This window comes from Allokutzneria multivorans, from assembly GCF_039537405.1.
GTDB classification, from domain to species: Bacteria; Actinomycetota; Actinomycetes; order Mycobacteriales; family Pseudonocardiaceae; genus Allokutzneria; species Allokutzneria multivorans.
The window spans coordinates 225169-279534 of sequence record NZ_BAABAL010000026.1 but is presented as its reverse complement, the minus strand read 5'-3'; the positions used below and the strand labels follow the sequence as shown (position 1 = coordinate 279534).

The window sequence follows — 54366 nt, the reverse complement described above, 5'->3', positions numbered from 1 at the left end:
CTGCCCAGCTACGCCAAGGGCATCGACCAGGTCACCGCGAGCCTGGTGCACCTCGGCGCGTTCCCGACGCGACTGGACGTCGTGCGCATCCAGCGGGTGGCCGACCTGATGGCCGTGCACGACCTGCTGCCGAAGCCGCTCAAGGTCGACACCATGGTGATGGAGAACCTGCCGGACGCCGACTGAGCCGTCCACGGGTATGTTGTCCGGAGGCGGGTTGGGCCGCCTCCGGGTCCGCGGAAAAGGCTGAGCCTGCCCAGCGAGGACCGGTAGTGCCCTGGTCACACCACCTCCTTTCACCCCGTCACGCGGACCACGGGGCCATGGAAGGAGGTCGCGATGCCGACCGTTCCCCTGCCCGAGCGCCCCGATCTCGGCCAGTTGCGCAAGCAGGCCAAGGAGATCCGGAGCGCCTCCGGCAGCACGCTGACCGAAGCGCAACGCGCGCTCGCGCAACGCCACGGCTTCGCGAGCTGGCCGCGACTGGTGCGGCACGTCGAAGCGATCAACGCGCGCTCGTGGATCTACACCGACGCGCCCGCCGACGAAACCCTTGCCGATCGCTTCCTGCGCCTGGCGTGCTTGAACTTCGCCGAGGACGCCCCGGAGCGCCGAGCCGAGGCCGCTCGGTTGCTCGACGAGCACCCCGACCTGTCCGCGCCGAGCATCGGCGTCGCTGCCGCGTGCGCTGATGTTTCCCTTCTGCGCCAACACTTGTCCGCTGGGGTTTCGGCTTCTGAGCCAACTGGGCCGTACGGCTGGCCGCCGCTGATGTACCTCAGCTACGCCCGCCTCGACGTCGGACTCGACGACACGCTCGCCGCCGCGCGGATGTTGCTCGACGCGGGGGCTGATCCCAACGACGGACGGTTCTTCCTAGGGCTGCCAACGCCTTTCACGGTGCTGACCGGCGCGCTCGGTGGGGGAGAAGGCGATCAGCCGCCGCACCCGCACTCCATCGCGCTCGCGCGGGTGCTGCTCGCGGCGGGCGCCGATCCCAACGACGGTCAAACGCTCTACAACCGCATGTTCTCCGAGCGGGAGGACGCCTACGAACTCCTGTTCGCGTTCGGCCTCGGCCGTGGCGACGGCGGTCCGTGGCGGCGGTTGTTACCGGATCTCGTTGACGCGCCTCAGGAATCGCTGCGCAAGCTGCTCGCGTGGGCCGTGCTCCACGACCAGCGGCAGCGGGTGGAGTTGCTGGCCCGCAACGGTGTCGACGTGCTCAGTCCGCTCGGCACGGGAATCACTCCGCTGGAGACCGCGCTGCGCAACGGCCACCGCGAGATGGCGGACCTGCTGCGGCGCTTGGGTGCTGCCGAAACGGAGCTCGATCCGGTGGACGCTTTCATCGCCGCCGCGCTCGCCGGGGACGAAACCGTTGTCCGAGCCGCGCCCGGCCACGTCGTCGAAGCCGCGAGACTAGCCCGCCCGGGACTGCTCGTCTGGGCCGTCGCGCAACGTCGCGCGAACGCGGTGAAACTGTTGCTCAGCAAAGGGTTCGACGTCAACGCCCGCGCGCGGAGCGATCTGCCGATCGAAGAGCCCTGGCAGACCCCGCTGCACGCGGCCGTCGAGGCCGGCGACGTCGAACTGGCCCGGCTCCTGCTGGAGCACGGCGCCGATCCCGGCATCCGTGACCACCGCTTCGACGGTGACGCGAGGAACTGGGCGGAGCACTTCGGGCACACGGACATGATCGCCCTGTTTGGCTGAGGGGAGAACGGGGTCGCCCGCGCGGCGACCCCGTTCGCCGAGCTAGCAGCCGCAGCTGTAGAAGACCACGTCCCAGTGGTTTCCCTCGCGGTAGTAGATGTTGCCCGACGGCGCCTTCCACTTGCTGCCGCCGATGGAGGCGAAGTTCCCCTTCACGTAATTGTCCAGGCAGCTGCTCAGTCCGAAGTCGAGCTTGTAGCCGTTCCAGTGGCTGTAGGTACCCGATGCGTGCCCGGTCTCGGTCCCACCGGTCACGTTGAGCCCGCAGCGCGATGCGTTCTTCAGCGTGATGGCGCCCTGGATGGTGGCCAGGTTGACCTGGGTGAAGGACGTGCAGTTGGGGCGGTTGCGATCGCTGCACCCGCCGCTGGAGGACCACGAGATCCCGGCGGCGCGCAGCCGGTTCGTCGCGTCGGCGTGGGAGATCTTGGTGGCCATCGTGACCGCGTCACCGCTGGCGGGCGCGAGCACCGGGTCCTGACCGGACGGCGTCGCCGCGGCGACACCGGAACCCAGTACCAGTCCGGCGGCCGCGACGAGGGTGGTCAGTCCGAGGGCACGAGTCTTGTTCATGACGGATCCTTCCTGGCACGCGGTGCAGGGGGAACGCGTGCCGGACCCGCGAAGCTAGGTCGCGCCGCCTAAGGAACGGTTAAGCACCGCCGCCCGGAGCAGCCGGGATGGGTAGTTCTGCGCATGCGCACGCATCCGTCCGGCCAGCAAGCTCTCCGCCATGCACGAGATCGCAGTGGTTCTCGCCGGTGCCGCGCTCGCCGCGACCGGGATGTCCTGCACAGCCGTCGCCGCACCCGCGCCGTTCTTCGAGTACGACGCCGCGCCGGGAGCGCACCCCGTGAGCGGCCGTTCGGGCAGCTACGCCCAGGACCGCCTCGCTGACATGTCCGGCAACGCCGGCACCGTCAAGATCTTCACCGATGGCTGGCGCGACGAGTGGACCGTGGTCCTCAAGGCCCCGGCTGGACAGCAGCTGGTACCGGGTACCTATCGGAACGCGAAGCGGTACGAGGAGGGCCACGGACCAACGCCGGGGCTGGAGGTCGTCCACAGCGGCATCGGCTGCGAGGACGTCTTCGGCAGCTTCACCATCGACCGGTACGAGCACGGCGAGGGTGCCGCGGTCACCGCGTTCGACGGCTCGCTCGAACACCGCTGCGGTGCTCCGGACGCCCCTCCGCTGAAGGTCCGGGTGAGCTACCGGGCGCCCACCGGGTGAACACCGGGCCGAGCCGGGTGATCAGCACGGCCAGCCCCAGCCAGCCCGCGCCGACGCCGATCAGGAACCCGGCCTTCCAGCGGCAGGAGCCCGTGCATTTCACTCCATGCCTCGAAGAGACTCCCCGTTTCCGAATCGCGCCGGTTTGCGCCTGCTTGTCGGCACGGTCGGAGACTTTCAGAAGGGGGCAGGTGTTTGGCTCGCGCATCCCAATAAGGTCGGCCAGTCCAGTCTTGCGTTCTGCTTCGCGGGGTCGCTTCGGGAATCCGGGCTCACTTCGTCCGGCGAAGTGAGAACCGAGCAGACGCCGAACGCGTGCGGGTCCCCACCCCCTTCCGAGGAGTCCGGGACGTTCACATGCGGCACCGACGGGTAGCCCTGCGCCATGACGGACAGCTATCGCGACGGCGAGGACATCGACCTGCACGGCTACGCCGCCAGCGCGGCCGTCTTCACGGGGCTGACGGCGGCGGTGGTCCTCGCGGCCCGGCGCGGTGGACGGAGGTTGCCGGAGCGGATCCGCTGGGACGACCTGGCACTGCTCGGGTCGGCGACGCACAAGGCGTCGCGGATGCTCTCCAAGGAGCGGGTGACCAGTTTCCTGCGAGCGCCCTTCACGCGGTACCAAGGTCCGGCAGGGTCGGCGGAGGTGGCAGAGCAGCCGCGCGGCAGGGGTTGGCGCAGGACGGTGGGGGAGCTGCTGACGTGTCCGTTCTGCGTCGGCACGTGGACGGCGGGGGGCTTCGTCGCCGGGCTCGTCCTGGCACCGAGGCCCACGAGGGTCGCGGCGTCGGTTCTGACGGTTCTGACGGTGTCGGACTGGTTGCAGCTGCTGTGGACGATCACCGACGAGAAGGCCCGCGAACAGTAGAACGGGGCCGGTCCGACGTGGACCAGCCCCGGAAGCCGCCGGTGCTCATCCCGCGCCGCGACAACCCGCCTTGACCGCGCCGAGGAACCTGTTCCACGCGGCGGGGCCGAAGGTGAGGGCGGGGCCGTCCGGGTTCTTGGAGTCCCGGATCAGCACCCTGGTGCGCGCGAAGCCGATCTCCACGCACTCGTTGCCGCTGCCGTTGCTACGGCTGCTCTTGCGCCATAACACTCCCGAGGAATCCGGGACGCGCATGTGGGGGCTCCCTCATGAGGATCGAAGTCCGCCCGCGATCTCGGTGATCTTCTGGATCGACCGGTCGGAGTCGAGCGCGGCCTCCTGTAGGCCGGAGAAACTGAGCTTATACCGGTCCACCGAGGCCTGTTCCTCCAGGTAGAAGCCGTAAACCAGGTTCTCGACGTACACCGTGTCCTGGTAGTGGTCCTGGTCGAAGGACAGCACCGTGAACGGCGATCCGATGGCCGGGACGGCGCCCGCCGAGAACGGGAGCACCTGGATCAGCACGGTCTCCAGCTCCGCGAGCTCCAGCAGCCGCTCCAGCTGCCCGAGCATCACCTCGGCGCCACCGACGACCTGGCGCAGCGCCGCCTCGCCGATCACCGCCTCGAAGCGCAGCGGGTTCTCGCCCCGGATGCGGCCCTGCCGCGCGGTGCGGACCTCGGCGCGCCGCTTGGCGACCTCCTCGCTGACCTTCGGCAGATCGGCGAGCGCGAGCGCCTCGGCGTAGCCGTGGGTCTGCAACAGCCCGGGGATCAGGTCCGTCTTGAAGGTCGACAGCCTCGCGGCCTCGGCCTCCTGCTCGACGAAGTCGTAGGCGACCTGCACCAGCGCCTCGGTGCCGTAGTCCTCCCACCACTGCCGCTCCTGCGCGGCCACGGCGTCCTGGAACAGCTGGTCGCGCTCGGGGTCGGAGACGCCGTAGATCAGCGCCAGCGCGATCACGTCGACGGGGGAGATCGGCTGCGCGGCGTTCTCGATCTTGCTGAGCTTCGCGGGCGACCAGCGCAGCTGCGGGGCGATGTCCTGCCCCTTCTTGCCCGCGGCGTCGCGCCACTGCCGCAGCTGGCGGGCCACCCGCCGCAGCCGCACGCTCGCCCGGAAAGCCTCAGCCACGCCCAGCACCCCATCCCCGTGATCGTTCGCGAGCAGCCTACGGGGAAACCGTTGTCCTCTCCGATCACCTGACCAGGCGGGGCGGGGCGTTTCCGATCTGGGGGACGTTATGGTCTGCGCCATGTCCGAGAAGCAGGCCGTGGCGAAGCACAGCGGAGTCGCCGAGATCGACCAGGCCGAGTTCGACGAGGTGGACAGCCCGTTCGACCTCGCCGTGCTGGTGCGCGTGGAACTCACCCACGAGTTCGACGACACCCTCGACGTCGCGGCCGTCGCCGACCACTTCACCGAGCGCGGCTGGGCCGCGGGCCCCGACGAGGTCCGCGCCGCGCTGGCCCGCCTCGCCGACTCCGAGCTGCTGGAGTGGCTGGTCCTGCCCGCCGACCTCTGAGCAGGTCGACCTGCTTGGGTGCTCGACGCTGTGCCACGCCGTTGGCAACATCGTCGGGTGGAGTCGATGACGGGCGACGACCGGACCGTGCCGTTCAGGGCGGCGCTGCACCTGGACGCCTTCGCCTTCGGGGGTGACTACAACCCGGAGCAGTGGCCGGAAGCGGTGTGGGACTCCGACATGGAGCTCATGCGCCGCGCGGGCATCACCCTGGCCACGGTCGGCGTCTTCGGCTGGGCGCAGGTCCAACCCGCTCCGGGGGAGTTCGACTTCGGCTGGTGCGATCGCGCGTTGGACAAGCTCGCCGGCAACGGCGTCGGTGTCTGCCTGGCCACGATGACCGCCTCGCCGCCGCCGTGGCTGGCCCGCCTGCACCCGGAGACGTTGCCCGTCACCGCCGACGGCACCCGGTTGTGGCCGGGAGGACGCCAGCACTACTGCCCGTCCAGCCCGGTCTACCGCGAGCACGCCGTCGCGCTCGTCGAGCGGATCGCCCAGCGCTACGCGGAACACCCGGCGTTGCGTCTCTGGCACATCGGCAACGAGTACGGCTGCCATGTCTCCACCTGCTACTGCGACGTCTCCGCCGAGGCGTTCCGGCAGTGGCTGGCCCGCCGCTACGGCGACATCGGCGGGCTCAACGAGGCGTGGTCGACGGCGTTCTGGTCGCAGCGCTACTCCGGCTTCGACGAGGTCCTGCCGCCGCGCACCGTTCCCGCGATCCCCAATCCCGCGCAGAACCTGGACTTCCAGCGCTTCTCCTCCGACGCGATGCTGGAGTGCTTCCTGCTGGAGAAGGACGTGCTGCGCGCGCACACGCCGAGCGTGCCGGTCACCACGAACCTGCTCGGGCTGGCCAAGTCCGTCGACTTCTTCGAGTGGGCGCGGCACCAGGACGTCATCTCCCACGACTCCTACCCCGACCCGCACCGCGCCGACACCCACGTCGAGGTCGCCTTCAACTACGACCTGATGCGCTCGCTCGGTGATGGCCGTCCGTGGCTGCTGATGGAGCAGGCGCCGAGCGCGGTGAACTGGCGGGATCGCAACGCTCCCAAGGCTCCTGGGCAGATGCGGCTGTGGAGCTACCAGGCGGTGGCTCGTGGTTCGGACGCGGTGCTGTACTTCCAGTTCCGGCAGTCGCGGGGCGGCGCCGAGCGCTTCCACTCCGCCGTCGTGCCGCACGCGGGCCCGGAGACCCGGATCTTCCGCGAGGTCGCCGACCTGGGTGCTGAGCTGGCCGAGCTGCCCGAAGTCCTCGGCTCGCGGGTGGAGGCCGAGGCCGCGCTGCTGATGGACTGGTCCAGCTGGTGGGCGCTGGAGGCCGACTCCCATCCGGCGACCGACCTCAGCCAGGTCGACGCCAACCTCGCGCACTACCGCCCGCTGTGGGAGTCGCGGATCACCACCGACATCGTGCACCCCGCCGCCGACCTCAGCCGCTACCGGCTCGTGGTCGTGCCCAACCTGTACCTGGTCGACGCCGAGGTCGCGGCCAACCTCATCGAGTACGTGCGCGCCGGCGGCCACCTGGTGATGTCGTTCTTCTCCGGCATCGTCGACGGCAACGACCGCGTGCACCTCGGCGGCTACCCGGCGCCGTTCCGCGAGCTGCTCGGCGTGCACGTGGAGGAGTTCTGGCCGCTGCCCCCGCACGGCGCCGTCGGCCTCGCCCTCGCCGACGGCCACCACGGCACCGGAACGCTGTGGTCGGAGTGGATCAACCTGGAGGGTGCTGAGGCCCTTGCCACCTTCGCGGGCGGCGAGCTGTCCGGCCGTCCCGCGATCACCCGCCGCTCCTACGGCGCGGGCGTCGCCTACTACCTCGGCACGAAGCCCGACGCCACCACCATGGGCACCCTGCTCCGCCGAGCCGCCGCGGCCGCGGGTGCCGCCCCCGTCCTGCCAGGCGCTCCCGCCGGCGTCGAGGTCACCGTGCGCAGGACCGAGAACGGCACCCGTTTCCTCTTCCTGCTCAACCACAACGTCTTCGCCGCTCCCGTGCCCCTCCCGCCCGGCGCCACCGACGCGCTCACCGGCCACCATCTCGGCGAGCACGTCACCATCGACCCCCGAGGCGTCCTCATCGCCCGCCTCCCCCACCCGCCCGCTTAACGCATCCACTGCGGACCCTCGTGCAGGCTGAGCGGAGTTCCACCCGCCCACCGCCTCCGCCTGGCATTCCCGCGCCTCCGCCCACGCTCCTTGAAAGCGGGGGATCCTCGGAGCGTACGAAAGCCACCCCCGCCCGCCGAAGTACCTCAATGACTCATTCAGTGCGCTCAAGTAGCTGAATGAGTCATTGAGGGAGTTGAGGTACCTGAATGAGTCATTCAGGGCTTACGGGCGCGGAACTCCTCGGCGGTGATGCCGAAGAGGGCGGCGTCGTGGTGCGTGCCGCCGGCGAACACCTGGCGACGCATCCGCCCTTCCTCGGTGAATCCGAGTTTTCGGTGCAGCGCAAGGGAACCGTCGTTGAACGAGTGCACGCTGACACCGCACTTCTGGTACCTGCGCTCGTCGAACATGTGGCGAAGTCCGCCCAGCCCTGCGGCTCGACGGCGCGCAATCGCACGAGTTCTCCGCGCCACAACGAGGTCATGCCCTGCCGAAGCACGTCAGAACGTCTGTGCGACAACGGTTTTTCGCAACCTCGAGATGATCCACGCCGAGGAGAGCGCGAACACCAGCAGGTACACGTTGCTGGTGACGGCTTCGAGCCACGGCCACGAGCGCAGCGCGAACAGCCCGATCTCCGGCTGGGTCTTCCCGCCGACCGGGGGGAAGCTGACGATCCACGCGAAGGTCACCGCGTAGACGCCGCCGACCACCCACCACCCGGGCCGCCCCGCCGTGCGTGCCACGTGCACCAGGTAGACCAGCAGCGGGACGAACCACACCCAGTGGTGCTCCCAGGAGAACGGCGACACAGCGGTCCCGGTCATGCCGACCACGGTGACCGCGATGAGGTCCTCGCCGCGCCGGTGCGCCCACGCGGCCAGGCCCATTCCCAGCACGCCGACGACGAGCGCGAGCACCAGCCACGTGGTCGAGGTGGCGTTGCCGTCCCCGGTGAGCCGCGCGAGCATGCCGCTGATCGACTGGTTGCTGTACGAAGCGGTGTTGCCGATCCGGTTGGAGGACAAGAAGACCCCACCCCAGTACCGCGCCGAATCGTGCGACAGCACCAGGAATCCGAGCCCGATCGTGCCCGCGAACGTGACCACCGCCGTCGCGGCCGCACGCCATCGCCCGGTGAGCACGAGGTGGCCGACGAAGATCAACGGCGTGAGCTTGATCCCGGCGGCGACACCGATCAGCACGCCCTGCCAGCGCGAGTCGCGCAACCGGCCGAAGTCCAGCAGCACCAGCATCATCAGCACCAGGTTGACCTGGCCGAGCGCCGTGGTCAGCCACACCGGGTCCAGCCACAGCGCCGCCCCGGCCATCAGCACCGAGGTCAGCACGAGCGCGCGGTCCCGCCGGTAGCCCAGCGTCCGCCAGGACAGCATCACGGCGGGGATCACCAGCAGGAAGTGCGCCGGGGTGACCACCGCGGCCAACGGGATGACCGGAACGACGCCGAACGGCACGAACACCAGCGCGGCGAACGGGGTGTAGGTCCACTCCATCTGGAAGGTGATCGGCCCCTCGTACAACGGGCGCCCGGCGAGCACGGTCTCGCCGGCCGCCCGGTACACGTTCAGGTCCACGCCGACCGGGGCGGCCTTGGGCCAGATCAGGAACGTCAGCGCGTGCAGCAGCACCGCCGCCCCGAAAGCGCTCCACGCGATCCGGGGCGTGATCCACGCGCTCAGCGCGCGCTCCTGCTGAAGGCCGGTGCCGGTACTCACCGGCGCAGTATCCCAGCGCCCGCGTTCACCCGGACGGCGGAGGCAGCTCGGCCGTGATCTCCAGCAGCCAGTGCGCGATCTCGGCGGTGTCGTCGAATGTCGTGACGTCCGGCGCGCCCGGGGACCACGAGCCGTCCGCCGCCTGCACAGCGAGCAGGTGTTCCGCGATGTCGGTCGCGAGTTCCACATAGCACCGAGTCCCGGTCGCTCGCGCCAGCAGAGCGGCGCCCCACGCCACCTTGTGGCTGAGCTGGCAGGACCGCAGGTTGTCCCCGCACCGCAGCGCGTAGTCCGCGAAACCTTCCGCCGTGGCGAGGACGTCCGCCGAGCCGGTCGCGTCGTGCAGCTTCGCCAGGAACCCGATCGGATACCCGATCATGAAGTACGGCTGATCCGGCGCTCCGGTACTCAGTACTTCAAGGGGCCCAGTACCGTTCGCGCGCAGCAGGAACTCCCGCCCGCGCTCGGGCCCCGCCGCCAGGAACCGCGACAACCACAGCCCGGCCGCGCGTGCGGTGCCGAGATCGCCGAGCTGGAGCGCGACGAGCCCCAGGTGCGCCGTGCTGAGCACGTCCGGCTCGGTGGCGGCCGAACCGTTCGACCGGAAACCGCCGTCGGGCGCGCGGTAGCCGAGCAGGTGCTCGTAGCTCCCGCGCGCCACCCCGAAGCGCCCGAGCCGCTGCGCCGCGAGGGCGATCCAGCCGTTGGGGTACGACCAGAACTCGTCGAAGATCGCGTTGCGGCTCTTCACGCCCTCCGCCGTGGCGAAGTCACCGTCGGCGGTGCCGAACCGCGCCACGACCTCCTCCAGCGCGGCGCGCGCCTCCCTGGGGTGCCCGGCGAGACCGAGTACCGCGGGGGACTTGTAGTGGCACGCGAGGTCGTCCGGTCGCTGCCGCTCCAGCAACCAGGCGACGGCCCGGTGTGCGGCGTCCTCGTAGCGGCGGGTCATCATGATCGCCATGGTGGACGCTTTCGCAGACCTGTCAACGCCTCTGGTGGCGGACGCGTGCCTTCGGGCAGGTGTCCCGCTGAGGTCCGCCCCTTCGGGCATCCGTGCAGTGGACACCGGGTACCGCTTGGCGGGCCGAGCGCTGCCGGTGCGCCACTACGGCAGCGTCGACGTCTTCCTGGAAGCCTTCGGCTGCGCCGAGCAGGGCGACGTGCTCGTGATCGACAACGGTGGGCGCGAGGACGAGGCGTGCGTCGGCGACCTCGCTGTCCTCGAAGCCGAGGCGGCGGGTGTGTCCGGCCTCGCCGTGTGGGGGCTGCACCGCGACACCCCGGAGCTCGTCGAGATCGGCCTCCCGGTGTTCAGCTACGGCTCCTACCCGCCCGGTCCGGTGCGCCTGGACGAGCAGGAGCCGCACGCGCTGACCACCGCGCGCTTCGGGCCGCACCTGATCTCCAAGGCCGACTACGTCTTCGGCGACGAGGACGGCGTGCTCTTCGTCCCCGCCGAGCGCGTCGACGAGGTCCTCACCGTCGCCGCGCGCATCCGGGCGACCGAACGCGAGCAGGCCGACGGCATCCGCGCGGGCCGGACCCTGCGCCAGCAGACCCGCTTCGAGGACTACCTGGCCCAGCGCGCCCGCGACCCCCACTACACCTTCCGCAAGCACCTCCGCACCGTCGGCGGCGCCATCGAGGAATGACCGCTCAGCCCGACCACTCCTCGGCGAGGGTGAGGAGGAACTCGATGCTCGCCTCCCGGCTCAGCGCCGCGGCCCACAACTGGTCGAAGTCCGCCCTGTTCTCCTTCACGTAGGACTCGGCATCCTCGTAGACGCCGTTGTTGAGCGGTTCCAGGTGGACGTAGTCCCCGACGCCACCGGGAAAGCACACGACGGAATAGCCCAGCGGGAGATCGGCGCGCTCGCGATCCCTGGTGAGGATGCGCACGGTGACGTTCGGGTGGGTCCGCATCCGCGTGAAAATGTGCAGGACCTGCTCGACGGCGATCTCCGCGCCGTAGACCTGGTGCACGCGGCGCAGGGCGTTCTCGTGCAGAACGGCCTCGTACTTCGGCGGGTTCTCCCGGTCGAACAACGACTGCCTACCGAGCCTGGCGGCGGTGAACTCCTCGACATCCTCGGGCTTGTTCTCCTCGGCGAACAGCTCGCGCATGTAGCCCCACGCCTGGAGCAGTCCCGGAATGCTGTTGTCCTGCCACTGGTGGATCGCCTCGGCCCAGATCTCCTGCGAGACGAAGTACTGGAAGTAGGGCGCGACGCCTGCGTGCCCACCCGGCCAGTCGCGCATCGTCGCAGGGGTCTGGCACAGCCGGTCCATCGCCGCCGCCGTTCGGGGATCGACGAGGAAGAACGCCTTGAGGCGCTCGACGTGCTCGGGCAGTTTGTCGTTGTCGACCTCGCCGTTCTCCAGGTCGCTCACGAAGTTCTGGCTCATGTTCTTGGGGAACGCCCTGCGTCCGACGGCCCGCTGGACCAGGTCGCGCTCCTTGCGCAACGCCTTCAGGATCTGGCCGAGCGCGGCGAGGTTCCTCTCGCGCTGAGTAGCTCTGTTCACGTACCTCACGGATCGCTTTCACGGATGGTTCGCCGCCGCCACCCACCCGCGGGGGCCGACGGGTGCTCCGTCGGCCCCCGGTCCTCATCGGGAGAACTCGCCCCTGCCCACGGCGGCGACGAACGCGGTCCACTCGTCGTCGGTGAAGCTCAGGACCGGGCCGTCGGGTCGCTTCGTGTCGCGCACCCCGACCCAGCCCGCGTGTTCCAGGTTCACGGCGACGCAGTCACCGCCCTTGCCGGAGCAGTCGGCGGGAGTTCGCCATCCCGATTCCGGGAAGGCGGCCTCCTCGACTGCGGTTTTTCCGATTGCGTTCATCGCTGGACCCCCGAATCCATCCCTGTGTTCGGATGTCCGCTGTCTGGACACCCGTGTTAATCCTTGGATAGGCTCTTCGAGGGCGCAATGCGCTCGGGGAAGTACTGCGGACAACACGGCGGGTTCTCTAGCGAAATGGCCGGAGTTCGTTCGCCGTGCCGTCACCGGGTCGGGGGATTTCGGGGGAGTCGGAGGTGCTGCGGGTGTGACGGCGGCATGGGTGGAATCTTTTTCTTGTTTTGTTTCTCGCGATAGCTGTTTTTTCGTTCGGTCCTTTCGTCTGCAGGGTGGCAGTGTGGCTCGGGGGCGTCGGGACGGGTCCCATGGCTGAACAGCAGTCCCGGCTTTACGGGCAGCAACGCAGGGAGACGGCCTACGCGCTCGCCGCTCGTTTCCTGAAGAGCCGGAGCCCGATCCAGGAACTGGCCGATGAGGTCAATCGCCGTCCCGCCCAGGTGCGTCAGCTGCTGCTGGAGGCGGGAGTGCGCACGAGTGACGCGACCTGTCTGCGCGAGACGGCGGACGAGACCGCCCACGCCGTGGCGAGCGCGTACGACAGAGGACGGTCCATCCGGGAGCTAGCCCACGAGACCGGCATCGACCGGCGCACGCTGCGGCTGCTGCTGGCCCAGGCGGGGGTGGAGCCGGGTGTCGCCCCCGCCGCCACCTACTCCATCGACGTCGCACCACTGGCAGAGGCCTACCTGGCCGGGGAGACGCTGCGCGCCCTCGCGGCGAGTTCGGGCCTGTCCTACCACGTCATCAGGACCATTCTGCTCGACGCCGGGGTGCCGCTGCGCAAGCGCGGCGGCGCGCAGCGGTGACCGCGTTCCTGGCCAGAGCGAGCGGCCGCGGTGAGAGGTGGGAGTCGCCTGGCAGGGGAAGGTCTCGACGGTCGTGCGGCGGAGCTGCCGCCGACCGTGCGGGTCGAGTTCGACCGTGACCTCGACGAGCACCTGGCTGCCCCGTTGAGGTGACAGCGGCACTCGGATGGGGTGACCTGGTGAAATGTCGCCAGGAGTCTGCGGTACAGTCATGTCGGATTTACGCCTCGATGGTGGTTGGAGCTGCCGGTCGGGGAATGGGCCCCTGTTACAGCAGGGGCCCTCTTTTTTTGTTGCGTCGCTATCGTATTCGTCCGCGACCGTCCAGGCCAACTTCTTGTAGTGGCCGCAAGCGTGAAGTGCCAGGTGATGGATGATGCACCAGGCTCGCTCACTCTCGTAAAACAGCGCCCCAGCTGGTCTTTCGCGTCACCGAAACGGCACTTCATGATCATTTAAACCTGGTGCAGGTTTATTTTCCGTTGCCGGTGCCGCAAAGGGCGCTCGCGTGGGCGATCACTCTGGCGAGTGAAAAGTTACTACCAAGAGTGTCGATGGGAGCGCAAAAGGGCACTATGTCACCTCGTCGGGTGAAAGAGTGTTCTGGTGGGTGGCAAGCTGTCCCGGTCGCAGGGGTGTGGCTAGACCGTCTCGATCATGCCGTCGTAGAAGCCGTCGAGCAGGTCCGCGTAGTGCTGCTCGATCACGCGGCGGCGCATCTTCATGCTCGGCGTCAGCTCACCGCGCTCCACGGTGAAGTCGTCACCGAGGATGGCGAAGGCCTTGATGGTCTCGTGCCTGGCGAGCGTGGCGTTGACGGCGTCGACGCCCTCCTGGACGGCGGCGCGCAGCTCGGGGTTGGGCGTCAGCTCGGCCATGTCGGCGGAGAGCCCGCGCGCGCCCGCCCACTTCGCGACGAGGTCGGGGTCCAGCGTCACCAGTGCCACGCAGAAGTTCCTGCGGTCGCCGTGCACGAGCGCGTTGGCCACGTACGGGCACGCGGTCTTGATCTTGCCCTCGATCGCCTGCGGCGCGACGTACTTGCCGCCGGAGGTCTTGATCAGCTCCTTCTTCCGGTCGGTGATCCGCAGCCGCCCGCGCTCGTCGAACTCGCCGATGTCGCCGGTGCGCAGCCAGCCGTCCTCCAGCGCGGCGGCGGTGGCCTCCGGCAGCCCGCGATAACCGCGCATGACGCCCCTTCCCTTGATCAGCACCTCGCCGTCGTCGGCGATGCGGACCTCGGTGCCGGGCAGCGGCCTGCCGATGACGCCGAAGCGCAGCTCCTCCGGCCGCGCCAGGAACGAGGCGGCGGAGGTCTCGGTGAGGCCGTACCCCTCGCGGATCTGCAGCCCGGCCGCGTCGAAGAACTCGCCGATCTCCGGCGACAGCGGCGCGGAGCCGGAGACGAAGTAGCGCACCCGCCCGCCGAAGCGCGCCCGCAGCTTGGTGAAGACGAGCTTGTCGGCGATCGCGAAGCGCACGCGCAGCCACAGCGGGGAAGACCGGCCCGCGCGGCGGTTGGCGGCGTGGCGCAGGCCGACACCGCGTGCCCAGCGGAACAGCTTGAGCTTCACACCGCCCTCGGCGCGCACGGTGGCCAGGACGGTGTTGTAGATCTTCTCGAAGACGCGCGGGGCGGCACCGAGCACGGTGGGACGCAGTTCCGCCATGTTCGCCGCGATCCGGTCCACGACGCCGTCCACCGCGGTCGGGGTGCCGCCGTTGATCACCGCGATCTCGATGGCCTTGCCGAAGACGTGCGACATGGGCAGCCACAGCAGGTGCAGGTCGTCCGGGCGCATCAGGTCGAGCGGGTCGACGGCCTCGGCGATGTAGAGCCAGTTGTCGTGGGTCAGCTCCACGCCCTTGGGCCTGCCCGTGGTGCCGGAGGTGTAGATCAGCGTCGCCAGCTGGTCGGGGGTGATCGCCGCGACCGCCCGCTCGTAGGCGTCGGGCTCGGACGACCGGCCGAGCGCGATGACGTCGTCGAGGGAGAGGACCCAGTCGTCGTCGGCCGCGACCGCGCCTTCGATGAGGATCACCTTGGCGACACCAGGAACTTGGTCCCGAACGGAACGCAGTTTCGCGACCTGGTCCTGGTCCTCGGCGAAGACCACGGCGCTGCCGGAGTCGGCGAGCACGAACGCGCACTCGTCCGCGGTGTTGGTCGGGTAGATCGTCGTGGTGGCGGCGCCGGTCGCGAGCACGCCGAGGTCGGCGAGCAGCCACTCCACCCTGGTGCCGGACAGGATCGCCGCCGTGCGGCCCGCGCCGACGCCGAGCGCGAGCAGCCCGAGCGCGATCTCGCGCACCTTGGCACCGGTCTCGGCCCACGTCAGCGACTCCCAGCCGGAGCGAGCTCGGTAGCGGAAGGCCTCGGTGTCGGGTGTCCTGGCGATCCTGGCGCGCAGGAGGCCGGGGATCGAGGTGATCCCGGGTTCGCTGATGATCCCCGCCATCGCAACCTCCTCGATCAGGCCCGCACCGGGCTCAGCAAGGACCTAACCCCCCGCGGGCCGCGCAGTCGAGACGTCGACCGGGTGCGAGCTCGTTTCGGACACTGATCGTGGCCGGTCCGTCACCGAGGAGAACCGGGTGCACAAATGTATTGGGGTAATGCCCAGAGGTCGGTACTTCTGTGCACATTGCAGCGCTTTGAGACAGTTAATAACCGGTTGACGGTCGAATGATGGAGTCAGATGCTTTCCTCGGTGGAAGTGAGGTACATCACGTACCTCGCCACATGAGGGGATAGAAGCCATGACGCTCATCTCGGAGCCTCCCGCCTCAGTCCAGCCGCTCGGCCTGACCCTGGGCCCCGCCCCCGGCCCCGCCGAGCTCGTCGTCGGTGACACCGTCGGCGCGATCTCGATGCGCGCCGGGCTCGGCGCCGAGACCAACGCGATGCTCTCCCTCCACCTGCTCACCGGCCCGGTCCTCGGCATCCCCGGACACCCCGAGCGCTGGGTGTTCCTCACCGGCCCGGTCACCCCGGTCCGCGTGGACACGGTGCTGGACCTGGTCCGCATCGACGTCCACCTGCTCGCTCCCGGCACCCGGCTGGCGCTGCCGCCGCTGGCCGCGGGCGAACCGGGCTCGCGCTGGGTGGTCCGCCCGCGCCCCGGCCACGACCTCCCGCCGTGGCAGGCCGTCGTCTCCGCGGCGCGCTCGACGTCCTCGATGTGCCGCAACTGGTCGAATTCCTAAGAAAAGGTCAAACCCTAAGCCGCCCTCAAGCCTGGGCTACGAATTCCGGTACGTGTTTGGGTTCCTCGCGAGTAACGGATTATGTTCCCGCGAACAGCCCGGCCGTGAATCCGACCACGGTGGCTCTCGGTGATCGAAGGGTTTCCCATGGTGCTCGCCGCAACGCCCGCGACCTCCCCGGCCGGGGTCGCCGCGCTGCCCGCCGAGCTGCGCCGGGCCCTGGCGCAGCTGGCCAGGACGCCCAGGCTGCTCGTGGCCTGCGACTACGACGGGACGCTGTCGCCGATCGTCGCCGACCCCGAGCAGGCCCGCCCGCTGCCGGAGTCGGTGAACGCGCTGCGCTCACTGGCCGCGCTGTCCTCGACGACGGTCGCGGTCATTTCCGGCCGTGCGCTGCGAGACCTCGCCACGCTGTCCCGGCTGCCCGCCGAGGTGCACCTGGTCGGCAGCCACGGTTCCGAGTTCGATGTGGGCTTCGTGCACGCGCTCGAAGGCGACACCCGCCAGCTCCTCGCCCGCGTGCGCGCTGAGCTGGAGCAGCTGGCCGCCGGGCTCGAAGGCATCTACCTGGAACACAAGCCCGCAAGCGTCGCGGTGCACGTGCGCCGCGCCGAGCCCGAGGTGGGCGAGCGCCTGCTGGAGGCGGTGCGCGGCGGCCCGTGCACCTGGGACGGCGTGCAGGTGACCGAGGGCAAGGCCGTTGTCGAGCTGGCCGTGGTGCGCACCGACAAGGGCGACGCCCTCAACGTGCTGCGCCGCCAGGTCGGCGCGACCGCCGCGGTCTTCCTCGGCGACGACGTGACCGACGAGAAGGCCTTCGCCACGCTGGCCGGTCCCGACCTGGGCATCAAGGTCGGCGAGGGCGAGACCGTCGCGTCGTTCCGCGTCACCGAGACCGCCGACGTCGCCGCCGTGCTGGCCTTCCTCGTCGAGGTGCGCCGCACGTGGCTGCACGGTGAGCAGGCGGTGCCGATCGAGCGCATCTCCATGCTGGCCAACGAGCGTTCCGTGGCGCTGCTGACGCCGGACGCGAAGCTCACGTGGTTCTGCCACCCGGAGCCGGACTCCGGCGCGGTGTTCGCCGACCTGCTCGGCGGTCCGACGGCGGGTGTTTTCGGCATCAAGCCGGAGCGCAACGGTCTGCCGCTGGGCCAGCGCTACCTGCCGGGCACCATGACGGTGGAGACCCGCTGGTCGAAGCTGCTGGTCACCGACTACCTGGACCACGCGAGCGCGCCGGGCCGCACCGAGCTGGTCCGCGTGATCTCGGGCAACACCCGCGCGGTGATCGACTTCGCGCCGCGCCCGGAGTTCGGCCAGGTCCCCGTGAGCCTGGTAGCCGAGCCCGACGGACTGCGCGTGTCCGGCATGTCCGACCCGATGGTCCTGCGCGCGCCCGGGGTCGAGTGGACGATCACCTCCGACGGCCAGCACGAGTCCGCGCACGCCGTGGTCGAGGTGGCCCCGGACCGGCCGGTCGTGCTCGAACTCCGTTGTGGCAGCGACGATCTCTCCCCAAGTTCGCGGAGCGAGCCTGAGCGCCGCGCCGCCGCCGGGACCTACTGGTCCGACTGGCTGGCGACGCTGCGGCTGCCGGAGGTCCAACGCGACCTCGTGGCTCGCTCCGCCCTTACGTTGAAGGGCCTGCAGCACGACGAGACCGGCGCCTTCCTGGCCGCCGCGACCACGTCACTGCCCGAGGAGATCGGCGGCGTCCGCAACTGGGACTACCGCTACTGCTGGATCCGCGACGCGGCGCTGTCCGCGCAGGCCTTGGTCTCGCTGGGTTCCACGGACGAGGCCGAGAAGTACTTGAAGTGGCTGCACGGCGTGCTCGCCACGCTGCCGGGCCCGGAGCGGCTGCACCCGCTGTACACGCTGCACGGCACGCACCTCGGGCCGGAGGCGGTCATCGACACGCTCCCCGGCTACGCGGGTTCGCGTCCGGTGCGGGTGGGCAACCTGGCCAACCAGCAGGTCCAGCTCGACGTGTTCGGCCCGGTCGTGGACCTCGTGGCACAGCTGGCCGAAGTGCGCGGCGAGCTCACCGATGACGACTGGCGCATGGTCGAGGCGATGGCCGAGGCCGTCACGCGGCGGTGGGACGAGGCCGACCACGGCATCTGGGAGGAGCGGCACGCGCCGCGGCACCGGGTGTACTCGCGCGTCATGGGCTGGGTGACGCTGGACCGCGCGATCAAGCTCGCCGGTACCTACGGCCGCACCGTCGATCCCGGCTTGGCGGTGCTGCGCGACACGATCTCCCAGGACGTGCTGAAGAACGGCTGGAACGTCGAGGCCCAGTCCTTCACCACCGCCTACGACGGCGTCGACCTGGACGCGGCGACCCTCCACATCGGACTCTCCGGCCTGATCGATCCGCAGGACGAGCGCTTCCAAGCCACCGTCACCGCCACCGAAGCCGAACTCCGCTCCGGCGTCACCGTCTACCGCTACCACCGCGACGACGGCCTCCCCGGAACCGAAGGCGGCTGGCACATCTGCGCGGCCTGGATGATCGAGTCCTACCTGCTCACCGGACGCCGCACCGAAGCAGAAGAACTCTTCCAGCAGATGGTCGACTGCGCAGGCCCCACCGGACTCCTGCCCGAGGAGTACGACCCGATCGCCGAACGCTCCCTGGGCAACCACCCCCAGGCCTACTCGCACATCGGACTCATCCGCTGCGCACAACTTCTCTCGAACTAGACAGGCGGGATCAGGCCGGGCAGTGCCCCAACGCCGGAGCATGTGCGACATGCGCGCGTGACGGCGACGGTCGCCCCGGTCTCTCCGTTGAGACGCAGTACCTCACGGGCCGCGTGCTGTGCTCCGGCGCAGTCATGGCACACCGTGGTGCTCTCGCCGACCGCGACGCTTTCGGGCTCGGTCATCGCTCGACCCCGCAGTCGATGTCGTAGAGCTTGAGCGGCTCGCGCGCGTCCAGGCCGACGTACGCGGTGAACTGCTGCGCGGGGCCGCTCCAGCGCGTGGTGACCGTTGCCCAGCCGACGCCGGCGGACTGCGCCGTGGTGACCGCGCCGATGCCGATTCCGGCCGGTTTGTTTTGCGCACACAGCAACAAGTCGTAGTCAGGAGTCGCGGCGGCCTTCTTCTTCAGCTCCGCCGTCACGTGGTGTTCGCGGTCGTGCTGGCTCGGGCCGTGCTTGCCGTAGAACTCGGTCAGGAAGCTCCGTACCTGGTCAGCGCTGTACTGCGGCGGTTGGGCGGTGGCCGTTCCCGCACAGAGGAGGAGTCCGAGCACGCACCCGGCGGCGGTGACCGCGGGGCGCGACGTGATCAGCATGCGGTCGAGGCTGTCGACAGCTGCCGACCTTGGCAAGAAAAGCCACTCGACACAGTGACTCCCTGCCACAGCGTTGAGGACAGGAGTTGTCCGCGAGGGGTGCCAGACTGCGGTCATGTTGCAGACATCGGCCCGCCTGCTCCGCCTGCTGTCGCTGTTGCAGATCCGCCGCGAATGGTCCGGCTCCGACCTCGCGGATCGCCTGGAGGTCGACGTCCGGACCGTGCGCCGCGACGTCGACAAACTGCGCAACCTCGGTTACCCGGTCAACGCGACGACTGGGTCCGCAGGTGGCTACCGGCTCGGCGCGGGTGCCGCGCTGCCACCGTTGTTGCTCGACGACGACGAAGCCGTCGCGGTCGCCGTGAGCCTCCGCACCGCCACCAGTGGACCGATTGCCGGGATCGAGGACACGTCGCTGCGCGCGCTGACCAAGCTCGAACAGGTCCTGCCGTCGCGACTACGCCGCCGTGTGAACGCGTTGCAGTCCTACACCGTGCCGATTCCGCTGCGGCCAGGGCCGACGGTGGATGCCGCCGTGCTCACCACGATCGCGAGCGCGTGCCGCGACAGCGAGCGTCTCCGTTTCGACTACGCCGACCACAACGGTGTCGAAAGCCTGCGCGTGGTGGAACCGCACAGCATGGCCAATTGGGGTCGTCGGTGGTATCTCGTCGCGTGGGACGTCGACCGTGCTGACTGGCGCACGTTCCGCGTGGACCGCGTTTCGCCGCGCACGCCCACTGGCCCTCGTTTCACGCCGCGCGAGCTGCCTAACGGCGTGGACGTCGCGACCTTCGTGTCGTCGCGCATCACCGCAGCGCCGTGGCGGTCCCGCGCACGCATCTTGATGCACGCATCCGCTGAAGCACTGTCAGACCGTTTCGGCGGTTACGGCCGCTTGGAGCCGGTTGACGAGAACACCTGTGTTTTCGAGACCGGAGCCGATTCCTTCGAGTCCTTGGCTCTGTACCTGGGAATGACGGGCGTGGACTTCGAGGTGCAGGAGCCGCCGGAGCTCGTCGAGCACATCCGCGAACTCAGCCGCCGCTACGCGCGCGCGTCAGGTTCCGAGTAGCGCGGGCAGCAACGCGCGACACCGCTCCGGGCTGTCTGTGTGCATCAAGGCGCTCAGCAGCGCGATGCGCGTCTGGCTCGCACGGAGGTGCCCAGCGAGGATCGCGCCCGCCGCGAGCAGATCGCCGCCTGATGCGTAGACCGGAGCGACCGGGCCCGCCGCGCATCGTGAGGTCACCGCGACGACCACGCCTGCGAGGGTCGCTTCGCGCACTGCCTCCGCGATCTCCGGCGTGGCGTTGCCCGTGCCCGCACCCACCAGCACGATCCCGCGCGCGCCTGCTGCGATCGACGCTCGCAGCAGCACCGCGTCACCATCGCTGTGGTGCGTCACGATGTCTACGCGAGGCGCTGTGCCACGCGGCGCGGACAGTGGCGCGCTCCGGCGTTGGACGTCGCGTCGCAACAGCAGCTCTCCGCCGAGAATCCGGCCCAGTGGCTCGTGCGAGGGGTCTCCGAACGCGTGCGCGTCCAAGGTGTGCCGCTTCACCGTGCCCCGCGCGGCGTGTACGTGGCCGTTGAAGACCACCAGCACCCCTAGATCGCGTGCTTGCTGCGCGACGATGAACGCGTCCGAGAGGTTGCGTGGAGCGTCGGAGCCCTCGTGCCCCAACGGCAGCTGCGATCCCGTCAGGACCACCGGGCGCGGGTCGTCGTGGTGCAGGTCGAGCAGGAAAGCCGACTCCTCCAGCGTGTCCGTGCCGTGCGTGACCACGACACCGGTGACGTCGGGGTCGGCCAGCGCGACGCGCACCTGCTCCAGGAGGTCGAGCTGGTGCCGGATCGTCAGGCAGGAGCTGTCGATCGTGCACAGGTCGATCACGTCCACCCGCAAGCCCGCCGTTGGCGGCACCGCGCTGATCACCGAGCGCCCTTGGAGGCTCGCGGCCAGCCCGCTCATCGTCGGCTGGCTGGCGATGGTGCCACCCGTCGCGATCACCACGACCCGCTCCATCGGACCTCCCCGAACACTCCGGCGCGACCCCGGACGAACGATCGCGCGAACGTTCGCCTACTGTCCGACACGCACCCCCTCCTCGTCAATCCCCTCCCGCACGCGCACGGAGGGTGGTCCGTCCTGTGCGCGAACGGCTCCTTTGACGCCTTGAGCGCACTGAACGACCCGTTCAGCGCGCTCAACGCACTAAGCGGGTCGTTCAGGGCTTAAGGGGTGGGGCTCTAGTGGCGGGCGAGGAAGTCGGTGATGCGGGTGTTGACGGCCTCGGGCTGTTCGGTCGCGAGCGCGTGGCCCGCGCCGGGGATGACCGCGACCTCCGCGTTGGGGATGAGCGACGCCCGCCCGGCGGCCCGCTGGACGCGCTGGACGGGACTGGTGGCACCGAGCAGCACCAACGTCGGCACGGAGATCCCGGCGAGCTGCTTCTTGCCGAGCTTGCGCGGCGGCATGAGGCGCTTGCGGAAGCGCATGCTGCCCAGCAGTTGCAGTTCGCGCACGGCGGGCGCGGTGCGCGAGGACCACTCCAAGTACTCGCGCCACAGGCTCTCCGCGCCGATCACGCGGTTCCACACCGTGCGCACGGCGAAGATCGGCCGCAGTTCGGCGAGCACGCGCGAGGGCTCGATCAGCGTGACGGAGGCGAGGCGCTCCGGGGTGTGCAGTGCCTGGTTCGCGGTGATCCAGCCGCCGTAGGACGTGCCGACCAGGTGCACGCGCTGCACACCGAGGCCGTCCAGGACGGCGGTCAGCCACTCCGCGGTGTCCGACGCCTTGACCATCGGCGCGGTCGGGGTGCTCGTGCCGGGCTCGCCGAGCACGTCGACGGCGTGCACCACGCGCCCCTCGGCCAGCGCGGCCACGTTGGGGTGCCAGGTCGCGGGCGTGGTGTTGCCGCCGTGCAGCAGCACCACGGGCGTGCCGTCGCCGTCGCCGTGGCTGTAGACGCGGGTGCTGCCGAACCGAGTGTCCACATCGGACTCGACGCGGTCCTGCGGCCACGCGCTCATCGCCTCGCCGAAGCGGGCGAGGAACTCCTCGCGGGACTCCTCGTCCACGAAGCGGCTGAGCACGGCGGTCTTGGTCATGCGGGTCAACTTACCGCCGCTGGGTGATGCGCTGACCGGCCGGTCCCACCGCGAATCGCCACCCCGTCGCGCGCGTGCTCCCCGCGGCGACCCACGAGCGGTGAGCCGACTCGACCTCGTCCCACAGCCGTCGCGCGCCGAGCTGCCGAACTTCTCCGCCGACCGTGTAGGCCCACGACCGCGATGTCGGATCGACGAGCCACAACCCGTCTGCGGTGGGCAATGCGTGACAGTCCGGCACGAGCACGGCCATCGCGATGTTGACGTCGTAGGTGCCGATCACGTCGTCTGTGCGCAGCGAGGTGCGCGTGACGACCGCGCGGTCCTCGGCGTAGATGTCCGCGTCTACATCTACGGGGCTCACGCGTTGCGCACGCAGGTCCATGAAGGACGCGCGCCCAGCGATGCCACCACGCGCCACGCCGTCCGCGTCGACTGACAGTGAAACCAGTGCGCCGGAGAAGAACGCGGTTCCCCAAGGGCTGACGATGCGCCCGCCGGGCATTGTCTGCTCCACCCACGCATAGGGGATGCGTTGCGCGTTGGCGGTCGCGATGACGCGGTCGAACGGAGCGCGCGCTGGGCAGCCATTAAGACCGTCGTCGCACACCACAGTCACCCCGTCGTAGCCCGCGGCGTCGAGTGCGGCGCGAGCGCGACGAGCTAGCACCGGGTCGACTTCGACCGTCGTGACGTTGTGCGCGCCGAGGCGGTGGGCAAGCAGTGCCGCGTTGTACCCGGTACCAGTTCCGATCTCGCAGACCCGCATGCCGGGCTCCACGTCGAGCAGGTCGAGCATCGTCGCCACGACCCCGGGCATGCTCGCGGAGCTCGTCGCCAGCCCGGGGCCGTTCGGCGCGCCGTCGTCGAGCTGTGTCACCACGCAGTCGTCGGCGTAGGCGGCCGTCAGCCACTCCGTCGGATTCTCGGTGCGTGACAAGCGTTTCAGTGGTTCGGAGTACCAGACGGTATCCGGGAGGAACGCGTGCCTGGGCACCGCGAGAAACGCTTCACACCACTGCGCGGAGAGATCGCCGCTGTCGGTCAGCGCCCGCACCAGATCCTCACGCAGCCCCATGTCCTCAGGGTGCCCGAAAGCGCGGTGCGCCAGTCGTGCGGCACGATGGACGACTCGAAGCCGCTCCAGCGACAGGAGAGACCGTGTCCGCCAGGCCCAGGGTGACCCTGCGCGCGGTCGCAGAGGCGACCAGCCTCCACGTGTCCACTGTGGCCAGAGTGCTCAACGGAACCGCCCAGGTCACCAAGGAGACCGAGGATCGCGTTCGGGCCGCCGCGCGCGAGCTCGGCTACATCCGCAACGAGTACGCGGCCAGCCTGCGCACGCAGCGCACGCGCATCCTCGGCGTGCTCGTGCCGACGCTGACCGACTACGTGCTCGCCGCCGTCTACGAGGGCATCCAGGAGGCCGCGCTGGCCCACGGCTACCGGACCTTCGTCACCAACACCCACGACAACGCCGAGCAGCACGCCGCCGGGCTCGAAGCGCTGCTGTCCTGGGGCGTGGACGGACTGATCATCGGAGACGCGCGGCTCGACGGCAGCGGCCTGGAATCCCTGGTGGCCAACGACATCCCGTTCGTCCTGGTCAGCAGGCGCTCCGGCGAGCACCCCGCGATCACCTGCCACGACGAGCGCGGCGGCGAGCTGGCCGCCGAGCACCTGCTGGGACTGGGGCGCACCAGGATCGCGGTGCTGGCCGGGCAGCCCTACGCGAGCACGTGCGCCGACCGGACCGAGGGGTTCCTGCGCGCCTGCGCGGCGGCGGGGTACCCAGTACCAGAAGAGATGGTGGTCCACAGCGGCTACGACTCGCGCGGTGGCGAGCAGGCGATGAGCGAGGTGCTGGCGCTCGGGCGCGAGCTGGACGCGGTGTTCGCCGTCAACGACGTGGCCGCGATGGGCGCCGCGGGAGTGCTGCGGGCCAACGGCATCGCGGTGGGGGAGGGGATCGCGCTCGTCGGGTTCAACGACATCCCGCTGGCGTCCTCGCTCACGGTGCCGCTGACCACGGTGCGCAGCCCCCTGCGCGCCATGGGCGCCGCCGCCGTCGAGGAGTTGCTGGTCCGCGTCGACGGTGGCGGCGCCCGGTCCCGGCTGCTGCCGCCCGAACTCGTCGTCCGGGCTTCAACGCGTTAGCGCATCGCACGCAGAAAACGTATGAAGCGTGAGAAAGCCAACGGGGTGAATGTGAGGACTGGTCCATTCGGCCGCTTGCTGTCGCGGACAGCCGATTCGAACTCTGTCAAGGACAGTTCCACACAGTTGTTGTCATTTCCGGTATAGCTGCTCTTTCTCCAGGTGCGCGACGGGTTCATCGTCCCTCAAGTGCGTCGACGTGTGCGCGGATCACCGCCGCCGACTCCTCGGGCGTCAGGGTTTCTGCCGAGATGTCGGCGAACATCGCCCGGAACTTCCGAACGTCGCCGTCATTCTCTACCCATTCCCCGCCTCCGGGGTACTCCAAATAGACGGCGTCCGGATAGCCGTCGTCGGCGAAGCCCAGGATCGTTGCCGAGCCGGACATCGTGCCGTAGGCGCCGAAATCGAATGGGATTATCTGAACGGTGACGTTGTCCAGTTCGGCGGCCACCAGCAGGTGCGCCAGCTGCTCCCGCAGCACCCGGAACCCGCCGACCACCCTGCGCAGCACCGTCTCGTCGATCAGCGCGTGCAGGCTCAGCGCCCCCGGGCCGTGCAGCCGCTTCTGTCTGCTCAGCCGCGCCGCGACGGCCCGCTCGACGCCGACGGCCGGGTCGATGAACCTGCGGGCGGCCGCGCGCACCGCCGCCGCGTAATCTGCGGTCTGCAACAATCCCGGAATGCCGGTCGACTCCAACGTTTGTACGGACGTGGCGTCCGCCTCCGCGCGCAGGAACGTGCGGAACTTGGGGGGAACCGCAGAAGAGTGTTCGATACGGGTGGCGTCCTGTTTGGCGTCGTCCCACAGGGCCTCGGCCTCCCTGCGCTGAGCCTCGTTCGCCGCGTAGAGGGCCAGCATGGCGCCCAGTTCGGCGAAGCCGCAGAGGACGTGACCGTTCTCAATCTTCGAAATCGTCGGCTGGGACTTGCGCAACCGCCCGGCGACCTCCTCGGCCCCGATCCCGGCGCGTTCCCGCAGCTCCTTGAGGAAGGCACCGAGTTTGCGCTTGCGGCGGGTCCTGGTGCCCGGCATTCAGGTGCCTCCTCGCGCAGGTTTGCGCTCAGCCTAAGACAGGGTGAATATTCACTCCGGTGGTGTATGGGCAACCGGGAACGGCTGCCCCTACGCTTCGCACCCGCGGATCGCTGCTGACGCTCGACCCCGCAGGCGAGTCGCGGCGCCACCCTCGCACGACTCGCAAGCCCCCAACACGTCGAGGAGGCGTCGTGATCCGCGCGATCCGGGCCGGTGGCGGCCCGCAGTACCCGCAGCCCGCCACCGAGGCCCCCGCCGCCCGACGAACAGTGGTGTTCGTCTGCCCGCAGGGGCACAACGTCGAGCTGACCTTCGCCGCCGACGCGGACACCCCCGAGGTGTGGGAGTGCCCGAAGCACGGCACGGACAGCCGCGTCTGGTACTCCGACACCAGCGCGGGTACTGAGGACAACGCGGTACCGCGTACCGGAAAGACGCACTGGGAGCAGCTGTGCTCCCGCCGCTCCGAACCCGAGCTGGAGCAGTTGCTCGCGGAGCGGCTCAGCGTGCTGCGCGCCGGTCGCGTCTCCGTCAGCTGAACGCCTGGAGTGACATGATCAGCGGTTCCTTCCAGGACGACACGTCCCTGGTGGAGCTCGGTGCCGCCTTGCGCAGGCTGCGGACGGACTCCGGCCTGTCGCTGCGCGGGCTGGCCAGGAGCATCGGCCTCAACGCGCACAGCGCGCTCGCCGACTACGAGCGCGGCCGCCGGATGATCCCGGAGAACCTGCTGCCGCGCTTCGCCGCGGCCGTCGGCGACACCGACGGCGCGATCGCCGCCTCGCTCGCCGCGCTGCGGGAGCGGGCGGCCGCCGACCTGGCGGAGCTGGCCGAGCAGCGCCACGCCGTCGCCGAGCGCGACACCGCTCCGGCGGGACCGGCACCCGTACCGGCGCCCTCGGCCGCAGTGCCCCCGGCGCCCGCGGACTTCGTCGGCAGGCTGGCGGAGCTGGAGCGGCTGCGCGAGGTGCTCACCGGCGGCGCGCTCGTGGTGCTCAGCGGACCACCCGGGGCAGGCAAGTCCAGCCTCGCCGCGCGGGCCGCGACGGAGGCCGCTGCCGACTTCCCCGACGGCGCGATCCTGCTCGACCTGTGCGACCCGAACCCGACCGAGGCGATGCGCAAAGCGTTGCGCGCCTGCGGGATCGCCGACCGCGCCCTGCCGTCCGACGTGGACGAACTCGGGTCTCTGTACCGGGCGGTACTCGCTACGCGGCGGATGCTCGTGGTGATCGACGGCGCCGCGCACGAGGACCAGGCGCTGCCGCTGCTGGCCTCCTCGCCCGGCTCCGCGCTGCTGGTCACCAGCCGAGGTCCGCTGCACGGCCTGGACACCGCGCGCGCCGTGCACCGCTGCCGGATCGGCCCGCTCACCGAGGACGACGCCGTCGACCTGGTCGCCGCCGTGCTCGGCAGGAGCAGGGTCGACGCCGAACCGGCAGCCGCGCGCAGGATGGCCGCGCTGTGCGACCGCTGGCCCCTGGCACTGCGCATCGCCGCCGCCCGCCTCGTCGACTGGCCCGGCGGACTGCTCGCCGACGCCGTCACCGAACTCGAACGCGAGCACGCGCGGCACGCGTGGCTGCCCGTCGACAGCCGTGCCGTGCGCGGCGTGCTGGAGGTGTCCTACCGGCAGCTCGACGAACCCGCCCGCAGGCTGCTGCGCCGTCTGGCCCTCGCGCCCGGCGGCTGCTTCACCGTCGAGACCGCCGCCGTGGCGCTCGGCGAGTCGCTCCGCTCGGTGCGGCGCGAGCTGGATCGGCTTCACAGAGCCGGATTCCTGCGTCCGGCCGCGACGGAGGGGCGTTCGCGGATGCACGTCCTCGTCCGCGGTTTCGCGCGCTCCCGGGCCGAACAGGACGAGCCCGCGCGGCAGGAGGTCGAGCTGCGCCTGCTGCACGCGCTGCTGGAGACCGCCGCCGACGCCGCGGGCTGGCTCGACCCGACCGCCCAGCACGACCGCGAATCGGCCTTCGGCGGGATCCGCGAGGCGGTGCGCTGGCTCGACGCCGAACGGACCGCGATCCTGGCCGCCGCCGAGAAGGGCTGCCACCTCGACCCCGGCTGGGGGCTCGTCGGACTGCTGCGCCAGATCAGCTGGTACTACCGGCTGCGGTGCGCGTGGCCGGACCTGCGCACGCTCGCTCAGCTCGCGCTCGAACAGGCGCAGCTGCAACAGGACACCGAGGACAAGGCGCACGCGTTGGCCGCGCTTTCCTTGGCAGCGGCCAAAACCGGGCAGCCGGACACCGCGCGCGAGCTCGCCGAGACCGCCGCGGGCCTCGCCCACGGCGACACGATCGCCGGTGCCGAGGTCGCCGCGCTGGACTGCCTCGGCCGCGCGCTGCTCGCGCTGAACCGCCCCGACGCGGCCCGGCAAGCGCTCGCGCGCGCCGTGTCGCTGCGCGGCGACTGGTGGCAGCACGCCGTGTGCTCCAGCAGGCTCGGCGTCGTGCTGGCGAAACTGGGCGAACCCGCGCGAGGCCTTGAGCTGCAACGGCACGCGCTGACCCTCTTCGACGGGCACGGTGACGACCGCGGTGCGGCGCGGACCCGCCTGCGCCTAGGGTTCGTGCTGGTCGAACTGGACCGCCACGCCGAAGCCGTCGAGCAGTACGACCGCGCCTGCGTCACCTTCGAGCGCTTCGGCGACACGTGGAGCCAGGCCGGCGCGTTGCGCGAGGTCGGCAACGGCAGGCTCGTGCTCGGCGAGGACGAGCGGGCCGCCGCCGACCTGCGCCGCGCCGACGCGCTGTTCGCCGCGCAGGGTTGCCGGTGACGCCCGCCCCGACCGCTCCGATTAGGCTTTCCGCCATGCGGAAGACCGCGGCGATGACCGCAATCCTGATCAGCACCGTCCTCGCGGTGACGGGCTGCACGCCCAGCGAGCGCCCCTCCGACCTGCCCGACGGCGGCGCGAACGTGAGCCAGTCCGCCCCGTCCTCGGCGGCGCCGGCCACGACCACCGCGGCCACCGTGTCCGTCCCGGCCGGGCCGCCGTGCGCCGTCGACAAGGTCGTCGTGACCGGGGCGGCCGGGCAGAAGCCCACCGTCACCATCCCGGCGGACTGCGCCCCGCCCGCCGAGCTGCTGACCAAGGACCTGATCCCCGGTACCGGCCCCGCGATCAAGCTGGGTGACGAGCTGCAGATGCACTACGCGCTCTACACCTGGTCGACCAAGAGCGAGAACCAGGCCTCCTTCGGCAGCGCCCCGCTCGAGACGCCGCTGGAGAAGGGCGCGCTCATCGACGGTTGGGTCGAGGGTCTTCCCGGGATGAAGCAGGGCGGCCGCCGCCTGCTCGTCGTCCCGCCCGCCAAGGGCTACAAGGCCGCGGGCAAGGGCAACATCAAGGGCAACGAGACCCTCGTGTTCGTCGTCGATGCCATCAAGGTCGGCGCGTAATTCCCACGAGCCCGGCGCCGTCCGTGTGACGGCGCCGGGCTTCGTGCTGCTCGCGCTCCTGCTGGCCGGTTGCGCCCCTCCGGGCGAAAGGCCCTCGGAGCTGCCCGACGGTGGAGCGAGTCTCGGTACGACCCGCCCGGCTCCTGGGCCGACGGTCCCCCTCGCGAAGGCCACGCCGATCACCCCGGCCGGTCCCGTGTGCTCCACGGCGGAGATCTCCGTGCGGCTCAACGGTTCCCAGCGCCCCAGCATCGCGCTGCCCACCGGCTGCGCTCCGCCGGCCGAGCTCGTCACCAAAGACCTCGTTCGCGGCGCGGGCACCTCGGTCGGCCGCGGCACCCCTGTCCGGATGCACTACGCGCTGGCCACCTGGTCCGACCGCCGCGAGGTGGAGAGCACCTTCGGCGGCGAACCCGTGCCCTTCGTCGTCGGCGACGGCACCGGCGTTCCCGGTTGGCACGACGGCGTGACCGGAATGAGCACCGGCGGGTACCGCGTGCTCGTCGTCCCGCCCGCGAAGGGCTTCGGCCAGCGCGGGCAACGGGAGGTCAAGGCCGACGAGACCCTGGTGTTCGTCCTGCACATCGCCCAGGCCGGCTAGACCTGCAGCTCGCTCTCGATGCGCTTGAGGTGGTGCCTGGCCAGCGCGAGGTTCGCCGACTCCCGCTCCAGCACCAGGTACAGGAACAGCGAGGTCCTGGACTTCGCGGTGTCGATCAGCCGGATCAGGTGGTACTGGCGGTGCAGCGTGATCAGGATGTCCTCGATGCTGTCGTTGAGCGCGAGCGTGGACATCACCCGCATCTTCGAGCGGACGACCTCGGTGTTGCCCGCCGCCGCGAGGTCCAGGTTGAGCCAGTCACCGCCACCGCTGGTGCCGAGCGACATCCCGCTGTCGTAGTCGACCAACGCGACACCGACCGCGCCCGCGATGGACATGGCCTCTTTCAACGCCGTATCGATGTTCATCTCGTACCACTTCCTTTGCCTCAACTGGTGGTCTGGGTTCTGCGACGTGCTTTGGGAGTCGGGCTGGGCTGCGCGGTCAGGACCGAGCTGATCCGCGCGATGACGGGCTGGGCCTCGTGGAGCAGGCGACCGAGGTTCAGCCCCTTGTCGCCGAGCACGACCATCAGCGCGGTCCGGCCGACGGCGTACACGGCCATGTAGCCGCCGCTGCTGAACACCACGGTCTGGCTCAGCGCGCCGTGCCCGATCACCTCGACCGCCTGGCGCGCGACGCCGAGGTCGGCGGCGGCGAGCGCGGAGACGTTCGCCGGATCGACTCCTGCCCCGGCGTCGGCGAAGATGGGTATTCCGTCGACACCCGCCAGAACGATGTCGGTGACCCCGGCCACCGTTTCCCGGAGACTGCGCAGTTCGGCGGCCAGTGCCTCATAGTCCACTGTTCTTCCCCTCTGTTCCGGAAAGGTCGAGCACCTCTGGCGGAGCGGGCCACCGCGATGGCCTCGTGCGTTTCCGGGAATCGGCTCCCTCCCTTTCCCGGTGGCGGGCGGGCAGCGGTCCCTGGTCGATGTCCGGAGAGGCGGCGCGCTCCGGTCGCGCACGGGGGCGCAGCGACGTGTGGCCCCAGTTGACCGAGCCGAAGGAGGCCTCGTCGGAGGCGATCTCCAGCAGGCCCTCGGTGAGCATCCGGGAGATCTCGACGGTGATCGGGTAGACGCCCCTGCTGATCACGAAGGCGATGTCGCGCGCGGTGCGCCTGCCGGTGGCGTTGTCGAGGATCCTGCGCCGCTGATCGGTCAGGGCGCGCGCGAGCGCCTCGCTCCCCGGCACCACGCGTTCGCGGAAGGGCGACAACGGGAAGGGCATCGCGGCGAGCGCGTCCAGCCGCCGAGTCGTTTCCAGGACCAGCAGGTCGGGGGCCACCCCGTCGGCGGCGCTCAGCAGCACGTCAAGGGGGCTGTCGACGATGTGGTCCTCGACCTCGCCAGCAGCGGTGGCGAACGCCCCGTCGTGCACGGCCACCGTGATCAGCGCCTGGAGTTCGCGGGCTCCGATGGTGCCACGGGCGATCAGCGTCGCCTGGTGCGACCGCCTTCCGGTGCCCTCGCTCAGCGCCGCGGTCCAGTCCTGTTCGCTGACCCTGCCCGAGCGCAGCAGCAGTGCTTCCGCTCCCGGGGACCCGGGGCTCTCCACCGCGATCACCGCGCCCTCGCGCAGGTGGAAAAGGCCACCGGGGTTGCCGACGACGCGCACCGTCGCGGTGACGCGATCAGCGTGGCACTGCGCCAGGGCACGTGCGAGGACGTCGCACGCGGCTCGGTGGTCGCGTTTCAGGGGGCGCTCCGTGGGGGACTCGGTACCGGAAAAGGCGGTGGGAGAACTTGTCGCTGATTCGAGTTTCTCCCCCTCATCGAAGGCACTGCCGCCCGCGTTACTTCTTGCCGGTCACCGGGTGAGGCCTTGCACGGTCGGGTGAAAGTTTTCTTTTCTGGTAACGAGTTCGCTTTTGTCGGAGATTTCTCGGGTGTCTCCCGAATGTTCGTGAATTTCCGTTGATCGAGCGGGTTGGCGATTTCTTCTGCGGGCGGTGCCGAAGCGGGGGCCGTGACCACAGGCAACCGGCTGGGGTACCGCTCCGAGCCGTGCTGGCGCGGCGGGCTCCGCCGGGTGGTGCTCCTCGCGCCCGGGACGCCGCGCCGAGTTTTGTGGGCTACAAACCAACATGTCGCCGTCGTCGGTCGGCCGCCACGGGTGCGGAGTGTGGATTTTCCTTGCTGTGCAAGCGTTTCCGTGTCCGGCAGCTTCGTTTATCGGATAGCCCCGCGGTCGCGCTCCGAGCGCCTCGCACCAGGCCTGAGCGGCACCGTCGTGCTGCGCCCGGGTCGCGGAAATCCTTTCCCTGGTACGGAAAACGCACTCGGGTCAGGTAACGAAGACGGGACGTGCGGATAACGGCACGTGGTCGAGCGGACACTCCCGGCATAGAGTCTGCCGCCCGTCCGGCCGCTCACGTCGGGGACGGATCGAACCGCGGTCGAACCGGGAAGGAGAACCGTGTGAAGCACGAGGCGCTGACCGCCGAGTTGCGCGCCCTGCGGGAGCAGGTCGCCGGGATCACCGACACGGTGCTCGGCACGGCGGACGGCCTGCTCATCCTGGCGGACACCGCCGACGGGATCGACCCTGGCGGTCTCTCCGCGCTCGCCGCCGCCGGTCTCGGCCTCGCCCGCAGGACCGCCGAAGCGACCCGGCAGGGCTCGCTGCGGCAGACCGTCGTCCACAGCAGCGGTGGCTGCACTGCCGTGTACGCGGTCGGCAGGCGGGCTCTGGTGGTCGTGCTGGGCGATGAGGGACTGGACGTCGAGCGACTGCACCAGCAGGCCCAATCCGCGATCGAGCGCATCGACGCGATCCTCTCCGCCACGCCCCCACCCGAGCACGAGTGAGAAGAAGAGGACTGTGGACACCTCAGGAAAGAACCAGCTCGCCCTGTCCGACCAGGTGATCTCCGTCGCCAGGCGCTTGCGGCAGGAGGTCCCCGACTGCCTGGCCACCGGTGTCGTGGACATGGCGACCGGCATGCTGATGGCCTGCGAGACCACCGACAGCCACCCGTCGGAGGTGCTCGACCTGCTCGCCGGAGCGACGCTGGAGCTGTTCCAGGGCCGCACGGTGACGATGATCGAGGACATCTTCAAGGAGCGCAGGGGCGTCACCAGCGCCGAGCGCTACTTCCAGGAGGTCCTGGTCAACAGCACCAACCTGACGCACCTGTTCATCCGCGACGAGCGCGGTGCCGACCTCGTGGTCGTGGTCGTCTGCCCCAGAGCGGTGAACATCGGCATGCTCTTCGCCGCGACGAGGAGGGTGCTGAAGGGGCACTTCGCGCTGATCTAGTCAGCTCGGCCCAGTTCAGCACGATTGCGGAGCCCTGCTTTCCGCGATAGTCGTCCAGAACTTCGTTGCATTTGCGTAACGGGCACTCTCCGGGGAACGTGGAAATTCTTCATCCCGGTGTGCGACGGGACTTCGCCCGTTTTTCCGGCTCACTTCTTGGGTGTTCTGGCCTCGCTGACCAGCAGCAACTCGGCTCGCGTGATTATTTGCCGATTTCCTGCTCCTTGTTGTTGAATGATTACGGAAAATTGATCATTGCGCCTGGTGATTTGTTCGAGCGTGAAGTGATGGCCGCTGGCGCTGTCGCCACTTACGCTGCGCGCCGCGATTGTTTCTCAGCGAATGTGAGGAGTGTGCGGATGTTTTCCAGAGTTGCGGTGGCCGGACTCGTCGTGGCGGGCTGTGTGCTCGCTGGATCCCCGGCGTCAGCGTCGGTGTCGGCGCAGTACTCGTGCTCGGGGCTCACCCAGAGCAGGTACGGCGTCACCATCAAGTGCGATTACCCCTGGTGGGAACTCGCGATCAACTGCACCCGGCTCGGTCCGGTCGGCGGCGCGGAGATCGTGGTCGTCGACCGGGAGCGCTACTCCAACGTGGCGGCGACCTTCTGCCCGCCCAACTACTTCTATGACATGAGCTGGCCCTCGTGGCGGGTGACTCGGATCTGGTGACCCAGGCCGGGTTCTCCAGCTGACGGACGAGCCAGTCCGCCCGGTGGGATCAGGGGCGCGTTGGCGTGAGGAACCGAAGGCCTCCTCGGGTCGCCGGCGCGGATGTCGTGATCCACGCCGAGCGCGGGAGGCCTTCCCTCGTGCTCGGGCAAGGGCGAACGCCGATCGTTTCCTAGGCCCTGTCCTGTAAGTCATCAGGTTTCCCGGTCTTCAAGACCACCCAACCCGCATCCCCGCCGTCTCCAACGACTGCAAACCCCCGCAAGGCCGCAGGGATTGCGGCGGTTAGCGATGATCAACAGAGGGGTTCGCGGGTCTTGAAGACACCCCAACGCCGGCGGCACCGTGACCGGAACACACAGCGCAACCATTTGCAGGACAGGCTCTAGCCGGGAGCCGCGATCCCGAACGCCCGGAGGAACGTGTCCACCGCGGCGTTGACGACCGCCTCGATGTCCACAGTGGACTCTTTTCGGGACCGCCCCTCCCACGGTCCGGTCAGCAGGGCGAGGAACTGCTCCGCCGCCACGGCCGGATCGCACTGCCGGAGCCGCCCCGTCAAGCACAGCCGCGCGAACCGGTCGGCGAGCGCTTCATCGACCCACGAACATCCCGCCGACCCGGTCAACCGGCGCAGCGCGCGGGAGCGGTCATCCGAGTAGATCCGCAGCAGGCCGAGGCCCACGTCCGCCAGAGCGGCACGGAGCTCGCCGGGCTCACGCAGGCGCTCGACGACGGCGAGGCTGTCGGTTCGCACCGCCTCGGCGACGGTCTCGGTCGCGTGGCGGAACAGGGTTTCCTTGTCGGTGAGGTGGTTGTACACGGTCGGCTTGGCCACACCGGCTTCGTCGGCAATCTCCTGCACGCAGGCCTGGTCGTAGCCGCGGCGCGCGAAGACGGTGAAGGCGGCGTCGAGGATGGCCGCGCGCTTGTCGATCCGTCCGCGCGTGGCGGTGCGCCGGGGTGAACTCACGTCCACAGGGTATTCGGCCCCGATCGGCGCAGTCTGCCAAGAGCTGTGTGAAAGACGTACAGCTTTTGGCGGATGGTCGCCGTGCCGCGCTCCTCAATAGGTTCCGCTGGGGACGGTCCCCGGTGGGAGTGGGTGGTTGGAGTGCGCTCGTCGTTGTCGAGGCTCCTGGTCCTCGCGGTCGCCGCGACGGTGGCCTTCGGCGTGCCGTCAGCGGTCGCGGCACCGGGGAACAACCTGACGCCGATCGACCCGAAGAACTGGGAGAACCCCCAGGACATGACGTGGTCGGACTACCGGAAGGTACCGGGTACCAACTGGGCCGATCCCGCCGGCAAACCGACGAAGCGGACGTTCAAGGGCGCGCTGGTGCTCGCGGACTACTCCGACCAGGACTTCGTGGTGACCAAGCCGCCGCGCTCGGACGTCTTCGGCAACCCCTCGCAGCTGGCCAACAACATCCCCCGGCCGCAGGTCGCGAAGTTCTACCAGGACTTCCTGAACAAGCCGAACACGGTGAACCGGGGGCACACGCTGCACGAGTACTGGATGGAGGCCTCCGGCGGGCGGATCGGCGTCGAGCTGACCGCGTTCGGCGCCTACCGGATGCCGGGCAAGTCCTTCGAGTACGGGATGGAGTTCCAGGGCGCGGGCGCGTGCCCCGAGGGCTCGACGTGCAACCGGGACCTGCGCACGGACGCGGGCAAGGCGTGGCGGACCGAGGTCGGCAACGAGGTGCCCAAGCAGTTCGACTTCGTGTTCTTCCTCAGCGCGGGCCAGGACGAGTCGTCCACCTGGCAGGAGTTCGGCGAGATGCTGTTCCAGCGCAAGGAGGACGTGCCGGACTCCTTCGGCCCGCCGGACCCGAAGCTGCCGAACTGGGCCAAGACCCGCTACGTGGAGTGGACCTCGTGGAAGGCCGCGTCGGCGATCTGGCCGAACGCGGGCGGCGGGTCCTCGACGCAGGCGGAGAGCTCCGGGCACGGCACCTTCGCCCACGAGCTGAGCCACATCCTCGGCATCGGCGACAACTACAACAACCCCTTCGGCAAGCCGCCCGTGCGCGCCTACACCGGGCCGTGGGAGATGATGAGCCGAGGCACGTTCAACGGCCCAGGTGGTACTCATACCCGCTGGAAGATCCCGCCGGACGCCGGGGGCGCGATGGGCTCGCACCACATGCTGCGCACCAAGGCCAAGCTCGGCATGGTCGACCCGGCGCACGTGCTCCAGCTCGAACGGGACGCGCTCGCCAGGTCCGGGATCGTCACCGCCAGGGTCACCGCCCGCGAGGTGCAGCCGGGCAAGGGCGGGCTGATGGGCCTCAACGTCGCGTTGAAGACGGGGGACAAGTCGCCCAGGTGCAGCCAGAGCACCGATCCGTTCTGCGACGGCGGCGGCTACAACAACTACACCGTCGAGGTCGTCGACCGGATGGGCGCGGACTCGTTCACCCCGGACAGCGGCGTGCTGTTCACCAAGACCAAGAACGCCGACGCCGCGCCGTTCGAGTGGATCATCGACGCGAACCCGGCCGACATCGACCTGGTGGACTTCTACCGGCCGGACGGGACCCCGGTGAAGGTCACGATCGGCGACCCGCGCCAGCTCGCCGACGCCCCGTTCCGCGCGGGCACGGGTTCCGGCAGCAAGTACGAGCACGTCGACACCGCGAACCGGCTGCACCTCTACGTCGCCGACATCCACCGCGACCAGCAGGGCGTGCTGTCCTACACCGTCGCGGTGCGCTCGCTCGACGGAGCGGGGCCGCACTCGCGTGGACTGGTACTCGGTCCCTCGGGGGCCTCGCGCCCGGATCGCAACGGTGTCGCGCAGTGCACGTTCCCGCTCTCCAACACCGGGCGGACGCTGCCGGTGACCGGCCAGCCGCAGGACGTCTCGTCCTATGTGGACGGTGACGTGTACCGGCTGAAGGCCACCGCGCCCGCGGGCTACGAGGTGCGGCTGCCGAACGAGCTGGCCGCGGTGAAGGTGGGCGCCAAGGTCGACATCCCGCTGAGCGTCGTGCGCACGGGCAACCCGGCGGGCGTGCTCGCCGAGGCCACGCTGACCGCCACCTCGGAGAGCGACCCGACCAAGACTGCGACGGCGAAGTGCCTCGTTCCCGCTCGCTAGGCGTGCTCGCGCTGCTGCTGCTGCTGGCCGGGTGCGGCGGCGCGAGCACGGAGGTGAAGCTGCTCGTGCGGGACGGCACGGTGCGTTCCGTGGGCTCGGAGTGCTCCGGTACCGGCGCCTATGCCTCGCTGCACCGATCGGCGAAGTTCGTCGTGCGCGGTGTGGGCGGGGAGCAGGTCGCCAGCGGGGTGCTCCCCGCCGGTAAAGCCGTTGCGGCGCTTGAAGAGGATCTCGAGGTTCCGCGCGTGCCGACGTTCTGCGAACTGACGTTCGAGGTGTCGCTGCCCGCCGCCGACGCGTACGACCTCGTCGTCGACGGAGAACCGATCCGCTTGCAGCGCAAGGACAACCAGGCCGTGGGGATGGTGCCGTGAAGCGCCTGCTCGCCGCACTGCTGCTGCTCGTCGCGGCCTGCTCGCCGGAATCGCCGCGCGGTGGGAGGCAGGCGCTTCCCGGGCCGGCGCCCGCCGGGGTGAGCTACCCCGACGTGAAGGGCGCCAGTGCGCCGAAGCTCACCCTGTCCCTCGTGGACGGAACGCGAGTGTCCACAGAGGACTTGTGGCGGGATCGCCCGCTGGTGCTGCTGTTCTTCAGCTCTTGGTGTGGCAAGTGCGCGGAGGCGCAGCCGGACTTCACCGCGCTCGCCGAGAAGCACCGGGACGCGGTCGCCTTCCTCGGTGTCGCGGGACGGGATTCCGACAGGGACCTGCGCCGCTACCTCGACGAGCACAGGGTGAGCTACCCGGTGGCTCGCGACGACGCGGAGCAGAGCGCCGGACGCGCCTTCGCGTTGCGGGAACCGCCTCTGGTCGCGGTGGTGGCCAAGGGGGGCGCGCTGGTGAAGGGCTGGCCCGGCGGGACGAACGCGAACGCCGTCGCGGCGGAGCTGGCCGCACTGTTCCACCAGCGCTGAAGCGGCATTCCTCGATCGGTGAAATCGAGTGCCGCGCAAGGACGACGTGGCTACTGTCGCGCGAGTGGTCAACGACGCGACGGTGAACGGCAAGGCAACGATGGCCGAGAGCTGGGAGGAGCAGGCCCGCAACTGGGTGGCCTGGGTGCGCCGACCGGACTTCGATTCCTACTGGTACTACCGCGACGGCTTCTTCGACCTCGTCGGCGACCCCGGCACCGCGACGCTGGACCTCGGGTGCGGCGAGGGCAGGGTCAGCCGCGACCTCAAGGCGCGCGGGCACCGGGTGACCGGCGTCGACATCGCGCAGACCATGATCGACCACGCCGTCGAGGCCGACCCGGACGGCGACTACCGGGTCTGCGACGCGCGCGAGCTGCCCTTCGACGACGGGGTCTTCGACGTCGTCGTCGCCTACTGCACGTTCATGGACGTGGACGACCTGGCCTCCTCCGTGGCCGAGGCGGCTCGCGTGCTCGCGCCGGGCGGCCGGTTGTGCATCGCCACCACGCACCCGCTCAACGACGCCGGGCACTTCGAGACCGGCCCGGACGGGCGGCGGCGCTTCGTGATCGAGGAGTCCTACTTCGCCCGCCAGCGCGTCGAGGAATCCATCGAGCGCGACGGGATGGTGATGACCTTCCACGGCTGGACCAACCCCCTCAGCGCCTACACGCGGGCGCTGGAGAACGCCGGGCTGGTGATCGAGTCGATGCGCGAGCCGATCTTCGAGATGAAGGGCAGACGGGACGAGCTGATCCCGTACCACCTGTGGACGAGGGCGGTGCGTCCCGCATGAGCCTGCGCATCGCCGGTGACCGCGCGACCCTGCGCGACTGGGCGCCCGAGGACGCGGCCGCACTGCCCGGCCTGCTCGCACCGCACCGGCGATGGCACGACACCAACGGTCCGTACCTGGGCAGGCCCACCGAGGAGCAGGTGGAGATCAAGGTCCGGCTGCTCGCCGAGCGGGCGCGGCTGCTGCCCGACGAGCTGCCGACGCCCCGGACCTCGCTCGCGGTACTCGATACCGGTTCGAACCGGCTCATCGGGGAGGTCAGCTGGTACTGGGAGTCCGAGGCCACGAACTGGCGCCGGATGGGCATCGTGATCTTCGACGAGGTCTACTGGGGCGGCGGTTACGGCACCGAGGCGCTGCGGTTGTGGACCGACTACCTCTTCGCCCGCACCTCCGCGCCCCGGCTGGACTTCGCCACCTACTCCGGGAACCCGGGCATGGCCGCCGTCGGGCGCAAGCTCGGGTTCACGGAGGAGGCGCGCTTCCGCAACGCCCGCGCGTGGAACGGGCAGGTCCACGACGGGCTCGTTTTCGGGGTGCTGCGTGAAGAATGGCTCGCGCGCCGCGACGGTCTCGGCTGAGCCCTATCGCGAGGTCGCCACGGTGAAGTTCGAGAAATAGGCGTGCACCGTGGACTTCGGTCCCCAGCTGGTGTCGTGGCCGCCGAAGAACGTCGAGAAGAAAACGCCTCGGAACGGAATCCCGCCGATTCCGTCGACGGCGTTGGTGGAGAGCACCTGGCGGCCGTCGTACCAGACGGTCACGTTGCCGGTCGAACGCGTGATGGCCTGTTCGATCGTGTGCGTCTGGCCGTCGGCGGCGAAGCGCCAGCTGCCGAGGCCGACGTCCTTGCCGTAGCCGTTCCCGCTGGGCGTGTAGACGTAGACCTCGCCCTTGCCGCCGTCGCGCCACATGAACCTGGTCGACCAGCCGCCGTGGCTGCCGCCGCTCTGGCTTCCCGGGTCACCGCCGTAGAGGCCCGGCAGCTTGCCGCCCCTGCTGAAGTCGAAGTTCGTCGGGAACCGCACGTGATAGCGCAGGTAGAGCGTGTTCGCCGACTGGAGGTCGGAGCGGCCGGCGCGGTTGAGGTCTTGGTAGAACTGCCCGCCCCCGGTGGTCGGGCAGTTGGTGCACGATGGCGCCGAGGAGCCCCTGCCGTAGGTGACATCGAGCGTGCTCCCCGAGGACTTCATGTCGTTGAAGCCCCATTTGCCGCGGGTGTCGATGCCCCAGCTGTTCGACCACGAGGTGGACGGGAAACCGCTGAAGCCCCCGCTCCACGGGGCCGGTGCGGCGGAGGCGGGCAGGCCGGCTGTCATTCCGGCGACCACCGCGAGAGCGAGGAGTGTTCCGCGCAGCCGAGAACCCAGAGACATGGTCGTTCCCTTCGGTCGACGAGCGTCTTTGCCGCGGCGGCCCGAAAGGGACGATAAAGGTCTCGAAGGGATTGTTCAAGAATGTCTTCTGGATTCATGAATGTGAATATCGGCGTTATCCGGAATGCTCCGCCACCGAGCTGGTCAGCTTCCGCAGCAGCGCGCGCAGCTGGTCGAACTCGGCCAGTTCCAGACCCATCGCCGTGCCGATCGCGGGCGGCAGCTCCAGCGCCCGCGCGCGCAGCGCGGCACCCTCCCCGGTGAGCTTCACCAGCACCGAGCGCTCGTCGTCGACCCTGCGCTCCCGGTGCACGAGCCCAGCCTTCTCCAGCCGCTTGAGCAGCGGCGACAGCGTGCCGTAGTCCAGTTGCAGCGCGGCGCCGAGGTCCTTCACCGGGCACGCGCCGTTCTCCCAGAGCGCGAGCATCACCAGGTACTGCGGGTAGGTCAGCCCGAGCTTGTCCAGCAGCGGCCGGTAGAAACCGGTGACCGCCCTCGACGCCGCGTACAGCGCGAAGCAGACCTGGTCGTCGAGGCGCAGCGAGGGCTCGGTCATGGCAGGAGTTTAGTGCGCCGACGATGAGATCGCGGGCAAGCTAAACGTGAGGAATAGGAACCCCGAAGCCGGGGTTACCCCAGAGGGACCGACGAGCGAGGAGCCGGCACATGGCAACTGTCGAACTGACCACCGAGAACTTCGAGCAGGTGGTCGGCGGCGAGGGCACCGTGCTCGTCGACTTCTGGGCGTCGTGGTGCGGGCCGTGCCGGATGTTCGCCCCCGTCTACGAGGCCGCCTCCGAGCGCCACGAGGACATCGTGTTCGGCTCGGTGAACACCGAGGAGCAGGTGCAGATCGCCTCCGCGTTCAACATCTCCTCCATCCCGACGCTGATGGTCTTCCGCGAGGGCGTCGTGCTCTACGCGCAGCCCGGCGCGCTGCCCGAGGCGAGCCTGGAGGAGCTGATCTCCCAGGCCCGTGCCGTCGACATGACCGAGGTCCACCGCCAGGTCGCCGAGCAGGCAGCGAAGAACTCCTAGCCACCGCGAACCCCCTGCACCGCGCGAGGGTTTGTGCTGGTTGACGACCGCTGAGGTGGGGGTTCGCGGGTCTTGAAGACCGGCGGACCCGGGGGCGCGCAGGGCACGGCCCGGCCTGGCGCCCCGGGGCTTAAGTGGTACTCAGTTCCACTTGGGACTCGGCCTCCGCTGGGACTGCGTAGGCTCGTGGAGTGCTGGAACTCGGTTTCACGGCGCAGGACCTCGCGCGGACGCGCTTCGCGTTCTCCCCGCTGTGGGAGGTCGTGGCGAGCGTCCGCGTGCTGAAGGAGCCTGCCGCGCACGCGCTGCACCTTCCGTGGATCTCCGCCGCCACCGAGCGGGTTCGCGGGCTCGACCTGCGGGTGCTCGACGCCCTGGTGCCCGTACCCGCGCTGTGCCTGCCCGCGTTCCTCGCACCGACCCCGACGACCCCGGTCCCGGACCTCGCCGACGAGCTCGACGCCCTGCGCGCGGTCCCCGAAGACGAGGTCCGCGCCGGGGTCGACCTCCTGGGGAACCCTCCGGTGCTCCAAGCGCTCTACGACGATCCGGCCAAGGGCTTGGCGGAGCTGGCCGACACCGTCGCGGCGTACTGGGACACCGCGCTCCTGCCGCACTGGCCGAGGATTCGCGCGTTGCTGGAGGGCGAGGTGCTCTACCGCTCCCGGCGCCTGGCCGAGGGCGGGGCCCAGCGGCTCTTCGTCGACCTGGACCCCGCGGTCAGCTGGACCGGCGACAGCCTGGTGGTGCAACGGAAAACGCCCGCGAAGCTGCAACTGGACGGTCGCGGGCTGGTGCTGGTGCCCTCGGTCTTCGTCTGGCCGAAGGTGTTCTCCAAGATCGTCGACTCGTGGCAGCCGGTGCTGCGCTACCCGCCGCGCGGGATCGCCACCCTGTGGGAGCGCGGGCGGAACCCGGTCCCGGACGCGCTCGCCGCGGTACTCGGTCCCTCACGGGCCCAGATCCTCGCCGAACTGGACGCCCCGGCCTCCACGACGGAACTGGCGCGCCGGACGGGGATCACGGCGGGCGGGGTGTCGCAGCAGCTGTCGTTGCTGCGCGACGCCGGGCTGGTCACCTCGAACCGGACCGGGCGTTTCGTGCTCTACCAGCGGACCCCGGCCGCCGACGCCCTGCTGGGGGCAGGGGCCGGGGTCGACGGGCTCAGCTCGTCGTGAGCAGCAGCTTGCCGGTGGTCCTGCGTCCCTGAAGGTCCTCGTGGGCCCGCCGCGCGTCGTCGAGGGAGTAGCGCCCGCCGATCGCGATGTCGAGCTTGCCCGCCTGGATGGCCTCGAACACCTCACCCGCCCGCCACAGCAGTTCCTCGCGGGTCGCGGTGTGGTGGCCGAGGGACGGGCGGGTGAGGAACACCGACCCGGCCTGGTTGAGGCGCTGCGCGTCGAAGGGCGGCACCGCGCCGCTCGCCGCGCCGTAGAGGGCGAGCAGGCCGCGCGGGCGGAGGCTGGCCAGGCTCGCGTCGAAGGTGTCCTTGCCGACGCCGTCGTAGACCACGTGCGCGCCAACGCCTCCGGTCAGCGCGCGCACCCGTTCCGCGACGTCCTCCTCGGTGTAGCGGATGACCTCGTCGGCACCGGCCGCGCGGGCCAGCTTCTCCTTCTCCTCCGTGGAGACCGTGCCGATCACGCGCCCACCGCGCGCCTTGACCATCTGCGTGAGCAGCAGCCCCATCCCGCCCGCGGCGGCGTGCACGAGCGCCACGTCGCCCTCGGCGACCGGATGGGTCGACGCGGTGAGGTAGTGCGCCGTCATGCCCTGCAGCATCGCGCCCGCGGCGATCTCCAGGTCCACAGTGGACGGAACGGGAACGAGCTGCGCGGCGGGGGCGAGGACCTGCTGCGCGTAGCTGCCGATCGCCGAGGCCCAAGCCACCCTGTCGCCGACCGCGAACTCCGTCACGCCCTCGCCGAGCGCCGCGACGGTGCCCGCGCCCTCGAGTCCGAGCGTGAACGGCAGCGGGATCGGGTAGGCACCGGTGCGGTGGTAGGTGTCGATGTAGTTCACCCCGGCGGCGGCCACGTCCACCAGCACGGTTCCGGGACTCGGTTCCAGCTGGTCCCGCGTTTCGGCGATGAGGACCTCGGGTCCGCCGTGGGATCGAACGACTACCGCCCGCATGTTGCCTCCCTGACTGGGCTTGCCTGACTGCTCAAGGCCAACATGCGGGCGGCGCGGTGTGTTCCCGGCTCACGCGTCCCTGCGGAGCCGGGCCAGCCTGCGCTCGGTCGGCCAGCGCACGTCCCACGCCCAGCCGAGCTTCTCGAAGAACCAGATCACCCGCGCGGAGATGTCGATCTGCCCGCGCAGCACGCCGTGCCGGGCGCAGGTCGGGTCGGAGTGGTGCAGGTTGTGCCAGGACTCGCCGAAGGAGAAGATCGCCAGCGGCCACACGTTGGCGGCCTTGTCCTTGGACTTGAACGGCCGGTCGCCGATGAGGTGGCAGATGGAGTTCACCGACCAGGTCACGTGGTGCAGGAACGCCACCCGGACGAGGCCCGCCCAGAAGAACGCGGTCAGCGCGCCCCACCACGACCACGTCAGCAGCCCGCCCAGCACGCCGGGCAGCAGGAAGCTCGCGGTGGTCAGGTACGGCAGTAGCTTGTCGATGCGCTGAATGTTCTTGTCCGCCAACAGGTCCGGGGCGAAGCGCTGCGCGTTGGTGACCTCGTTGCCGAACATCCAGCCCATGTGCGCGTGCCAGAACCCCTTGGCCAGCGCGGCGGGCGTGGTGCCGTAGGCCCACGGCGAGTGCGGGTCGCCCTCCTTGTCGGAGAACGCGTGGTGCCTGCGGTGGTCGGCCACCCACGCGGTGACCTCGCCCTGCACCGCGAGGTGCCCGCACAGCGCCAACGCGATCTTGAGGCCGCGCTTGGCCTTGAACGAACCGTGGGTGAAGTGCCGGTGGTAGCCGACCGTGACGCCGAGCCCGGCGATCACGAAGAACAGCGCGAACAGCGCCACGTCCACCCACCCGAGGCCCCAGCCCCACGCCAGCGGCGCGGCGACCAGGAAGGCCAGCGTCGGCGGGATCAGCACGAACAACCGCACCGCGAGGTGCGCGGCTGGTGTGCCCTCCAGCAGCGGTTTCGGGCCGGAGGAGGTCTCGACCGGGGTCATCGTCATGCCTCAGGACACTGCCCGGCCGGGGGCGCCCGAACACTGGTGCTGACCCCCGGACCACGACTGCGGTTTTCCCGTTAAGGTCACCGAGTGGGTCGGCTGGACGCTTCGCAACGACGCGAGCAGATCGTGGCCGCGGCGCACCGGGTGCTCGTGGAGCAGGGCGTGCGGGCCGCGACGACGCGCCGCGTCGCGGCCGAGGCCGGGGTCACCGTCGGCCTGATCCACTACCACTTCGCCACCAAGGACGAGCTCTTCGCCGAGGTGCTCGCGCGCTCGACGGAGTCGCTGGTGCGGGCCGTCCGCACCGCCTCGCCCGAGGGCAGCACGCTCCAGGAGTGCGTGCGAGGGCTGATCGCCCGCGTGGTGGCGCGCTCGGACGTGCTGCTCGGGCAGCTCCAGTTGACCATCGCGGTGATGCGCGGAGCGGAGCTGGCCCAGCTGGCCACGGCGAAGTACCGGGCGGTCGTGGCCGCGCTCGCCGAGCGGTTCCGGGAAACACCCGATCCGCCCGCCGATCCCGAGGCGCTGGCGCTGGTGTTCCTCACCGTCGCCGACGGTCTCGTGGTGATCGCTTCGGCGCTGCCGGAAGCGCGCGGAGCGGCCGAGGCGGCCGAGCGAACGATTCTCTCCGGCATCGCCCTGAGCACGCCGACCAGCCCCGGGACCCCCAGGAATTAACTCGAACGGGTTAGTGGAATCCCGGCTCCTTGCGTTTGCCACGCCCATATTTGACGATTCCTGCAGTGACACCCCTGCACCACGTTGATCATCCCTGTGAAAACCGAAAGCTGCGTGCGATGGCTCAATCTCTGGAGTCGTGGATCGAATCCGACGTCCGGCCGTTCGAGGACAAATCGCTGTCGTATTTGTCTCAATATCATTTCTTTCGCGATCCGACAAGGGCGGCGTCCTGTGACCCCGGCCTGTTCTTCGCCCCCGCCGACGGCATCCTGCTCTACCAGGGCGTGGTCAAGGCGGACGAGCCGGTCGTGGAGATCAAGGGCGTGCCGTACACGCCGAGGGACGCGTTACGCGATCCCGATTTCGACCGGCCCAGCCTGGTCATCGGGATCTTCATGACCTTTTTCGACGTCCACGTCAACAGGATTCCCTATTCTGGAAGGCTTTCCTGGCGCACGGTCGAGCCGATCGACACCCTCAACCATCCGATGCTGGCGATGGAGCAGGACCTGTTGACGGAGTTGCGCATCGATCCCGACCGCGCCGGATACCTGCACCACAACCAGCGCGTGGTGAACCGGATCGACGTTCCCGCGCTGCGCCAGTCCTACTACGTGCTGCAGATCGCCGACCACGACGTCGACGCGATCACCCCGTTCGCCCTGCGCCAGAACCGGCCGGTGTTCCAGGGACGGCGGTTCTCCCAGATCCGCTACGGCTCCCAGGTGGAGCTGGTCATCCCGCTGTCCGACCACGCCGAGTTCGTGCCGCTGCAGCGGACCGGGACGCACGTGCAGGCCGGGGTCGACCCCCTGGTCCGCGTGCACTTCCCCGGCCAGGAGCAGGAAGGAGAAACAGCGGCATGATCGCCGTTGTCCCGCAGCAGCCCTCGCTCGACCCGTGGGAGCCTGCGGCGCTCCCGGCCAACCCCAGCCAGCTCACCCGCCCGGCCTTCCTGATGAACGCTCCCTTCTCCGCACCGGTGGTGCGGGCGCGTCCGACGGAGCGCGTGCCCCGGCCGCGCAAGGCCTTCGCCCAGTTCTTCGACCTCTACCACCTGGTCGCGGCCGAGGCACTGGTGACGGTGCTGCCGACGCCCTGCCTGAACGGCTTGCCCGAGCTGGTCTACACCGCGAACCTCGGCGTGGTGCTCGAGCACGCCGGTGACCGCGACACGGTGGTGATCTCCAACCACCCCGACGCACCGCGCCGCGCCGAAGCCGAGGTGGGGGCGGGGTTCTTCCACGCGATGGGCTATCGCACGCACGTGCCGGAAGGGCGCTTCGGCGGCGAGGCGGACCTGAAGCACTTGCGCGACAACGTCTACGTCGGCGGGTGCGGCTCGTTCTCCGACGCCGAGACCTACGACTGGATGGAACGCGCCTTCGACATGCGCGTGCTCCGGCTGGCGCTGACCGACCCGGAGCTGGCACGCCTGGACCGCGTGGTCTTCCCGCTCACCAAGGAGAAAACCCTGGTGTGCGCCGAACTCTTCGAGCGGGCGGAGCTCGCGGAGCTGGAGCGGCACACCGAGATCGTCCCCGTGTCCATCGAGGACTGCTACGCGGGCGCGTGCGGCTCGGTCCGGCTGCACAACGTGTGGCTGAACTCCTCGCACGTGCACGACCTGCGCGCGGGAACCGAGGAGTACCAACGGGAAGTCGCCAAGAACCGGCGCATCGAGGACATCGCCTCGGCGCTGGCGTTCGAGGTGAACTACGTGAACCTCTCCGAGTACCGCCAGGACGGCGCACAGCTCTCGGCGATGCTGTTGCACCTCAACAGGTTCTCGTACGCGTTCCAGATGCTGTGAGGAAGCGGGGCGTCGGCGGCCACCGACGCCCCTCCTGCCTCAGCTCTCCAGCGCGACCCTGCGGGCCAGGCCCAGCGGCAGCGCGCCGGAGCCCGCGATGGTGGCGTTGAACGACCGCACGTCACCGCGCCCGGCCGCGAGGTAGTCCTCCCGGATCTTCTCGATCTCCAGGCTGCCGGTCAGGTACGACGGCGCCTGCGTCGGCCACGCGCAGTACCGGTTGACCTCGCCGACCGCGGTGCCGGGCGTGAGCGAAGCCTTGGTGGCCATGTGCTTCTCGGCCTCCTCGATGCTCATCTCGCCGCAGTGCAGCGCGGTGTCGACCACGATCCGCGCCGCGCGGAAGATCCGCGCCTCCAGGTGCGCCAGCTCGTGCGCGGGATCGGCGAAGTACCCGTTCTCGCTGAGCAGCCGCTCGGCGTAGAGCGCCCAGCCCTCGGAGAAGTACGGGGTGCGGAACAGCTTGCGCACCGTGCGGTCGCTGCCCGCCATCCACGACAGGTGCCAGTGGTGACCGGGGTAGGCCTCGTGCACGGCGATGGTCGGCATCTGCGCCCGCGAGTTGGTGGCCAGCCGCTGGCGCACCTGCTCCTCGGTGAAGTCCTCCGGCGTGAACGGCACGAAGAAGTGGCCCAGCCGCGAGGAGGTCAGCGGCGGCGGGGCGATGTAGAAGGCCACCGACAGGATCGGCCGCTGGAAACCGGGCGAGGGAACCACACGGCACTGCTCGCCCTCGGCGAAGGGCACCAGGTCGTTGTCGATCAGGAACCGCCGCGCGCGCTCGGTCTCCGCCGCGTACTCCGCGCGCATCGCCTCCAGCGTCGGCGGGTGGTCGTTCTGCAACGCGGTCATCACGGCGTGCCAGTCCGGCGAGCCGCCGGGCACCTTCGTGGCCAGCTCCCGCATCTGCGCGTCCAGTTCGGCGTAGACGAGTTCGCCGCGCTCGTGCAGCTCGGTCGCGCCGTAGCCCAGCAGCTCCCGCTCCCGCAGCAGCGCCGAGTACTTGCGCTCGCCCATCCGCCAGTCGCCGTTCGCGCGCTCGGCGAACTCGGCCAGCCAGGTCGCGAACTCGTCGAAGGCGTCGGCGGCGGGGCCGGCGGCCTCGGCGAGGGTGCGGCGCAGCGACTCGTCGGCCACCTCGCCCGGCAGCGCCGTGGTGAGGAACGCGCGAGCGCTGCGCGTCTGCCCGAGCGCGCGCTTCACGATCAGCGCGGGGGAGATCGAGGCGTCCAGGTTCGCCTTGGCCGCCGCGAGCACGCCGGGGACCTCGCGCAGCCGCGCCACGGCGGAGGCGACCAGCTCCGGCTCGGGTCGCAGCCGGTGCAGGAACAGGGTGAACAGGCCGGACAGGATCGGGCCGACGTAGAGACCGGGGTCGCGGCGCCAGTCGGGCTCGTCGGCCAGGATCGCCTCCCCGCGCAGCGTCGCGAGCACGAGGTCGCGGTCGACGGAGTCGTCGAGGGACAGGCCGGAGGCGTCGACGGCGGCGAAGCGGTCCAGCCACTCGCGGGTCTCGGCGTCACGGCGGGTCCACGCGGCGGCGGTCTGGTCGCCGAGGGTGTCCTCGCGACCCGTGGCGCCCAGCAGCGTGGCGCGGACCGGGTGGGCGTCCAGGTGCCACTCGACGAAGGAGTCAAGGAGGGTTCGCAGATCGGTCACCCCCAGGAACTTAGCCGTTCTAACGAGTTGTGTCGCGGCTCGTCTGCCGCCGAGGCACAACCGGAGGGCGGTTTTGTTGTACTTCAAGACACCTCTGCCGAAGCGATCACGGCTCTAGGCTCATCGAGATGAGCGAGCAGACCGCCACCGCCACGCCCTCCACCCCCTCCGCTCCGGCCGCCCCGGCCAGGACGGTCGCGGTGGTCAACGCCTTCGTCGCCGAGCACGGTGACCCCACCCGCGCCGTGATCCAGTACATCGGCAACGCCGGTGTCCGGCTGACCCTCGTCGGCTCCGACGGCGCGCTCGGTGACGTGGTCGTCCCCGACATCGCCACCGCCGAGGCCGTCTGCGCCGCTGTCGACGGCGTCCAGGTCTCGGAGTGGGACCGCGAGACCGTCGCCGCCACCGTGATCGGCCCCGCCCACCGCCGCAGGATGGCGGGCCCGCGAGCGCGGAAGTGAGCCCTCGCGTCCTGCTGGCCTCCTGTGCCGAGCTGCCGGAGAGCGATGGCGACGACACGCCGTTGCCCGCCGTGCTGGCCGAGGTCGGCATCGAGGCGGAGTGGCGGCCCTGGGACTCCCTTCGCGACGCTGAGCGCGCGGATCTCGTGGTACTCCGGTCCACGTGGGACTACCCGCTGCGGCGTACCGAGTTCCTGGAGTGGTGCGACGGCGTCCCCGCGCTGGCCAACCGCGCTGACCTGGTGCGGTGGAACACCGACAAGGCGTACATGGCGGATCTCGCCGCGACGGGCTTGCCCGTGGTGCCGACGCAGTTGCTACCGCCTGGTGCGGACCTGGGCCCATATGACACTGAGATCGCGTTGAAGCCCGCGGTCGGAGCGGGCTCGCAGGGCGCCGGGCGATTCCTGCCTTCCGAGCGACAGCGCGCGGAGGCGCACATGGCCGCTCTGCACGCTCAGGGCCGCACGGTGGTTCTCCAGCCCTATCAGCCCGCGGTGGACGTCGAAGGGGAGACGGCGCTCGTCTTCTTCGGCGGCCGGTACTCGCACGGGTTCGTGAAGGGCCCGATGCTGCCGCGCGGCGAGGTCGAGATGTCGGCGCTGTTCGTCGACGAGCGACTGAAGCCTGCGGTGCCGGACGCGGCCAGGCGCACGCTCGCCGAGGACGCGCTGGACGCCGCTTGCGGGATTCACGGCATCGAGCGCTCGGACCTGCTGTACGCGCGGGTCGATGTGCTGAGCGGGACCGACGGCGCTCCGCTGCTGCTCGAACTGGAGCTGGCGGAGCCCTCGCTGGGCTTCCGCCAGGCCGATCCGGGTGCTCCGCTGCGCTTCGCCTCTGCCGTGCGCGCGGAGCTGGCGCGCCGCTGACCCCACTTCCGAAGTTCCGATACCATCGTGGCTTCAGTACTCACTGAAGCTGGGAACTCACTGAAGCTGGGGGCGCGCGGTGTCGGACACGAGTCGGGTGGGCGGACGGCAGCCGTCGGACTGGATCGAGTCGTTCGCGGCCCGGTTCGAGGCGCAGGAGGGCATGCCGCTGATCGCGGGCCGCATCCTGGCGTTCCTGCTGATCTGCGATCCCGTCGAGCGCACCGCGGCGGAGCTGGGCGCCGCGCTGTCCGCGAGCAGCGGCTCGATCAGCACGAACGTCCGCCTGCTGCTGGCGCGCGGCCTGATCAGCAAGACCACCCGCCGCGGCCGCGAGGCGGCGGTCTACCAGGTCCGCGAGGACGCGTGGGCCAACGTGATGCTGCGCCGCCTGGAGGCGGTCGCCGAGGTGAGCGAGCTGACCACGGGCGGTCTGCGGATGCTCAGCGGTCAGGGCGATCGCGCCGACCGCATCCGCAAGGTCGACGAGTTCTACTCCTGGCTCTCCGGCGAGCTGTCGCAGCTGCGCGGCCGCTGGGAAACCCATTCACGGCGCCGGTGAGCGCCCCGCAGGACTCGGCCCGTTCCTACGTCGCGGCGCACCACCCGACGGCGCTCGCGGCGATCTTGGGCGGTGGCGCCACGTCGGCGCATCGGACGCCCACATCCGACCTGGACATCGTGGTGTTCGTGTCCGACCCGCCGCCGCCGTTCCGCGTGACCGCCGAGCACGACGGCTGGCCGGTCGAGCTGTTCGCGCACACTCGCGAGACCTTCGTGTCCTTTGTGGACCGTGAGATCGCACAGCGCGGGTCGCCCCTGTTGCACATGTGCGCCAAGGGAACCCTGCTCTTCGACCACTCCGGGATCGGCGAGTGGGCGTGCTCGACCTCGCGGGAGCGCTTCGACGCTGGGCCACCACCGTTGACCCCGGTGGAGCTGGAGGACGCTCGGTACCGCGTGACGGACCTGCTCGACGATCTCGCGGGCGCGACCGATCCCGACGAACGGCTGTTGACCGCCAACCGCCTGCTGACCACGGTCGCGGAGCTGGTGCTCAGCGCGCACGGCAGTTGGCTGGGCACCGGCAAGTGGCTGCTGCGAAGGCTCCGCGAGACCGACCCCGTCGTGTGCGCGTCGCTGCTCTCCACCTACCGAGCGCTAGTGGTCGGCGATGCGCCCGAACCGTTCCACCGCACGGTCTCCGATGTCCTCGACACCGTCGGTGGCCGCCTCCTCGTCGGCTATCGACGTCCCCCGGTGTCAGGGGGAGAGCCGGGTCAGCCAGTCGCGTAGCAGCGCGGTTTCCGCGTCGCTGAGCGCGGCGGGGGAGTCGGCCAGGAGCGCGTTGAGGTGGGCGGCCACCGGGGCGACCGCCGAGGGCGTCGGCGCGGGGTCGGACAGGATGCGCGCGTGCACGGCGTCGCGAACCTGGTGGGACAGCCCGGGATCGTCGAACTGCTCCGGACGCGTGATCATCATCAGCGCCACGCCGACGTTCGCCGACATCACCATGCGCGCCGCGACGACCGGGCTCACGCGCAGGCGCCCGGCAGCCGCGCAGCGCTCCAACGTCGCCACCAGCAGGCGGAACGCCTCGGCCCCCGCAGTGGGGGAGGCGGTCGTCGACGTGGAGTACATCAAGCGATAGAAGCTCTTGTGCGCCAACGCAAAACTGGTGTGCGCGTCCCATCCCTCGCGGAGGTCGCGCACCGGGTCCTCGGAGGGTACGCGGGCTCGCTTGGACTCCAGGTACTGCTCGAAGCCGTAGTCGACCACGGCGGCGAGCAGCCCGCCCTTGTCGCCGAACTGGCGGTACAGCACCGGCTGTCCGACCCCGGCTGCCTGGCAGATCGCGCGCGTGGACACCTCACCGGTCGGCGAGTTCGCCAGCAACTCCGCAGTCACTTCCAGAATGCGTGCGCGTGTGCTCACGGTCGCCGCCCCACCACGCGCTCGAAAGCGGCTTCGACCTCGCTGACCAGCCTGGACGGGTTCCCGTCGGCGAGTCGTCGGCCCGCCTGGAAACAGCCGAGCGACAGCTGCGCCGCGAGCACCGCGATCTCTCTCGGCGTGCCCCGTTCCACTAGGACGTCTTCGAGGGCCTGGGTGAAGCGCTGGACCTTGCGAATGCTGCGGTCCACCAGCTCGGGGTTCTCCTCCAGCAGCCGCTCGTGCACCAGGTAGCGCTTCCTGTCCTTGGTGATCGCCTCGCACAGTGCGAGAACCGTCCCGCGCAGTTGCCGCATCGCGGGACAGACGCTCCTCGCGGTAACGGGATCGAACGCGCGCTGGTGCTCGGTCATCTGCTCCAGCAGGCCCTGCTCGTCGGAGAAGACGACCTCCTGCTTGTCGCCGAAGTAGCGGAAGAACGTCGTCCGCCCCACCTCGGCCCGCTCGGCGATCTCGGTGACTGTCACGTCGTGGAAGCCCCGCTTCGCGAACAGCGCGAAGGCGGCGTCCACGATCTGGTCCCGCGCTCGCTGGCGCTTGCGATCTCTCAGGTCGGCCACACGGGCAGCGTAACGACCGGTACTAAGTTCTTTACGGTACCGAGTACCAAAAGAAACTGAGTATCCACCGGTTCGAGCGTAGGAGGCCGATCTGAGCCGCACCTGCGCCTGCTGACCCGCGACGAGTGTGACCACGCCTCGATCGGGCAGGTCAGGGCCGCTGCCAAGCGGATCAACGAGCGCGTCGTCAACGGAGATCCCGCCCCCGCAAGGGTTCCTTGGCAACGCGGGCCTGCAGACGGCCACGGTCGACGCTGCGACCGCCGACAGCGTCGAGACCATCTTTGCGGTGAACGTGCTCGCCATCGACACACTGATCATGATCACGGGCAACGACCAGTGGGACACCGTCAAGCGACTCGCCGCGCCTGGGACGCAGGACAGCGACCGGCCCGCAGCCGGGTGAGTCCGGGAACTACGTCGACCGCGGCACGCTCACGCCGTCGTCGCTGGAGCCTTATGACGAGGCTCGCTCGGAAGCTCTGGTTCACCAGCTCCAGGAGTGGGCACGCGCTCCCCACACACCGTCCACAGCCCGGCCATCACGGCAGTGACGGCGGCGGCACCGAGGACGTGGAAGGACACCAGCGACTCCGGCACGCCCGTCCAGTACTGGACCATGCCCAGTGAGCCCTGGGCGAGCACGGTCGCGACGAGAACCCAGTACCACCGCCGCATCAGCCGGGTCCAGTTCACCGCGCGCAGCGCGAAACCGAGCGCGATCAGCATGCCCAGGAACAGGAACAGCGCGTCCGCGTGGAACTGGGCGAGCTGGGCGATCGGCAGGTTCAGCCGAGGCGTCTCCGGGTCGCCCGCGTGCGGGCCCGCGCCGGTGACCATGGTGCCCAGCACCAGGACCACGGCCAGCGCGACCGTGGTGACGATCAGCAGCTGGCGCAGCGGGCGCGGCACGAGCGAGCGGTACTCGCCCTCCACGCCCTCGGCCACCGAGTGCAGGAACAGCACCGAGGCCCACACCAGCGCCATCGAGACGAGCAGGTGGAAGGCGACCGTCCACCACACCAGGCCGAGCAGCACCACGATGCCGCCGACGACGCCCTGGGCTAGCACCCCGACGAGGATGATCGCGGCGAGCCGCACCTGCCTGGAGCCGCGCGGCGTGCGCTTCCACGCCAGGTAGAGGCAGACCAGCGCCACCACGCCGACCAGGCCGGAGAGCAGCCGGTTGCCGAACTCGATCCACTGCTGCACCTGGTCGAACTCGGGGTGCGGTACCGGGACGAGGCTGCCGGGCTGACAGTTGGGCCAGGTCGGGCAGCCGAGGCCGGAGCCGGTCACCCGGACCACCGAACCGGTCACCGCGATGATCGACTGCATCACCACGTTGACGATCGCGGCGACGCGGAGCAGGGACGATGCGGGCACCCACCGATCGTAGGTCGGCCTCCCTGAGACGGACCGCCCACCCCGGCGACGTGCAACGTGCAGTCGATCTGAGTGCATATCAGAGGTCGCCGCCCAACGTTTGCCCTTTCATCTGGGTCTGATTGTGACCACTCCCGTTGGGGTGATTCCCTATCCTGTTTCCGACCCCCTCTGCGCTGCGGGTTCGATGGGAAAGGCGGTGAGCGCGAATGTGGAACATGATTCGTAAAAAGTCCTCGGTTCGTGGCGGCAGGCGCGACGAGGAAGCATTCCTGCTGCGCTACCCGGCATATTCCGACACCGCCGCCCTCGACCGGCTTCGCGGTACCGAGTACCGGCACCTGGACGCCGAGGAGCACTGCTACCTCGACTACACCGGCTCCGGCCTGGTCTCCGACGCGCAGTTGCGGGCGCAGCTGGCCCGCCTGCGCTCCAGCGTCTACGGCAACCCGCACTCCGACAGCCCCTCGTCCGTGCGCTCCACCGAGCTGGTCGAGGCCGTGCGCGGCGACGTGCTGCGGTTCTTCAACGCCGACCCGGACGAGTACGTGGTGATCTTCACCTCGAACGCCACCGGCGCGTGCCGTCTGGTCGGCGAAGCGTTCCCGTTCGGCCCCCAGGGGCGGCTGCTGCTCACCCAGGACAACCACAACTCCGTCGTGGGCATCCGCGAGTACGCCCGCAACCGCGGCTCCTCCATCGGCCTCGCGCACATCAGCGGACCGGACATGCGCGTCCCCGAGGAGGCCCTGCTCGCCGAGCTCGACCGCGAGCGGACCGGGCCCCGGCTGTTCGCCTACCCCGCGCAGAGCAACTTCACCGGCGTGCAGCACCCGCTCGAATGGGTCCAGCTGGCGCAGCGCCTCGGCTGGCGCGTGCTGCTGGACGCCGCCGCCTTCGCGCCGAGCAACTCACTCGACCTGTCGGTGCACAAGCCGGACTTCGTCCCGGTCAGCTGGTACAA

At 70.0% G+C, this 54366-nt stretch carries 62 protein-coding genes (2 of these 62 cut by a window edge); 35 read left to right on the top strand and 27 right to left on the bottom strand.

Annotated elements, in window-relative coordinates:
- Nucleotides 1-186, top strand: the final stretch of a protein-coding gene (locus ABD798_RS35640) for an ABC transporter substrate-binding protein (protein WP_344885493.1). 837 nt of this gene lie to the left of the window's left edge; the window shows 186 of its 1023 coding nt (coding positions 838-1023); its start codon lies beyond the left edge, outside the window; it ends in the stop codon at nt 184-186.
- 153 nt (nt 187-339) lie between these two features.
- A complete protein-coding gene (locus ABD798_RS35635; protein ID WP_344885490.1) occupies nt 340-1716 on the top strand; it encodes an ankyrin repeat domain-containing protein in 1377 nt (458 codons plus the stop codon).
- Nucleotides 1717-1758: 42 nt separating this feature from the next.
- On the opposite strand, the gene ABD798_RS35630 is transcribed toward ABD798_RS35635, so the two are convergent.
- Nucleotides 1759-2289 carry a hypothetical protein gene (locus ABD798_RS35630; RefSeq protein WP_344885487.1) on the bottom strand — a complete coding sequence of 177 codons (531 nt, stop codon included), beginning with the start codon at nt 2287-2289 and terminating at the stop codon, nt 1759-1761.
- Nucleotides 2290-2449: 160 nt separating this feature from the next.
- Here ABD798_RS35630 and ABD798_RS35625 point away from each other — a divergent pair, with 160 nt between their 5' ends.
- Nucleotides 2450-2950, top strand: a complete 501-nt coding sequence (locus tag ABD798_RS35625) for a hypothetical protein (RefSeq protein WP_344885484.1) — start codon at nt 2450-2452, stop codon at nt 2948-2950.
- Nucleotides 2951-3335: 385 nt separating this feature from the next.
- Nucleotides 3336-3821, top strand: coding sequence for a DUF1360 domain-containing protein (locus ABD798_RS35620; protein WP_344885481.1), 486 nt, complete (start codon nt 3336-3338; stop codon nt 3819-3821).
- 45 nt (nt 3822-3866) lie between these two features.
- Here the strand turns inward: ABD798_RS35620 and ABD798_RS35615 are convergent, their stop codons facing one another.
- Together ABD798_RS35615 and ABD798_RS35610 are read right to left on the bottom strand one after the other, a co-directional pair.
- Entirely contained in the window at nt 3867-4076 is a 210-nt protein-coding gene (locus ABD798_RS35615; RefSeq protein WP_344885478.1) for a DUF397 domain-containing protein, read from the bottom strand.
- Between the two features lie 12 nt (nt 4077-4088).
- Nucleotides 4089-4955 carry a helix-turn-helix domain-containing protein gene (locus tag ABD798_RS35610; protein WP_344885475.1) on the bottom strand — a complete coding sequence of 289 codons (867 nt, stop codon included), beginning with the start codon at nt 4953-4955 and terminating at the stop codon, nt 4089-4091.
- 121 nt (nt 4956-5076) lie between these two features.
- Here ABD798_RS35610 and ABD798_RS35605 point away from each other — a divergent pair, with 121 nt between their 5' ends.
- Together ABD798_RS35605 and ABD798_RS35600 are read left to right on the top strand one after the other, a co-directional pair.
- Nucleotides 5077-5346 (top strand): hypothetical protein, encoded by a 270-nt coding sequence (locus ABD798_RS35605; protein WP_344885471.1) that lies wholly within the window; start codon nt 5077-5079, stop codon nt 5344-5346.
- Between the two features lie 66 nt (nt 5347-5412).
- Nucleotides 5413-7461: a beta-galactosidase gene (locus ABD798_RS35600; protein ID WP_344885468.1), complete on the top strand. Its 2049-nt coding sequence runs from the start codon at nt 5413-5415 to the stop codon at nt 7459-7461.
- A 218-nt stretch (nt 7462-7679) separates the two neighbouring features.
- On the opposite strand, the gene ABD798_RS35595 is transcribed toward ABD798_RS35600, so the two are convergent.
- The 3 genes from ABD798_RS35595 to ABD798_RS35585 form a co-directional block, all read right to left on the bottom strand.
- Nucleotides 7680-7874, bottom strand: coding sequence for a GNAT family N-acetyltransferase (locus ABD798_RS35595; RefSeq protein ID WP_344885465.1), 195 nt, complete (start codon nt 7872-7874; stop codon nt 7680-7682).
- Nucleotides 7875-7964: 90 nt separating this feature from the next.
- The gene (locus tag ABD798_RS35590; RefSeq protein ID WP_344885461.1) at nt 7965-9200 is read right to left on the bottom strand and encodes a glycosyltransferase 87 family protein; all 1236 of its coding nucleotides are present in this window, start codon (nt 9198-9200) and stop codon (nt 7965-7967) included.
- A gap of 25 nt (nt 9201-9225) precedes the next feature.
- Nucleotides 9226-10164, bottom strand: a complete 939-nt coding sequence (locus ABD798_RS35585) for a hypothetical protein (protein WP_344885458.1) — start codon at nt 10162-10164, stop codon at nt 9226-9228.
- Between ABD798_RS35585 and ABD798_RS35580 the strand changes: the two genes are divergently transcribed.
- Nucleotides 10163-10855 (top strand): RraA family protein, encoded by a 693-nt coding sequence (locus tag ABD798_RS35580; protein ID WP_344885455.1) that lies wholly within the window; start codon nt 10163-10165, stop codon nt 10853-10855. The genes ABD798_RS35585 and ABD798_RS35580 overlap by 2 nt on opposite strands.
- Before the next feature lie 4 nt (nt 10856-10859).
- Here ABD798_RS35580 and ABD798_RS35575 read toward each other — a convergent pair whose 3' ends face one another.
- Both ABD798_RS35575 and ABD798_RS35570 read right to left on the bottom strand, forming a co-directional pair.
- The gene (locus ABD798_RS35575) at nt 10860-11729 is read right to left on the bottom strand and encodes a helix-turn-helix domain-containing protein (protein WP_344885452.1); all 870 of its coding nucleotides are present in this window, start codon (nt 11727-11729) and stop codon (nt 10860-10862) included.
- A gap of 84 nt (nt 11730-11813) precedes the next feature.
- Nucleotides 11814-12047, bottom strand: coding sequence for a DUF397 domain-containing protein (locus tag ABD798_RS35570; protein ID WP_344885449.1), 234 nt, complete (start codon nt 12045-12047; stop codon nt 11814-11816).
- A 323-nt stretch (nt 12048-12370) separates the two neighbouring features.
- Here ABD798_RS35570 and ABD798_RS35565 point away from each other — a divergent pair, with 323 nt between their 5' ends.
- Together ABD798_RS35565 and ABD798_RS35560 are read left to right on the top strand one after the other, a co-directional pair.
- The gene (locus ABD798_RS35565) at nt 12371-12871 is read left to right on the top strand and encodes a helix-turn-helix domain-containing protein (protein ID WP_344885446.1); all 501 of its coding nucleotides are present in this window, start codon (nt 12371-12373) and stop codon (nt 12869-12871) included.
- A gap of 30 nt (nt 12872-12901) precedes the next feature.
- A complete protein-coding gene (locus ABD798_RS35560; RefSeq protein ID WP_344885444.1) occupies nt 12902-13024 on the top strand; it encodes a hypothetical protein in 123 nt (40 codons plus the stop codon).
- Between the two features lie 488 nt (nt 13025-13512).
- Here the strand turns inward: ABD798_RS35560 and ABD798_RS35555 are convergent, their stop codons facing one another.
- Complete coding sequence (locus tag ABD798_RS35555; RefSeq protein ID WP_344885441.1) at nt 13513-15330, bottom strand: AMP-dependent synthetase/ligase; 1818 nt, start codon at nt 15328-15330, stop codon at nt 13513-13515.
- A gap of 301 nt (nt 15331-15631) precedes the next feature.
- Between ABD798_RS35555 and ABD798_RS35550 the strand changes: the two genes are divergently transcribed.
- Nucleotides 15632-16078, top strand: coding sequence for a hypothetical protein (locus ABD798_RS35550; RefSeq protein WP_344885438.1), 447 nt, complete (start codon nt 15632-15634; stop codon nt 16076-16078).
- A 147-nt stretch (nt 16079-16225) separates the two neighbouring features.
- Nucleotides 16226-18787 carry a trehalose-phosphatase gene (gene otsB, locus ABD798_RS35545; RefSeq protein ID WP_344885529.1) on the top strand — a complete coding sequence of 854 codons (2562 nt, stop codon included), beginning with the start codon at nt 16226-16228 and terminating at the stop codon, nt 18785-18787.
- 181 nt (nt 18788-18968) lie between these two features.
- Here the strand turns inward: otsB and ABD798_RS35540 are convergent, their stop codons facing one another.
- A complete protein-coding gene (locus ABD798_RS35540) occupies nt 18969-19385 on the bottom strand; it encodes a hypothetical protein (protein WP_344885435.1) in 417 nt (138 codons plus the stop codon).
- Nucleotides 19386-19500: 115 nt separating this feature from the next.
- On the opposite strand from ABD798_RS35540, the gene ABD798_RS35535 reads away from it, so the two are divergent.
- Entirely contained in the window at nt 19501-20463 is a 963-nt protein-coding gene (locus ABD798_RS35535) for a helix-turn-helix transcriptional regulator (RefSeq protein WP_344885432.1), read from the top strand.
- On the opposite strand, the gene ABD798_RS35530 is transcribed toward ABD798_RS35535, so the two are convergent.
- The 3 genes from ABD798_RS35530 to ABD798_RS35520 all read right to left on the bottom strand — a co-directional run bounded on the left by ABD798_RS35530 (nt 20449) and on the right by ABD798_RS35520 (nt 23583).
- Complete coding sequence (locus ABD798_RS35530; RefSeq protein WP_344885429.1) at nt 20449-21417, bottom strand: asparaginase; 969 nt, start codon at nt 21415-21417, stop codon at nt 20449-20451. The genes ABD798_RS35535 and ABD798_RS35530 overlap by 15 nt on opposite strands.
- A gap of 224 nt (nt 21418-21641) precedes the next feature.
- Nucleotides 21642-22505, bottom strand: coding sequence for an alpha/beta fold hydrolase (locus tag ABD798_RS35525; RefSeq protein WP_344885426.1), 864 nt, complete (start codon nt 22503-22505; stop codon nt 21642-21644).
- A 10-nt stretch (nt 22506-22515) separates the two neighbouring features.
- On the bottom strand, nt 22516-23583 hold the full coding sequence (locus ABD798_RS35520) for a methyltransferase domain-containing protein (RefSeq protein ID WP_344885422.1): 1068 nt from the start codon (nt 23581-23583) through the stop codon (nt 22516-22518).
- Between the two features lie 83 nt (nt 23584-23666).
- Here ABD798_RS35520 and ABD798_RS35515 point away from each other — a divergent pair, with 83 nt between their 5' ends.
- Nucleotides 23667-24662 carry a LacI family DNA-binding transcriptional regulator gene (locus ABD798_RS35515; protein ID WP_344885419.1) on the top strand — a complete coding sequence of 332 codons (996 nt, stop codon included), beginning with the start codon at nt 23667-23669 and terminating at the stop codon, nt 24660-24662.
- On the opposite strand, the gene ABD798_RS35510 is transcribed toward ABD798_RS35515, so the two are convergent.
- Nucleotides 24659-24841, bottom strand: a complete 183-nt coding sequence (locus ABD798_RS35510; protein ID WP_344885416.1) for a DUF397 domain-containing protein — start codon at nt 24839-24841, stop codon at nt 24659-24661. The genes ABD798_RS35515 and ABD798_RS35510 overlap by 4 nt on opposite strands.
- On the bottom strand, nt 24838-25698 hold the full coding sequence (locus ABD798_RS35505; RefSeq protein WP_344885413.1) for a helix-turn-helix domain-containing protein: 861 nt from the start codon (nt 25696-25698) through the stop codon (nt 24838-24840). Before ABD798_RS35505 ends, ABD798_RS35510 begins: the two co-directional genes overlap by 4 nt.
- A gap of 194 nt (nt 25699-25892) precedes the next feature.
- Here ABD798_RS35505 and ABD798_RS35500 point away from each other — a divergent pair, with 194 nt between their 5' ends.
- From ABD798_RS35500 to ABD798_RS35485, 4 genes are read left to right on the top strand one after another with little or no spacing between them, the layout of a single operon-like run.
- Entirely contained in the window at nt 25893-26240 is a 348-nt protein-coding gene (locus tag ABD798_RS35500; RefSeq protein ID WP_344885410.1) for an RNA polymerase-binding protein RbpA, read from the top strand.
- 14 nt (nt 26241-26254) lie between these two features.
- On the top strand, nt 26255-28480 hold the full coding sequence (locus tag ABD798_RS35495; RefSeq protein ID WP_344885407.1) for a tetratricopeptide repeat protein: 2226 nt from the start codon (nt 26255-26257) through the stop codon (nt 28478-28480).
- A 35-nt stretch (nt 28481-28515) separates the two neighbouring features.
- A complete protein-coding gene (locus tag ABD798_RS35490) occupies nt 28516-29106 on the top strand; it encodes an FKBP-type peptidyl-prolyl cis-trans isomerase (protein WP_344885404.1) in 591 nt (196 codons plus the stop codon).
- Nucleotides 29084-29707 carry an FKBP-type peptidyl-prolyl cis-trans isomerase gene (locus ABD798_RS35485; RefSeq protein ID WP_344885401.1) on the top strand — a complete coding sequence of 208 codons (624 nt, stop codon included), beginning with the start codon at nt 29084-29086 and terminating at the stop codon, nt 29705-29707. Before ABD798_RS35490 ends, ABD798_RS35485 begins: the two co-directional genes overlap by 23 nt.
- Here ABD798_RS35485 and ABD798_RS35480 read toward each other — a convergent pair.
- Genes ABD798_RS35480 through ABD798_RS35470 form a run of 3 tightly spaced genes read right to left on the bottom strand, consistent with a single transcriptional unit; the run spans nt 29704 to nt 31326 of the window.
- Nucleotides 29704-30075, bottom strand: coding sequence for a hypothetical protein (locus tag ABD798_RS35480; protein ID WP_344885398.1), 372 nt, complete (start codon nt 30073-30075; stop codon nt 29704-29706). The genes ABD798_RS35485 and ABD798_RS35480 overlap by 4 nt on opposite strands.
- Before the next feature lie 20 nt (nt 30076-30095).
- On the bottom strand, nt 30096-30512 hold the full coding sequence (locus tag ABD798_RS35475) for a roadblock/LC7 domain-containing protein (protein ID WP_344885395.1): 417 nt from the start codon (nt 30510-30512) through the stop codon (nt 30096-30098).
- Nucleotides 30502-31326 carry a hypothetical protein gene (locus ABD798_RS35470; protein WP_344885392.1) on the bottom strand — a complete coding sequence of 275 codons (825 nt, stop codon included), beginning with the start codon at nt 31324-31326 and terminating at the stop codon, nt 30502-30504. Before ABD798_RS35470 ends, ABD798_RS35475 begins: the two co-directional genes overlap by 11 nt.
- An 803-nt stretch (nt 31327-32129) precedes the next feature.
- Here ABD798_RS35470 and ABD798_RS35465 point away from each other — a divergent pair.
- The 3 genes from ABD798_RS35465 (at nt 32130) to ABD798_RS35455 (ending at nt 33641) form a co-directional block, all read left to right on the top strand.
- Nucleotides 32130-32519, top strand: a complete 390-nt coding sequence (locus tag ABD798_RS35465; protein ID WP_344885389.1) for a roadblock/LC7 domain-containing protein — start codon at nt 32130-32132, stop codon at nt 32517-32519.
- A 13-nt stretch (nt 32520-32532) separates the two neighbouring features.
- Nucleotides 32533-32970 carry a hypothetical protein gene (locus tag ABD798_RS35460; protein ID WP_344885386.1) on the top strand — a complete coding sequence of 146 codons (438 nt, stop codon included), beginning with the start codon at nt 32533-32535 and terminating at the stop codon, nt 32968-32970.
- Nucleotides 32971-33329: 359 nt separating this feature from the next.
- Nucleotides 33330-33641 (top strand): hypothetical protein, encoded by a 312-nt coding sequence (locus tag ABD798_RS35455; protein ID WP_344885383.1) that lies wholly within the window; start codon nt 33330-33332, stop codon nt 33639-33641.
- 385 nt (nt 33642-34026) lie between these two features.
- On the opposite strand, the gene ABD798_RS35450 is transcribed toward ABD798_RS35455, so the two are convergent.
- Complete coding sequence (locus ABD798_RS35450; protein ID WP_344885380.1) at nt 34027-34614, bottom strand: TetR/AcrR family transcriptional regulator; 588 nt, start codon at nt 34612-34614, stop codon at nt 34027-34029.
- A 141-nt stretch (nt 34615-34755) separates the two neighbouring features.
- Between ABD798_RS35450 and ABD798_RS35445 the strand changes: the two genes are divergently transcribed.
- The 5 genes from ABD798_RS35445 to ABD798_RS35425 are packed head-to-tail and all read left to right on the top strand — an operon-like array spanning nt 34756 to nt 39040.
- Nucleotides 34756-36747: a M6 family metalloprotease domain-containing protein gene (locus tag ABD798_RS35445; protein ID WP_425549323.1), complete on the top strand. Its 1992-nt coding sequence runs from the start codon at nt 34756-34758 to the stop codon at nt 36745-36747.
- Nucleotides 36748-36749: 2 nt separating this feature from the next.
- Nucleotides 36750-37121, top strand: a complete 372-nt coding sequence (locus tag ABD798_RS35440; protein ID WP_344885377.1) for a hypothetical protein — start codon at nt 36750-36752, stop codon at nt 37119-37121.
- Nucleotides 37118-37660 carry a TlpA family protein disulfide reductase gene (locus tag ABD798_RS35435; protein ID WP_344885374.1) on the top strand — a complete coding sequence of 181 codons (543 nt, stop codon included), beginning with the start codon at nt 37118-37120 and terminating at the stop codon, nt 37658-37660. Before ABD798_RS35440 ends, ABD798_RS35435 begins: the two co-directional genes overlap by 4 nt.
- A gap of 46 nt (nt 37661-37706) precedes the next feature.
- The gene (locus ABD798_RS35430) at nt 37707-38459 is read left to right on the top strand and encodes a class I SAM-dependent methyltransferase (RefSeq protein ID WP_344885372.1); all 753 of its coding nucleotides are present in this window, start codon (nt 37707-37709) and stop codon (nt 38457-38459) included.
- Entirely contained in the window at nt 38456-39040 is a 585-nt protein-coding gene (locus ABD798_RS35425) for a GNAT family N-acetyltransferase (protein WP_344885370.1), read from the top strand. The genes ABD798_RS35430 and ABD798_RS35425 overlap by 4 nt, the downstream gene beginning before the upstream one ends.
- A 3-nt stretch (nt 39041-39043) precedes the next feature.
- Here ABD798_RS35425 and ABD798_RS35420 read toward each other — a convergent pair whose 3' ends face one another.
- Together ABD798_RS35420 and ABD798_RS35415 are read right to left on the bottom strand one after the other, a co-directional pair.
- Nucleotides 39044-39835 (bottom strand): polysaccharide lyase, encoded by a 792-nt coding sequence (locus ABD798_RS35420; protein ID WP_344885368.1) that lies wholly within the window; start codon nt 39833-39835, stop codon nt 39044-39046.
- A gap of 115 nt (nt 39836-39950) precedes the next feature.
- Nucleotides 39951-40391, bottom strand: a complete 441-nt coding sequence (locus tag ABD798_RS35415) for a MarR family winged helix-turn-helix transcriptional regulator (protein WP_344885365.1) — start codon at nt 40389-40391, stop codon at nt 39951-39953.
- Between the two features lie 110 nt (nt 40392-40501).
- Here ABD798_RS35415 and trxA point away from each other — a divergent pair, with 110 nt between their 5' ends.
- Together trxA and ABD798_RS35405 are read left to right on the top strand one after the other, a co-directional pair.
- Nucleotides 40502-40873: a thioredoxin gene (gene trxA / locus ABD798_RS35410; protein WP_344885362.1), complete on the top strand. Its 372-nt coding sequence runs from the start codon at nt 40502-40504 to the stop codon at nt 40871-40873.
- A gap of 191 nt (nt 40874-41064) precedes the next feature.
- Nucleotides 41065-42051, top strand: a complete 987-nt coding sequence (locus tag ABD798_RS35405; RefSeq protein ID WP_344885359.1) for an ArsR/SmtB family transcription factor — start codon at nt 41065-41067, stop codon at nt 42049-42051.
- Here ABD798_RS35405 and ABD798_RS35400 read toward each other — a convergent pair.
- Together ABD798_RS35400 and ABD798_RS35395 are read right to left on the bottom strand one after the other, a co-directional pair.
- Nucleotides 42038-43009 carry a quinone oxidoreductase family protein gene (locus tag ABD798_RS35400; protein WP_344885357.1) on the bottom strand — a complete coding sequence of 324 codons (972 nt, stop codon included), beginning with the start codon at nt 43007-43009 and terminating at the stop codon, nt 42038-42040. The two genes, ABD798_RS35405 and ABD798_RS35400, sit on opposite strands and share 14 nt — an antisense overlap.
- A gap of 69 nt (nt 43010-43078) precedes the next feature.
- Nucleotides 43079-44014 (bottom strand): acyl-CoA desaturase, encoded by a 936-nt coding sequence (locus ABD798_RS35395; protein ID WP_344885355.1) that lies wholly within the window; start codon nt 44012-44014, stop codon nt 43079-43081.
- Between the two features lie 87 nt (nt 44015-44101).
- Here ABD798_RS35395 and ABD798_RS35390 point away from each other — a divergent pair, with 87 nt between their 5' ends.
- The 3 genes from ABD798_RS35390 to ABD798_RS35380 all read left to right on the top strand — a co-directional run bounded on the left by ABD798_RS35390 (nt 44102) and on the right by ABD798_RS35380 (nt 46508).
- On the top strand, nt 44102-44692 hold the full coding sequence (locus ABD798_RS35390) for a TetR/AcrR family transcriptional regulator (protein ID WP_344885352.1): 591 nt from the start codon (nt 44102-44104) through the stop codon (nt 44690-44692).
- Between the two features lie 119 nt (nt 44693-44811).
- Nucleotides 44812-45561: a phosphatidylserine decarboxylase gene (locus ABD798_RS35385; protein WP_344885349.1), complete on the top strand. Its 750-nt coding sequence runs from the start codon at nt 44812-44814 to the stop codon at nt 45559-45561.
- On the top strand, nt 45558-46508 hold the full coding sequence (locus ABD798_RS35380; RefSeq protein WP_344885346.1) for an amidinotransferase: 951 nt from the start codon (nt 45558-45560) through the stop codon (nt 46506-46508). The genes ABD798_RS35385 and ABD798_RS35380 overlap by 4 nt, the downstream gene beginning before the upstream one ends.
- A 39-nt stretch (nt 46509-46547) precedes the next feature.
- Here ABD798_RS35380 and ABD798_RS35375 read toward each other — a convergent pair whose 3' ends face one another.
- Entirely contained in the window at nt 46548-48167 is a 1620-nt protein-coding gene (locus ABD798_RS35375; protein ID WP_344885343.1) for a DUF885 domain-containing protein, read from the bottom strand.
- Between the two features lie 128 nt (nt 48168-48295).
- On the opposite strand from ABD798_RS35375, the gene ABD798_RS35370 reads away from it, so the two are divergent.
- From ABD798_RS35370 to ABD798_RS35355, 4 genes are all read left to right on the top strand, one after another.
- On the top strand, nt 48296-48631 hold the full coding sequence (locus ABD798_RS35370) for a hypothetical protein (protein ID WP_344885340.1): 336 nt from the start codon (nt 48296-48298) through the stop codon (nt 48629-48631).
- Nucleotides 48628-49503 (top strand): ATP-grasp domain-containing protein, encoded by an 876-nt coding sequence (locus ABD798_RS35365; RefSeq protein ID WP_344885337.1) that lies wholly within the window; start codon nt 48628-48630, stop codon nt 49501-49503. The genes ABD798_RS35370 and ABD798_RS35365 overlap by 4 nt, the downstream gene beginning before the upstream one ends.
- A gap of 79 nt (nt 49504-49582) precedes the next feature.
- The gene (locus ABD798_RS35360) at nt 49583-50065 is read left to right on the top strand and encodes a GbsR/MarR family transcriptional regulator (RefSeq protein ID WP_344885334.1); all 483 of its coding nucleotides are present in this window, start codon (nt 49583-49585) and stop codon (nt 50063-50065) included.
- Nucleotides 50062-50799: a nucleotidyltransferase domain-containing protein gene (locus tag ABD798_RS35355; RefSeq protein WP_344885331.1), complete on the top strand. Its 738-nt coding sequence runs from the start codon at nt 50062-50064 to the stop codon at nt 50797-50799. Before ABD798_RS35360 ends, ABD798_RS35355 begins: the two co-directional genes overlap by 4 nt.
- On the opposite strand, the gene ABD798_RS35350 is transcribed toward ABD798_RS35355, so the two are convergent.
- From ABD798_RS35350 to ABD798_RS35340, 3 genes are all read right to left on the bottom strand, one after another.
- Entirely contained in the window at nt 50767-51438 is a 672-nt protein-coding gene (locus tag ABD798_RS35350; protein ID WP_344885328.1) for a TetR/AcrR family transcriptional regulator, read from the bottom strand. The two genes, ABD798_RS35355 and ABD798_RS35350, sit on opposite strands and share 33 nt — an antisense overlap.
- Entirely contained in the window at nt 51435-52016 is a 582-nt protein-coding gene (locus ABD798_RS35345; protein ID WP_344885325.1) for a TetR/AcrR family transcriptional regulator, read from the bottom strand. Before ABD798_RS35345 ends, ABD798_RS35350 begins: the two co-directional genes overlap by 4 nt.
- A 435-nt stretch (nt 52017-52451) precedes the next feature.
- Nucleotides 52452-53402, bottom strand: a complete 951-nt coding sequence (locus ABD798_RS35340; protein ID WP_344885322.1) for a COX15/CtaA family protein — start codon at nt 53400-53402, stop codon at nt 52452-52454.
- 218 nt (nt 53403-53620) lie between these two features.
- Between ABD798_RS35340 and ABD798_RS35335 the strand changes: the two genes are divergently transcribed.
- Nucleotides 53621-54366, top strand: the 5' portion of a protein-coding gene (locus ABD798_RS35335; RefSeq protein WP_344885319.1) for an aminotransferase class V-fold PLP-dependent enzyme. It continues 712 nt past the right edge of the window; only the first 746 of its 1458 coding nucleotides appear in the window; its start codon is at nt 53621-53623; the stop codon falls past the right edge of the window.

Coding starts and splice junctions, on each gene's coding strand:
- ABD798_RS35480 (WP_344885398.1), bottom strand. CDS start 30,075: ATGAACATCGATACGGCGTTGAAAGAGGCCATGTCCATCGCGGGCGCG.
- ABD798_RS35555 (WP_344885441.1), bottom strand. CDS start 15,330: ATGGCGGGGATCATCAGCGAACCCGGGATCACCTCGATCCCCGGCCTC.
- ABD798_RS35540 (WP_344885435.1), bottom strand. CDS start 19,385: ATGCTGATCACGTCGCGCCCCGCGGTCACCGCCGCCGGGTGCGTGCTC.
- ABD798_RS35370 (WP_344885340.1), top strand. CDS start 48,296: ATGAGCGAGCAGACCGCCACCGCCACGCCCTCCACCCCCTCCGCTCCG.
- ABD798_RS35605 (WP_344885471.1), top strand. CDS start 5,077: ATGTCCGAGAAGCAGGCCGTGGCGAAGCACAGCGGAGTCGCCGAGATC.
- ABD798_RS35620 (WP_344885481.1), top strand. CDS start 3,336: ATGACGGACAGCTATCGCGACGGCGAGGACATCGACCTGCACGGCTAC.
- ABD798_RS35395 (WP_344885355.1), bottom strand. CDS start 44,014: ATGACGATGACCCCGGTCGAGACCTCCTCCGGCCCGAAACCGCTGCTG.
- ABD798_RS35600 (WP_344885468.1), top strand. CDS start 5,413: ATGACGGGCGACGACCGGACCGTGCCGTTCAGGGCGGCGCTGCACCTG.
- ABD798_RS35635 (WP_344885490.1), top strand. CDS start 340: ATGCCGACCGTTCCCCTGCCCGAGCGCCCCGATCTCGGCCAGTTGCGC.
- ABD798_RS35530 (WP_344885429.1), bottom strand. CDS start 21,417: ATGGAGCGGGTCGTGGTGATCGCGACGGGTGGCACCATCGCCAGCCAG.
- ABD798_RS35535 (WP_344885432.1), top strand. CDS start 19,501: ATGTTGCAGACATCGGCCCGCCTGCTCCGCCTGCTGTCGCTGTTGCAG.
- trxA (WP_344885362.1), top strand. CDS start 40,502: ATGGCAACTGTCGAACTGACCACCGAGAACTTCGAGCAGGTGGTCGGC.
- ABD798_RS35425 (WP_344885370.1), top strand. CDS start 38,456: ATGAGCCTGCGCATCGCCGGTGACCGCGCGACCCTGCGCGACTGGGCG.
- ABD798_RS35595 (WP_344885465.1), bottom strand. CDS start 7,874: ATGTTCGACGAGCGCAGGTACCAGAAGTGCGGTGTCAGCGTGCACTCG.
- ABD798_RS35630 (WP_344885487.1), bottom strand. CDS start 2,289: ATGAACAAGACTCGTGCCCTCGGACTGACCACCCTCGTCGCGGCCGCC.
- ABD798_RS35380 (WP_344885346.1), top strand. CDS start 45,558: ATGATCGCCGTTGTCCCGCAGCAGCCCTCGCTCGACCCGTGGGAGCCT.
- ABD798_RS35420 (WP_344885368.1), bottom strand. CDS start 39,835: ATGTCTCTGGGTTCTCGGCTGCGCGGAACACTCCTCGCTCTCGCGGTG.
- ABD798_RS35525 (WP_344885426.1), bottom strand. CDS start 22,505: ATGACCAAGACCGCCGTGCTCAGCCGCTTCGTGGACGAGGAGTCCCGC.
- ABD798_RS35455 (WP_344885383.1), top strand. CDS start 33,330: ATGTTTTCCAGAGTTGCGGTGGCCGGACTCGTCGTGGCGGGCTGTGTG.
- ABD798_RS35585 (WP_344885458.1), bottom strand. CDS start 10,164: ATGGCGATCATGATGACCCGCCGCTACGAGGACGCCGCACACCGGGCC.
- ABD798_RS35495 (WP_344885407.1), top strand. CDS start 26,255: ATGATCAGCGGTTCCTTCCAGGACGACACGTCCCTGGTGGAGCTCGGT.
- ABD798_RS35615 (WP_344885478.1), bottom strand. CDS start 4,076: ATGCGCGTCCCGGATTCCTCGGGAGTGTTATGGCGCAAGAGCAGCCGT.
- ABD798_RS35400 (WP_344885357.1), bottom strand. CDS start 43,009: ATGCGGGCGGTAGTCGTTCGATCCCACGGCGGACCCGAGGTCCTCATC.
- ABD798_RS35415 (WP_344885365.1), bottom strand. CDS start 40,391: ATGACCGAGCCCTCGCTGCGCCTCGACGACCAGGTCTGCTTCGCGCTG.
- ABD798_RS35505 (WP_344885413.1), bottom strand. CDS start 25,698: ATGCCGGGCACCAGGACCCGCCGCAAGCGCAAACTCGGTGCCTTCCTC.
- ABD798_RS35565 (WP_344885446.1), top strand. CDS start 12,371: ATGGCTGAACAGCAGTCCCGGCTTTACGGGCAGCAACGCAGGGAGACG.
- ABD798_RS35510 (WP_344885416.1), bottom strand. CDS start 24,841: ATGAACCCGTCGCGCACCTGGAGAAAGAGCAGCTATACCGGAAATGAC.
- otsB (WP_344885529.1), top strand. CDS start 16,226: ATGGTGCTCGCCGCAACGCCCGCGACCTCCCCGGCCGGGGTCGCCGCG.
- ABD798_RS35580 (WP_344885455.1), top strand. CDS start 10,163: ATGGTGGACGCTTTCGCAGACCTGTCAACGCCTCTGGTGGCGGACGCG.
- ABD798_RS35550 (WP_344885438.1), top strand. CDS start 15,632: ATGACGCTCATCTCGGAGCCTCCCGCCTCAGTCCAGCCGCTCGGCCTG.
- ABD798_RS35520 (WP_344885422.1), bottom strand. CDS start 23,583: ATGGGGCTGCGTGAGGATCTGGTGCGGGCGCTGACCGACAGCGGCGAT.
- ABD798_RS35385 (WP_344885349.1), top strand. CDS start 44,812: ATGGCTCAATCTCTGGAGTCGTGGATCGAATCCGACGTCCGGCCGTTC.
- ABD798_RS35485 (WP_344885401.1), top strand. CDS start 29,084: ATGCCATCAAGGTCGGCGCGTAATTCCCACGAGCCCGGCGCCGTCCGT.
- ABD798_RS35490 (WP_344885404.1), top strand. CDS start 28,516: ATGCGGAAGACCGCGGCGATGACCGCAATCCTGATCAGCACCGTCCTC.
- ABD798_RS35625 (WP_344885484.1), top strand. CDS start 2,450: ATGCACGAGATCGCAGTGGTTCTCGCCGGTGCCGCGCTCGCCGCGACC.
- ABD798_RS35570 (WP_344885449.1), bottom strand. CDS start 12,047: ATGAACGCAATCGGAAAAACCGCAGTCGAGGAGGCCGCCTTCCCGGAA.